General features: G+C 69.8%; 55 protein-coding genes (1 of these 55 running past the window's edge). 46 read left to right on the top strand and 9 right to left on the bottom strand.

Annotation, left to right across the window (positions count from 1 at the left end; genetic code table 11):
• Together NS331_RS07045 and NS331_RS07040 are read left to right on the top strand one after the other, a co-directional pair.
• Positions 1-804 carry the 3' portion of an NAD(P)H-dependent flavin oxidoreductase gene (locus NS331_RS07045; RefSeq protein WP_058641292.1) on the top strand. Its footprint begins 252 nt before the window's first position, so the window shows 804 of its 1056 coding nt (coding positions 253-1056); its start codon lies off the left edge, out of view; the stop codon is at positions 802-804.
• Between the two features lie 162 nt (positions 805-966).
• Positions 967-1860 (top strand): DUF3014 domain-containing protein, encoded by an 894-nt coding sequence (locus NS331_RS07040; protein WP_058641291.1) that lies wholly within the window; start codon positions 967-969, stop codon positions 1858-1860.
• A 119-nt stretch (positions 1861-1979) separates the two neighbouring features.
• On the opposite strand, the gene NS331_RS07035 is transcribed toward NS331_RS07040, so the two are convergent.
• On the bottom strand, positions 1980-2792 hold the full coding sequence (locus NS331_RS07035) for an outer membrane protein assembly factor BamD (RefSeq protein WP_058641290.1): 813 nt from the start codon (positions 2790-2792) through the stop codon (positions 1980-1982).
• A gap of 12 nt (positions 2793-2804) precedes the next feature.
• Between NS331_RS07035 and NS331_RS07030 the strand changes: the two genes are divergently transcribed.
• From NS331_RS07030 to NS331_RS06925, 22 genes are all read left to right on the top strand, one after another.
• Positions 2805-3830, top strand: coding sequence for an RluA family pseudouridine synthase (locus NS331_RS07030; RefSeq protein WP_440589368.1), 1026 nt, complete (start codon positions 2805-2807; stop codon positions 3828-3830).
• A 174-nt stretch (positions 3831-4004) separates the two neighbouring features.
• Complete coding sequence (gene scpB / locus NS331_RS07025) at positions 4005-4823, top strand: SMC-Scp complex subunit ScpB (RefSeq protein ID WP_058641289.1); 819 nt, start codon at positions 4005-4007, stop codon at positions 4821-4823.
• Positions 4816-6495: a pseudouridine synthase gene (locus NS331_RS07020; RefSeq protein WP_058641288.1), complete on the top strand. Its 1680-nt coding sequence runs from the start codon at positions 4816-4818 to the stop codon at positions 6493-6495. The genes scpB and NS331_RS07020 overlap by 8 nt, the downstream gene beginning before the upstream one ends.
• Positions 6496-6702: 207 nt before the next feature.
• Positions 6703-7128: a nucleoside-diphosphate kinase gene (gene ndk, locus NS331_RS07015; RefSeq protein ID WP_058641287.1), complete on the top strand. Its 426-nt coding sequence runs from the start codon at positions 6703-6705 to the stop codon at positions 7126-7128.
• Between the two features lie 26 nt (positions 7129-7154).
• Entirely contained in the window at positions 7155-8309 is a 1155-nt protein-coding gene (gene rlmN / locus NS331_RS07010; protein ID WP_058641286.1) for a dual-specificity RNA methyltransferase RlmN, read from the top strand.
• Entirely contained in the window at positions 8306-9163 is an 858-nt protein-coding gene (gene pilW, locus NS331_RS07005) for a type IV pilus biogenesis/stability protein PilW (RefSeq protein ID WP_058641285.1), read from the top strand. Before rlmN ends, pilW begins: the two co-directional genes overlap by 4 nt.
• Entirely contained in the window at positions 9156-10082 is a 927-nt protein-coding gene (locus NS331_RS07000) for a helix-turn-helix domain-containing protein (RefSeq protein ID WP_058641284.1), read from the top strand. The genes pilW and NS331_RS07000 overlap by 8 nt, the downstream gene beginning before the upstream one ends.
• Positions 10083-10143: 61 nt before the next feature.
• Positions 10144-11439: a flavodoxin-dependent (E)-4-hydroxy-3-methylbut-2-enyl-diphosphate synthase gene (gene ispG, locus NS331_RS06995; RefSeq protein WP_193758054.1), complete on the top strand. Its 1296-nt coding sequence runs from the start codon at positions 10144-10146 to the stop codon at positions 11437-11439.
• Between the two features lie 15 nt (positions 11440-11454).
• Positions 11455-12753, top strand: coding sequence for a histidine--tRNA ligase (hisS, locus tag NS331_RS06990; RefSeq protein WP_058641283.1), 1299 nt, complete (start codon positions 11455-11457; stop codon positions 12751-12753).
• A 14-nt stretch (positions 12754-12767) separates the two neighbouring features.
• The gene (locus NS331_RS06985) at positions 12768-13436 is read left to right on the top strand and encodes a YfgM family protein (RefSeq protein ID WP_058641282.1); all 669 of its coding nucleotides are present in this window, start codon (positions 12768-12770) and stop codon (positions 13434-13436) included.
• Positions 13437-13465: 29 nt separating this feature from the next.
• Positions 13466-14602 carry an outer membrane protein assembly factor BamB gene (gene bamB, locus NS331_RS06980; protein WP_058641281.1) on the top strand — a complete coding sequence of 379 codons (1137 nt, stop codon included), beginning with the start codon at positions 13466-13468 and terminating at the stop codon, positions 14600-14602.
• Between the two features lie 80 nt (positions 14603-14682).
• Positions 14683-16032 (top strand): ribosome biogenesis GTPase Der, encoded by a 1350-nt coding sequence (der, locus tag NS331_RS06975; protein WP_058641280.1) that lies wholly within the window; start codon positions 14683-14685, stop codon positions 16030-16032.
• Positions 16033-16167: 135 nt separating this feature from the next.
• Positions 16168-16413 carry an RNA chaperone Hfq gene (gene hfq / locus NS331_RS06970; protein WP_058641279.1) on the top strand — a complete coding sequence of 82 codons (246 nt, stop codon included), beginning with the start codon at positions 16168-16170 and terminating at the stop codon, positions 16411-16413.
• Between the two features lie 40 nt (positions 16414-16453).
• Complete coding sequence (hflX, locus tag NS331_RS06965; RefSeq protein WP_058641278.1) at positions 16454-17638, top strand: GTPase HflX; 1185 nt, start codon at positions 16454-16456, stop codon at positions 17636-17638.
• Between the two features lie 76 nt (positions 17639-17714).
• Positions 17715-19055 (top strand): FtsH protease activity modulator HflK, encoded by a 1341-nt coding sequence (hflK, locus tag NS331_RS06960; protein WP_058641277.1) that lies wholly within the window; start codon positions 17715-17717, stop codon positions 19053-19055.
• A gap of 19 nt (positions 19056-19074) precedes the next feature.
• Positions 19075-19974, top strand: coding sequence for a protease modulator HflC (gene hflC, locus NS331_RS06955; protein ID WP_058641276.1), 900 nt, complete (start codon positions 19075-19077; stop codon positions 19972-19974).
• Positions 19974-20162, top strand: coding sequence for a DUF2065 domain-containing protein (locus NS331_RS06950; RefSeq protein ID WP_058641275.1), 189 nt, complete (start codon positions 19974-19976; stop codon positions 20160-20162). Before hflC ends, NS331_RS06950 begins: the two co-directional genes overlap by 1 nt.
• A gap of 178 nt (positions 20163-20340) precedes the next feature.
• Positions 20341-21501 (top strand): ATP phosphoribosyltransferase regulatory subunit, encoded by a 1161-nt coding sequence (locus NS331_RS06945; protein WP_058641274.1) that lies wholly within the window; start codon positions 20341-20343, stop codon positions 21499-21501.
• Positions 21502-21516: 15 nt separating this feature from the next.
• Complete coding sequence (locus NS331_RS06940; RefSeq protein WP_058641273.1) at positions 21517-22848, top strand: adenylosuccinate synthase; 1332 nt, start codon at positions 21517-21519, stop codon at positions 22846-22848.
• A 22-nt stretch (positions 22849-22870) separates the two neighbouring features.
• Positions 22871-23395 carry a phosphoribosyltransferase gene (locus tag NS331_RS06935; protein ID WP_058641272.1) on the top strand — a complete coding sequence of 175 codons (525 nt, stop codon included), beginning with the start codon at positions 22871-22873 and terminating at the stop codon, positions 23393-23395.
• 128 nt (positions 23396-23523) lie between these two features.
• Positions 23524-24717, top strand: a complete 1194-nt coding sequence (locus NS331_RS06930; protein WP_058641271.1) for a PLP-dependent transferase — start codon at positions 23524-23526, stop codon at positions 24715-24717.
• Between the two features lie 125 nt (positions 24718-24842).
• Complete coding sequence (locus NS331_RS06925; protein ID WP_058641309.1) at positions 24843-25046, top strand: hypothetical protein; 204 nt, start codon at positions 24843-24845, stop codon at positions 25044-25046.
• A 52-nt stretch (positions 25047-25098) separates the two neighbouring features.
• On the opposite strand, the gene NS331_RS06920 is transcribed toward NS331_RS06925, so the two are convergent.
• Complete coding sequence (locus tag NS331_RS06920; RefSeq protein ID WP_082702312.1) at positions 25099-25770, bottom strand: arylesterase; 672 nt, start codon at positions 25768-25770, stop codon at positions 25099-25101.
• Between the two features lie 7 nt (positions 25771-25777).
• Between NS331_RS06920 and NS331_RS06915 the strand changes: the two genes are divergently transcribed.
• From NS331_RS06915 to fghA, 4 genes are all read left to right on the top strand, one after another.
• The gene (locus tag NS331_RS06915; RefSeq protein ID WP_058641270.1) at positions 25778-26488 is read left to right on the top strand and encodes an ABC transporter ATP-binding protein; all 711 of its coding nucleotides are present in this window, start codon (positions 25778-25780) and stop codon (positions 26486-26488) included.
• 89 nt (positions 26489-26577) lie between these two features.
• Positions 26578-26853 (top strand): metal/formaldehyde-sensitive transcriptional repressor, encoded by a 276-nt coding sequence (locus tag NS331_RS06910; protein WP_058641269.1) that lies wholly within the window; start codon positions 26578-26580, stop codon positions 26851-26853.
• Between the two features lie 54 nt (positions 26854-26907).
• Positions 26908-28020 carry an S-(hydroxymethyl)glutathione dehydrogenase/class III alcohol dehydrogenase gene (locus tag NS331_RS06905; protein WP_058641268.1) on the top strand — a complete coding sequence of 371 codons (1113 nt, stop codon included), beginning with the start codon at positions 26908-26910 and terminating at the stop codon, positions 28018-28020.
• Between the two features lie 13 nt (positions 28021-28033).
• Positions 28034-28870 carry an S-formylglutathione hydrolase gene (gene fghA / locus NS331_RS06900; protein ID WP_058641267.1) on the top strand — a complete coding sequence of 279 codons (837 nt, stop codon included), beginning with the start codon at positions 28034-28036 and terminating at the stop codon, positions 28868-28870.
• A 101-nt stretch (positions 28871-28971) separates the two neighbouring features.
• Here the strand turns inward: fghA and NS331_RS06895 are convergent, their stop codons facing one another.
• Both NS331_RS06895 and NS331_RS06890 read right to left on the bottom strand, forming a co-directional pair.
• Positions 28972-29937: a tripartite tricarboxylate transporter substrate binding protein gene (locus NS331_RS06895; protein WP_440589369.1), complete on the bottom strand. Its 966-nt coding sequence runs from the start codon at positions 29935-29937 to the stop codon at positions 28972-28974.
• A gap of 175 nt (positions 29938-30112) precedes the next feature.
• The gene (locus NS331_RS06890; protein ID WP_058641265.1) at positions 30113-31012 is read right to left on the bottom strand and encodes a LysR family transcriptional regulator; all 900 of its coding nucleotides are present in this window, start codon (positions 31010-31012) and stop codon (positions 30113-30115) included.
• A gap of 99 nt (positions 31013-31111) precedes the next feature.
• Here NS331_RS06890 and NS331_RS06885 point away from each other — a divergent pair, with 99 nt between their 5' ends.
• The 3 genes from NS331_RS06885 to NS331_RS06875 all read left to right on the top strand — a co-directional run bounded on the left by NS331_RS06885 (position 31112) and on the right by NS331_RS06875 (position 34061).
• Positions 31112-32758, top strand: coding sequence for an FAD-dependent monooxygenase (locus NS331_RS06885; RefSeq protein ID WP_058641264.1), 1647 nt, complete (start codon positions 31112-31114; stop codon positions 32756-32758).
• Between the two features lie 171 nt (positions 32759-32929).
• Positions 32930-33691, top strand: coding sequence for a 23S rRNA (guanosine(2251)-2'-O)-methyltransferase RlmB (gene rlmB / locus NS331_RS06880; protein WP_058641263.1), 762 nt, complete (start codon positions 32930-32932; stop codon positions 33689-33691).
• A 25-nt stretch (positions 33692-33716) separates the two neighbouring features.
• On the top strand, positions 33717-34061 hold the full coding sequence (locus NS331_RS06875; protein ID WP_058641262.1) for a hypothetical protein: 345 nt from the start codon (positions 33717-33719) through the stop codon (positions 34059-34061).
• 29 nt (positions 34062-34090) lie between these two features.
• On the opposite strand, the gene NS331_RS06870 is transcribed toward NS331_RS06875, so the two are convergent.
• From NS331_RS06870 to NS331_RS06860, 3 genes are read right to left on the bottom strand one after another with little or no spacing between them, the layout of a single operon-like run.
• Positions 34091-34978 carry an isocitrate lyase/PEP mutase family protein gene (locus NS331_RS06870; protein WP_058641307.1) on the bottom strand — a complete coding sequence of 296 codons (888 nt, stop codon included), beginning with the start codon at positions 34976-34978 and terminating at the stop codon, positions 34091-34093.
• 11 nt (positions 34979-34989) lie between these two features.
• The gene (locus NS331_RS06865; protein WP_058641261.1) at positions 34990-35946 is read right to left on the bottom strand and encodes a Bug family tripartite tricarboxylate transporter substrate binding protein; all 957 of its coding nucleotides are present in this window, start codon (positions 35944-35946) and stop codon (positions 34990-34992) included.
• A 40-nt stretch (positions 35947-35986) separates the two neighbouring features.
• Positions 35987-37105 carry a TauD/TfdA family dioxygenase gene (locus NS331_RS06860; protein WP_058641260.1) on the bottom strand — a complete coding sequence of 373 codons (1119 nt, stop codon included), beginning with the start codon at positions 37103-37105 and terminating at the stop codon, positions 35987-35989.
• A gap of 133 nt (positions 37106-37238) precedes the next feature.
• On the opposite strand from NS331_RS06860, the gene NS331_RS06855 reads away from it, so the two are divergent.
• Positions 37239-38153: a LysR family transcriptional regulator gene (locus NS331_RS06855; RefSeq protein ID WP_082702311.1), complete on the top strand. Its 915-nt coding sequence runs from the start codon at positions 37239-37241 to the stop codon at positions 38151-38153.
• Here the strand turns inward: NS331_RS06855 and NS331_RS06850 are convergent.
• Complete coding sequence (locus NS331_RS06850) at positions 38111-39013, bottom strand: LysR family transcriptional regulator (RefSeq protein WP_058641259.1); 903 nt, start codon at positions 39011-39013, stop codon at positions 38111-38113. The genes NS331_RS06855 and NS331_RS06850 overlap by 43 nt on opposite strands.
• A gap of 125 nt (positions 39014-39138) precedes the next feature.
• On the opposite strand from NS331_RS06850, the gene NS331_RS06845 reads away from it, so the two are divergent.
• The 11 genes from NS331_RS06845 (at position 39139) to NS331_RS06795 (ending at position 52785) form a co-directional block, all read left to right on the top strand.
• Complete coding sequence (locus NS331_RS06845) at positions 39139-41265, top strand: 3-hydroxyacyl-CoA dehydrogenase NAD-binding domain-containing protein (protein ID WP_058641258.1); 2127 nt, start codon at positions 39139-39141, stop codon at positions 41263-41265.
• An 82-nt stretch (positions 41266-41347) separates the two neighbouring features.
• A complete protein-coding gene (locus NS331_RS06840; protein ID WP_058641257.1) occupies positions 41348-42544 on the top strand; it encodes an acyl-CoA dehydrogenase family protein in 1197 nt (398 codons plus the stop codon).
• Positions 42541-43683 carry an acyl-CoA dehydrogenase family protein gene (locus tag NS331_RS06835; RefSeq protein WP_058641256.1) on the top strand — a complete coding sequence of 381 codons (1143 nt, stop codon included), beginning with the start codon at positions 42541-42543 and terminating at the stop codon, positions 43681-43683. The genes NS331_RS06840 and NS331_RS06835 overlap by 4 nt, the downstream gene beginning before the upstream one ends.
• Complete coding sequence (locus NS331_RS06830; RefSeq protein ID WP_058641255.1) at positions 43680-44879, top strand: CaiB/BaiF CoA transferase family protein; 1200 nt, start codon at positions 43680-43682, stop codon at positions 44877-44879. Before NS331_RS06835 ends, NS331_RS06830 begins: the two co-directional genes overlap by 4 nt.
• Before the next feature lie 92 nt (positions 44880-44971).
• Positions 44972-45964 (top strand): tripartite tricarboxylate transporter substrate binding protein, encoded by a 993-nt coding sequence (locus NS331_RS06825; protein ID WP_058641254.1) that lies wholly within the window; start codon positions 44972-44974, stop codon positions 45962-45964.
• Positions 45964-47895: an acyl-CoA synthetase gene (locus NS331_RS06820; RefSeq protein WP_058641253.1), complete on the top strand. Its 1932-nt coding sequence runs from the start codon at positions 45964-45966 to the stop codon at positions 47893-47895. Before NS331_RS06825 ends, NS331_RS06820 begins: the two co-directional genes overlap by 1 nt.
• A gap of 47 nt (positions 47896-47942) precedes the next feature.
• On the top strand, positions 47943-48956 hold the full coding sequence (locus NS331_RS06815) for a Bug family tripartite tricarboxylate transporter substrate binding protein (RefSeq protein ID WP_440589367.1): 1014 nt from the start codon (positions 47943-47945) through the stop codon (positions 48954-48956).
• A gap of 61 nt (positions 48957-49017) precedes the next feature.
• Positions 49018-50274, top strand: a complete 1257-nt coding sequence (locus NS331_RS06810; protein WP_058641305.1) for a patatin-like phospholipase family protein — start codon at positions 49018-49020, stop codon at positions 50272-50274.
• Between the two features lie 12 nt (positions 50275-50286).
• Positions 50287-50787, top strand: coding sequence for a CHRD domain-containing protein (locus tag NS331_RS06805; RefSeq protein WP_058641252.1), 501 nt, complete (start codon positions 50287-50289; stop codon positions 50785-50787).
• 4 nt (positions 50788-50791) lie between these two features.
• On the top strand, positions 50792-51451 hold the full coding sequence (locus NS331_RS06800; RefSeq protein WP_058641251.1) for a response regulator: 660 nt from the start codon (positions 50792-50794) through the stop codon (positions 51449-51451).
• A 2-nt stretch (positions 51452-51453) separates the two neighbouring features.
• Positions 51454-52785 (top strand): ATP-binding protein, encoded by a 1332-nt coding sequence (locus tag NS331_RS06795; protein ID WP_058641250.1) that lies wholly within the window; start codon positions 51454-51456, stop codon positions 52783-52785.
• An 8-nt stretch (positions 52786-52793) separates the two neighbouring features.
• Here the strand turns inward: NS331_RS06795 and NS331_RS06790 are convergent, their stop codons facing one another.
• Entirely contained in the window at positions 52794-53354 is a 561-nt protein-coding gene (locus NS331_RS06790; RefSeq protein ID WP_058641249.1) for a putative glycolipid-binding domain-containing protein, read from the bottom strand.
• A gap of 464 nt (positions 53355-53818) precedes the next feature.
• On the opposite strand from NS331_RS06790, the gene NS331_RS25420 reads away from it, so the two are divergent.
• The 3 genes from NS331_RS25420 to NS331_RS26045 all read left to right on the top strand — a co-directional run.
• Positions 53819-54643, top strand: coding sequence for a ParA family protein (locus NS331_RS25420; protein WP_082702310.1), 825 nt, complete (start codon positions 53819-53821; stop codon positions 54641-54643).
• The gene (locus NS331_RS26050) at positions 54640-55233 is read left to right on the top strand and encodes a hypothetical protein (protein WP_153012766.1); all 594 of its coding nucleotides are present in this window, start codon (positions 54640-54642) and stop codon (positions 55231-55233) included. The genes NS331_RS25420 and NS331_RS26050 overlap by 4 nt, the downstream gene beginning before the upstream one ends.
• A partial coding sequence (locus NS331_RS26045) for a hypothetical protein (RefSeq protein ID WP_153012765.1) occupies positions 55233-56012 on the top strand: 780 nt, incomplete at its 3' end. The genes NS331_RS26050 and NS331_RS26045, both read left to right, overlap by 1 nt.

The raw sequence follows: 56012 nt of genomic DNA, 5'->3' as shown, positions 1-56012 counted from the left end.
GCGCGCTGGCGCGAGCGGCTGGCGCCGTACTACGCCGAGTTCGGCATCGACCCGGCCGGCATCGCCGCCGGGCCGGGGCGCCAGCCCTTCAGCGCCGCGCTGTGCGATCTGGTCGAGCCGCTGCGCCCGCCGGTGCTGAGCTTCCACTTCGGCCTGCCGGCGCCCGAGCTGGTCGCGCGCATCAAGCGCTGGGGCGGACGCATCCTGGCCAGCGCGACGACGGTGGAAGAGGGCCGCTGGCTGCAGGCGCGCGGCGCCGACGCCGTGATCGCCCAGGGCCTGGAGGCGGGCGGCCACCGGGGGCATTTCCTGTCCGACGATCTGAGCCGCCAGAGCGGACTGTTCGCCCTGCTGCCGCAGCTGGTGGCGGCGCTGGAGGTGCCGGTCATCGCCGCTGGCGGCATCGCCGACGCAGGCGGCGTGTCGGCGGCCATGGCGCTGGGCGCGGCGGGCGTGCAGGTGGGCACCGCCTACATGCTCTGCCCCGAAGCCACCACCAGTGCGCTGCACCGCGCCGCGCTGCAGTCCGAGGCAGCGCACCACACGGCGCTCACCCGCCTTTTCACCGGCCGGCCGGCGCGCGGCATCGTCAACCGGGCGATGCGTGAGCTGGGGGCGATGAGCCCGGATGCGCCCGCCTTTCCCCTGGCGACGTCCGCCATCGCGCCGCTGCGCGCCAAGGCCGAGGCGCAGGGCAGCGGCGACTTCACGCCCCTGTGGTCGGGCCAGAACGCGGCCGGCTGCCGCCCGATGCCGGCGCGGGAACTGACGCGCGCGCTGGCGGCTGGCTTCGGCCCGCGCTGAGGAAGCACGGGAACCATCCGCCGCCGCGGCGATTCGCAGCGGCGTGCGCCCCGATCCCGTGGCCGCCGGCCGCGCTGTCACATCGGCTTACCGGGCCGCGCCGGCGCCGTCGCCGAAGCCGCCCAGAATCGGCAGGCCGCACCCCGTCCAGGAGAGCCTTGCATGTCCGAACCCGATTTCCGTCCCCGCGCCGAACGTCCCGTCGGCCTCGTCATTGCGCTGGTGATCGCGCTGGCCGCCGCCGGCTGGTTCGGCTGGCAATGGTGGCAGCAGCGCCAGGCCCCGCCGCCGGCCGCGGCACCGGTCGCCAGCACGCCGAGCCCCCCGGAGGCGCCGCCGCCACTCGCTGCCGCGCCGGCCACGCCCCCGCCGCCGCAGAACCAGGTCGACGCCATCGCGGAGCCCGACAAGAACCTGCCCGGCCTGGCCGAGTCCGACCGCGTCGTGCTGGACGCCATCACCGGCCTGATCGGCAACAAGGCGCTGAACCAGTTCCTGCAGGTGGACGACTTCGTGCGCCGCGTGGTCGCCACCGTCGACAACCTGCCGCGCGACCATGCCGCCGTGCAGCGCTGGCCGGTGCGGCCCATGCCGGGGCGCTTCCAGCTTCAGGGCGAGGGCGACGACCGCACCATCGCGCCCGACAACGCGGGCCGCTACACGGCCTTCGTGCTGCTGGTCGAACAGCTGGACGCGGCCAAGGTCGCCCATGCCTATGCGCGGCTCTACCCGCTGTTCCAGCAGGCCTATGAGGAACTGGGCTTTCCGGGACGCTACTTCAACGACCGGCTGGTGGCCGTCATCGACCACCTGCTGGCAGCGCCGGAGCCGGCCGGTGCGGTGAAGATCCGCGTCGTCGAGGTCAAGAGCGAAGTCCCTGGCGACCGGCCCTGGGTGCGCTACGAATACGCCGACGCGCGGCTGCAGTCGCTGTCGGCCGGCCAGAAGATGATGGTGCGGGTGGGCCTGGTGAACGAGCGCCGGCTGAAGGCCAAGCTGCGCGAGTTGCGCTCGCAGCTGGCGACCGCGGTAAAGCCGGGCGAAGGGAAGTCCTGAGTGCCCGGGCGGCAGGCCCCGCCTGCCAGTTTGGACGCCGCGGGCGTATCGCGGCGCCACCAGAAAGACAAAGGCCGCCCGAGGGCGGCCTTGTCATTGGCGGGTGTCGGCGGGGCCGCTCACCACATCTTCCACCACGGATCGTCCTTGGGCTTGAAGCCCTGGGCGAGGTAGCGGCTCTGGGGATAGTTGGTGGTCAGCACGCGCTTGGCGTCGTCGCGCAGGTCGTTCATGCCGAGCGCGTCGTACGACAGCACCATGATGTAGAGCGCTTCTTCCAGCGCCGGCACCTCGCGGTAGTCCGACAGGGCGATCTGCGCGCGGTTGATGGCGGCCAGGTAGGCGCCGCGCTTGTAGTAGTAGCGGGCGACGTGAACCTCGTACTGCGCGAGCGAGTTCACGATGTAGTTCATGCGCTGGCGCGCGTCGTTGGCATAGCGCGAGTCGGGGAAGCGCGTCACCAGCTCGCGGAAGGCCTCGAAGGACTCCTTGGCGGCCTTCTGGTCGCGCTCGGACAGGTCCTGGCGCGTCAGCCAGGCGAACATGCCCAGGTCGTCGTTGAAGTTGACCGTGCCCTTGAGGTAGAGCGCGTAGTCGATGGCGGGGCTGGCCGGATGCAGCTTCATGAAGCGGTCCAGCGTGGCCAGGGCCTGGGCCTTGTCGCCGGCGCGGTACTGCGCGTAGGCCTTGTCGAGCTGGGCCTGCTGCGCCAGCGGCGTGCCGGCGGCGCGGCCTTCGAGCTTCTCGAACAGCGGAATGGCCTTGTCGAAGGAGCCGCCGTCGGCCTCTTCCTTGGCCTCGGAATAGATCTTGTTGGGGCTCCAGTTGGCCGTGGGATCGGTCTTGGTCGTGGAGCAGCCCGCGAGCAGGAACCCGGCAGCGCAAAGGGCGACCAGCGAAGGGACGGCCGATAATCCGGTGCGATACGTCACAGGCAAGCTTTCGTGAGTCAAACCCCCGGGATTATATCGACCCCCCCCTCGGCGCAGCCCGGGCCCGAGACCGAGGCCGACGAGCCCTCGGAACTGCAGGAAGAGTGCGAGCAGCGCGAGTTCGCGGTCGACGCCGCGCTGCACGGCCTGCGGCTGGACAGGGCGCTGGCCCAACTGATCCCCGAGTTCTCGCGCAGCTACCTGCAGCAGCTGGTGGAGGAGGGCGCGGTCGAACTGCAGGGGCGGCCGGTGCGCAAGCCGTCCACCGCCGTGCAGGCCGGCCAGCGCGGCCGCATCGAGCTGCGGCCGACGCCGCAGAGCCAGGCCTTCCGGCCCGAGGCCATGGACCTGCGGGTGGTGCACGAGGACGAGCACCTGGCCGTCATCGACAAGCCCGCCGGCCTGGTGGTGCATCCGGCGCCCGGCCACTGGAGCGGCACGCTGCTCAACGGCCTGCTGGCGCGCGACGCCCGGGCGGCGGCGCTGCCGCGCGCCGGCATCGTCCACCGGCTGGACCGCGACACCAGCGGCCTGATGGTGGTGGCCCGCAGCCGCCAGGCCATGGACGCGCTGGTGCGCATGATCGCGGCGCGCGAGGTGTCGCGGCAGTACCTGGCCATCGGCCACCGGGCCTGGAGCGGCCCGGCCGGCCGCGTGGTGGAAGGCGCCATCGGCCGTGACCCGCGCAACCGCCTGCGCATGGCGGTGGTGGACCTGGCGCAGCATCCGGGCAAGCCGGCGCGCACCCGCTTCGACCTGCTGGACGATGCCGAGCGCGGCTGCCTCGTGCGCTGCACGCTGGACACCGGCCGCACGCACCAGATCCGGGTGCACATGGCGTCGATCGGCCATCCGCTGGTTGGGGACGAGACCTACGGCGGCGCCCCCGCCGGCGGCCTGCACCGGCAGGCGCTGCATGCCTTCCGCCTGGCCTTCGCGCATCCCATGACTGGGCAGGCGCTGGACCTGCGTTCGGCACTGCCCGAGGACATCGCCGCCGCCGCTGTCGCCTGGGGGCTGGACTACAATCGCCGCTGAGCGCCTCGCGGCGCGACCTTCGGCGGCCCTTCCATTGCATGCAGGCTGCCCGCGCCAAGCGGACGGCAACCCGTCCCGGCGCCAAGCCGCAGATGTCGGCGACCTTCTTTCTCTCTCGATCCGTCCTTCCCTGATCCGGCGCGCGCCGCGCGCCTTGCCTGGAACCTCGCCACCATGAACACGGCGGATGCCAAGCGCATTCTCGAAACCGCCCTGATGTGCTCATCGCAGCCGCTGACGCTGCGCGACATGCGCGTGCTCTTCGACGAGGAGGTGGGCGCGGACACGCTCAAGTCGCTGCTGGCGCAGATGCAGGACGAATGGGCCCAGCGCGGCCTGGAACTGGTGGGCGTGGCCAGCGGCTGGCGCTTCCAGAGCCGGCCCGAGATGCGCGACTTCCTCGACCGGCTGCATCCCGAGAAGCCGCCGCGCTACACCCGCGCCGCGCTCGAGACGCTGGCCATCATTGCCTACCGCCAGCCGGTCACCCGCGGCGACATGGAAGACATCCGCGGCGTCACCATCAATTCGCTGATCCTCAAGCAGCTGGAGGACCGCGGCTGGGTCGAGGTCATCGGCCACCGCGAAACCGTCGGCCGCCCGGCCCTCTATGCCACCACCCGGCAGTTCCTGGACGACCTGGGCCTGGCCTCGCTCGACCAGCTGCCGGTGATCGAGGCGCCGCAGCAGGCCGGCGACTTCGCCCAGGCGCTGGCGGCGCGCGGCCTGCCGCCCGAGGCCGCCCAGCCGGCACTGCCCATCGAGCCGCCGGCCGCCTCCGCGGAGGCCAGCGCTGCCGCCGAGGTGCCCGCCACCCCGCCGCCCACGCCGGACGCCGAACTGGCGGCCACGGCGGCGGCCGATCCTGCCGAGGCGGCCGACCTGGCGCCCACCGGTGCCGCCGATCCCACGCCCACCGGCGCAGACGAGCCTGTGGCGCCCGACGCGCCGCCGGCCGACCCGAACACTTCCCCGGAACCCCGCCATGACTGAACCCGATTCCGAACAGGGCCTGCCCGCGGGCACCCCCGCCGCCGCCGACGCCCAGGCTCCCGGCGCCGCGCCGGCTCCCGAGGCCGGGCAGGACGCGCCGCCCGCCGCGCGCAAGCGCCGCACGCGCGGACAGCGTGAGACCGTGGCGGAAGCGCCCGTGCCGGACGAGGCCGAAGCGTCGGCTGGCCCCGCCGAGGCGTCGGCCGTTGCGAGCGCCGATCCGGCCGACGTGGCGGCTGCACAGGATGCCCCGGCCGCGCCGGACGCGGCGCCCGCCCCCGTCGACACGGCGCCCGCCGATGCGCCGGCGGCCCCGACCCGGTCCCAGCGCCCGGCCGCCGCACGCCCCTCCGTCCAGGTGTCCGACGACGAATCCGATGCCGACGACGGCCTGGACGACGACGAATACGACGATGACGAGGACGACTCGGCCGATGCCGCCGGAGGCCGTCCGGCGCGCGGTCCGGCGCCGGAGCCGCTGCAGTTCGCCGACGTCGTTTCCGGCGACTACGACGCGCTGGAAGAAGAAGCCCCCGGCGCCGCGGCCAAGCGCGTGCTGCTGCCGCAGGCCGATGCGCCCAAGCTGCACAAGGTGCTGGCCCAGGCCGGCCTGGGCTCCCGGCTGGAGATGGAGCGGCTGATCCTGGAAGGCCGCATCTCGGTCAACAACGAGCCGGCCCACGTCGGCCAGCGCATCCAGTACGGCGACCAGGTCAAGGTCAACGGCAAGCCCATCCACTACCGCATCGCGCCGCCGCCGGCGCGGGTGATCGCCTACCACAAGCCGGTCGGCGAGGTCGTGACGCACGACGATCCGCAGAACCGCCCGACCGTGTTCCGCAAGCTGCCGCGCCTGCGCCAGGGCAAGTGGCAGTCGGTCGGCCGGCTGGACCTGAACACCGAAGGCCTGCTGCTCTTCACCAGCTCGGGCGAGCTGGCCAACAAGCTGATGCACCCGCGCTTCGGCCTGGAGCGCGAGTACGCCGTGCGCGTGCTCGGCGCCCTGTCGAACGAGGAAAAGCAGAAGCTGCTCGACGGCGTGCGCCTGGACGACGGCGTGGCCCAGTTCGGCACCATCGAGGACGGCGGCGGCGAAGGCTCCAACTGCTGGTACCGCGTCACCATCTCCGAAGGCCGCAACCGCGAGGTGCGCCGCCTGTTCGAGGCGGTGGGCCATGCGGTGAGCCGGCTGATCCGCATCCGCTACGGCGCCATGCTGCTGCCGCGCGGCCTCAAGCGCGGCGCCTGGATGGAGCTGGACGAATCCGACATCCGCGCCCTGACGCAGGCCGCGGGGGCCGAGATGCCCCGTCCGCGCCGCGAGGAGCAGGGCGGGCGCGGCAACAACCGCAACGCGGGCGGCCGGCGTGCCGGCCCGCCGCGCAGCGGCGGCCCGCGCGGCAACGGCCAGCCCTACGGCAACAAGGACGGCGGCTGGGCCGGCAAGGGCGGCGGCAAGCCCGGCGCCCAGGGCCCGGGGCCCGGCGGCCGCAAGGGCGGCGGTGGCGGCGCGGGCAAGAACGCCGGCGCCAGCCAGCCCGATCCGATGAAGACCTCTTTCGGCTACATCGGTGCCGACAGCTTCACCCGCCAGCGCAAGGATGCCAAGCGCGGCGGTCCCGGCGGCGGCGGCGGGGGTGGCGGCTTCGGCGGCCGCAAGCGCGGACGCTGAAAAATTCGCTTTCTTCACCAGCCTGTCGCGCAGGTCTGGTGAAGTAATACCTTCGAATGCTGCGGGGCGCCCATTGCCGCGCATAAAATCGAGGGCTTTGCCGACAGAGCCGATGCTGGTTGGAGGTTGTCAGCCCTCCGCAAGGCGGCGGCGCGGGAACCTGCGGCAAACGTCTTTCCTCCCATTCAACCTCAGAGAAAAAAGCCCATGGCCATCGAACGCACCCTGTCCATCGTCAAGCCCGACGCCGTTGCCAAGAACGTGATCGGCAAGATCGTCTCCCGTTTCGAGGCCGCCGGCCTGAAGATCGCCGCTGCCAAGCTGGTGCACCTGTCGCGCGCCGAAGCCGAGCAGTTCTACGGCGTCCACAAGGAGCGTCCCTTCTTCAAGGACCTGGTCGACTTCATGATCTCCGGCCCCGTGTTCGTGCAGGTCCTGGAAGGCGAAGGCGCCATCGCCAAGAACCGCGACCTGATGGGCGCCACCGACCCCAAGAAGGCTGCCCCCGGCACCATCCGCGCCGACTTCGCCGACAGCATCGACGCCAACGCCGTGCACGGCTCCGACGCGCCCGAGACGGCCGCCAACGAGATCGCCTTCTTCTTCCCCTCGATGAACGTCTACAGCCGCTGAGGCTGGACCCGTCCGCGCCCTTCGCCATGACCGTGACCAACCTGCTCGACTTCGATCTGGAAGGGCTGGCCGCGTTCTGCGAGGGCCTGGGCGAAAAGCGCTTCCGCGCCACGCAGCTGTTCCGCTGGATCCACCAGCGCGGCGCGAGCGACTTCGAGCAGATGAGCGATCTGGCGAAGTCGCTGCGCGGCAAGCTCGCGGCCTGCGCCACCGTCACGCCGCTGCCCGTGCTGACGCAGCAGGAATCGGCCGACGGCACCATCAAGTGGCTGTTCGACGTCGGCAACGGCGATGCGGTGGAAGCCGTCTTCATTCCCGAAGAGGACCGCGGCACGCTGTGCGTGTCCTCGCAGGCCGGCTGCGCCGTGGGCTGCCGCTTCTGCTCCACGGGCCACCAGGGCTTCAGCCGCAACCTGAGCACGGCCGAGATCGTCGCCCAGCTGTGGTTCGCCGAGCATTTCCTGCGCCGCCACCTGGGCCGCGACGAACGCGTCATCTCCAATGTGGTGATGATGGGCATGGGCGAGCCGCTGCAGAACTACGGCGCGCTGGTGCCGGCGCTGCGCACCATGCTGGACGACAACGCCTACGGCCTGTCGCGCCGACGCGTCACCGTCTCCACCTCCGGCGTGGTGCCCATGATGGACCGCCTGGGCGCCGACTGCCCCGTGGCCCTGGCCGTGTCGCTGCACGCACCCAACGATGCGCTGCGCGACGACCTGGTGCCGCTGAACCGCAAGTACCCGCTGGCCGAGCTCATGAGCGCCTGCAAGCGCTACCTGGAGCCCGCCCCGCGCGACTTCATCACCTTCGAATACTGCATGCTGGATGGCGTCAACGACCAGCCCGAGCATGCCCGTCAGCTGATCGAACTGGTGCGCACGAGCGGCGTGTCCTGCAAGTTCAACCTGATTCCCTTCAACCCCTTCCCGGCATCCGGGCTGGTGCGCTCGCCGACGCCGCGGGTGCAGGCCTTCGCGCGGCTGCTGGCCGATGCGGGCATCGTCACCACCGTGCGCAAGACGCGCGGCGACGACATCGACGCCGCCTGTGGCCAGCTGGCCGGCGACGTCAAGGACCGCACCCGCGCGGCCGAGCGCATGGCCCAGCGCCGCACGGTCATGATGCGCCGGGCCGAGACGCTGCCGGCGAACCAGCCGGCCGGAGAAGCCGCACGATGATCCTGGGCCGGCCGCCTTTCCTGTTCTTCCTGCCTGCCGCGCGCCTGCCGGCCGCGGCGTTGCTGCTGTGCATCGCCGGCGTGGTGGCCGGCTGCAAGAGCACCGCGCCCGCCGCCGTCACGCCGCCGCCCCCGCCCGGCGCCACGCCGCTGCCGGTGGAGGCCGTCGACCCCGCCACCCAGGCCAAGCGCCGGGGCCAGCTGCGGCTGGAACTGGCGCTGGGCTATTTCGAGCAGGGCCAGAACCAGGTCGCGCTGGAGGAAGTGCGCAACGCGCTGACGGCCGATCCGTCCCTCGGCGCCGCCTACAACCTGCGCGGCCTGATCTACATGCGGCTGGACGACCCGGCGCAGGCCGAGGACAGCTTCCGCCGCGCGGTGGCCCTCAATCCGCGCGACGCCGACACGCTGCACAACTACGGCTGGCTGCTGTGCCAGCAGAAGCGCTATGCGGACGCCACCCAGCGCTTCAATGCCGCGCTCGCAGTGCCGGGCTACCGCGATTCGGCACGCACGCTCATGACCCAGGGCCTGTGCCAGATGCAGGCCGGCGATCCGGCCGGCGCGCAGCGCTCGCTGACCCAGGCCTACGAACTGGACAGCGCCAATCCGGTGGTCGGCTACAACCTGGCGCTGCTCATGTACCAGCGGCGCGACGACACGCGGGCCCTGTTCTACATCCGGCGGGTCAACAACAGCCAGGCGGCCAATGCGGAGTCGCTGTGGCTGGGCATCCGCATCGAGCGGCGCCTGGGCAACCGGGAGGCCGTGTCGCAGCTGGCGGACCAGCTCAAGCGGCGCTTCCCCGATGCGCGCGAAACCTTGGCCTACGAGCGTGGGAATTTCAATGACTGATCAGGCGAGCGATCCGGTGCAGGGCGGCCCGGGCCAGCCGGTGGCCCGGCCGACGGCCGGCCAGATGCTGCGCGAGGCGCGGGAGGTGCACGACCTGCCGCTGGAGGTGGTGGCCGCGGCCCTCAAGGTGCCGCCGCACAAGCTGGCCGCGCTGGAGGCCGACGATCTGCAGGCACTGCCCGATCCGGTGTTCGCCCGCGCCCTGGCCGCCAGCGTGTGCCGCGCGCTGCGCGTCGATCCGGCGCCGGTGCTGGCTCGCCTGCCTGGCGCGCCGCGCACCACGCTCGCCGAAACCGACCGCGCCGTGGGCGGTGCCATCAAGTCGACCACGCACCGTGGCGGCAGCATGGGCCGCGCCGCGCCGGGACTCTCCCGTCCCCTGATTGCCATGGTGGTGGTGCTGCTGGCCGCGGCGGCGCTGCTTTTCTGGGTGCCGCAGAGCGCCATCGACAAGGTGACGGCGGCCCTCGCGCCGCAAGGCGGCCGTTCGCCGTCGGCCCAGGTCGATCAGGCCGGCGGCGTGCCGGCCGAGGCCGTGGCGCCGGTGGCGGCCGAACCGTCGGCCGCAGCGCCCCTGCCCGCCGCGACGGCGTCACAGCCCGTGGCCACGCCGGCCGAGGCCCCGGCGGCAGTGGCCGCCGCACCGGCCCCGCCGGTTGCAGCGGCGGCCGATCCCCTGCAGATCACCGCCAAGGCCGAGGCCTGGGTGTCGGTGTCCGAGGCCGGCGGCAAGGTGCTGCAGCAGCGCACCCTGGCGCCGGGCGAATCCATGTCGCTCACCGGCAAGCTGCCGCTTTCCGTGGTCATCGGCCGCGCTTCGGCGGTGGACGTGGTGGTCCACGGCAAGCCCTTCGACCTGACGCCCATCGCCCGCACCGGCGGCGTCGCCCGTTTCGAAGTCAAGGCGGAGGCGCCGTGACGCGGCCCGTCCGCGCTGTGCGCGCCGGCCTCGCGGGCCTGCGCGCGTTGGAGGTCGCACCATGAGCTTCGATCGCATCCTCGATCCGTCCGCCCGCCCCATCGCCGCGGCCAGCCCGGCGCCGCGCCGCTCGCGCCAGGCGCGCGTGGTCTGGGGTCCGCGCGTGGTCACCGTCGGCGGCGATGCCCCGGTGCGCGTGCAGTCCATGACCAACACCGACACGGTGGACGCCATCGGCACCGCCATCCAGGTCAAGGAACTGGCGCAGGCCGGCTCCGAGATGGTCCGCATCACCGTCAACACGCCCGAGGCGGCGGCCCAGGTGCCCTACATCCGCGAGCAGCTCGACCGCATGGGCGTGGACGTGCCGCTGGTGGGCGACTTCCACTACAACGGCCACCGGCTGCTGACCGAGTTCCCGGCCTGCGCCGAGGCGCTGTCCAAGTACCGCATCAACCCCGGCAACGTGGGCAAGGGCGACAAGAAGGACCGCCAGTTCGGCCAGATGATCGAAGCCGCCATGCGCTGGAACAAGGTGGTGCGCATCGGCGTCAACTGGGGCAGCCTGGACCAGGAGCTGCTGGCCGGCCTGATGGACGCCAACAGCCGCCGCGCCGAGCCCTGGGATGCCAAGGCCGTGATGTACGAGGCGCTGGTCAGCTCGGCCATCGATTCCGCGCGCCTGGCCGAGTCGATGGGCATGGACGGCGACCAGATCATCCTGAGCTGCAAGGTGAGCGGCGTGCAGGACCTGATTTCCGTCTACCGCGAACTGGGCCACCGCTGCGACTACGCGCTGCATCTGGGCCTCACCGAAGCCGGCATGGGCACCAAGGGCACCGTGGCCTCGGCCACGGCGCTGTCGATCCTGCTGCAGGAAGGCATCGGCGACACCATCCGCGTGAGCCTGACGCCCCAGCCGGGCGAGGCCCGCACGCAGGAGGTGGTGATTGCCACCGAGATCCTGCAGGCGCTCGGCCTGCGCGTGTTCGTGCCCAGCGTCACCGCCTGCCCCGGCTGTGGCCGCACCACCAGCACCACCTTCCAGGAACTGGCCAAACAGATCGACGACTACCTGCGCATGCAGATGCCCGTCTGGCGCAACCGGTACCCGGGCGTCGAGGCGCTGAAGGTGGCCGTCATGGGCTGCATCGTCAACGGCCCGGGCGAGAGCAAGCATGCCGACATCGGCATCAGCCTGCCCGGCACCGGGGAGGCGCCGGCCGCGCCCGTCTTCATCGACGGCGAGAAGGCGCTGACCCTGCGCGGCGAGAACATCGCCGCCGAATTCCACCAGATCGTCGAAAACTACATCGAGAAGCGCTTCGGCCAGGCCACCGCCGCCGCTGGCGCCTGATCGAATCCCTGACCCATGGCTGAAAAGATCAGTGCCGTCAAAGGCATGAACGACATCCTGCCGCCGGAATCGGCGCGCTGGGAATGGCTCGAAGGCATCGTGCGCGAACAGATGGCGCGCCACGCCTACCGCAACATCCGCACCCCCATCCTGGAGCACACGGCCCTGTTCGTGCGCGGCATCGGCGAGGTGACCGACATCGTCGAGAAGGAGATGTACTCCTTCGAGGACCGGCTCAACGGCGAGCAGCTGACGCTGCGCCCCGAGAACACGGCCAGCGTGGTGCGGGCGGTGACGGAGCATTCCTTCCTGTATGACGGCCCCAAGCGGCTCTGGTACACGGGTCCCATGTTCCGCCACGAGCGGCCGCAGCGTGGGCGCTACCGCCAGTTCCACCAGATCGGCGCCGAGGCACTGGGCTTTGCCGGTCCCGACGTCGATGCCGAGCTCATCCTCCTGGCCGCTTCGTTGTGGAAGGCGCTGGGCCTGGCCGACGTGCGCCTGGAGATCAACAGCCTGGGCCAGCCTGCCGAGCGCGCCGCGCACCGTGCCCAGCTGATCGCCCACTTCGAGCAGCATGCCGACAAGCTGGACGAGGACGGCAAGCGCCGCCTGCACAGCAACCCGCTGCGCATCCTGGACACCAAGAACCCGGCGATGAAGGACGTGGTCGAGGCGGCGCCCAAGCTGCTCGACTTCCTGGGCGAAGCCTCGCTCGCGCACTTCGACGGCCTGCGCGCCATCCTGGACGCCAACGGCGTCGCCTACACCATCAACCCGCGCCTGGTGCGCGGTCTGGACTACTACAACCTGTCGGTGTTCGAGTTCGTGACCGACCGCCTGGGTGCCCAGGGCACCGTGTGCGCCGGCGGCCGCTACGACGACCTGATCGCGCAGATCGGCGGCAAGCCCGCGCCGGCCGTGGGTTGGGCGATGGGCGTGGAACGCGTGCTGGCGCTGCTGGAAGAGCAGGGCGCCGACTTCCCCGCCGCCGCGCCCGACGTCTTCGCCGTCGTGCCCGATGCCTCCGCCATGCCCGTCGTGCTGCGCACGCTGACGCAGCTGCGCGAGATGGGCCTGCAGGTGCAGATGCACGCCGCCGGCCCCGACGGGCAGGGCAGCTTCAAGTCGCAGTTCAAGCGGGCAGACGCCAGCGGCGCGCGCCATGCGCTGGTCTTCGGCGCCGACGAGCTGGCCCGGGGCGAGGTGACGATCAAGTCCCTGCGCGACGGCAGCGGTGCCCAGGCCACCCGGGTGCTCGCCGACGTGTCCGCCTGGGGCCCGACCCTACAATCCGCCGCTTCCCAAGACTGACCTCCACCTTCCGCATGGCGACCCATCTCGATCTCGAAGAGCAGGAACAGCTCGACCGCCTCAAGCACTTCTGGAACGTGTACGGCACCCTGATCACCGGCCTGGTGATCGTGGTGGCCGTGGCCGTGCTGGGATGGAATGGCTGGCAATACTGGCAGGCCCGTCAGTCGGCCCAGGCCGCCGCGCTCTACGACGAGCTGGACCGTGCCGTGCAGGCCGGCGATCCGGCCAAGGTCGAACGTGCCTTCGACGACATGAAGGCCCGCTTCGCCGGCACCGTCTATGCCCAGCAGGCCGGCCTGCTGGCCAGCAAGACTCTGGCCGACAAGGACAAGGCCGATGCCAGCCGCGCCGCGCTGGCGTGGGTGGCCGAGAAGGGCAGCGATCCGGGCTACCGCGCCGTGGCCCGCCTGCGCCTGGCGGCCATGCTGATGGCCACCAAGTCCTACGACGAGGCGCTCAAGCAGCTCGACGGCAGCTTCCCCGACGAATTCAAGGGCCTCGCCTTCGATCGCCGGGGCGATGTGCTGCTGGCCCAGGGCAAGCGCAACGAGGCGCGGGAGGACTACAAGAAGGCCTGGGCCGCGCTCGCCGACGACGCCGCCTACCGCCGCCTGGTCGAGATCAAGCTCAATGCCGTGGGCGTGGACCCGCGCACGCTGACCGCCAAGGCCACTTCCTGAAACGCTTTCCCCAGTTCATGAACCCGTCGATGCTGTCCAAGACTCTCGCTTCCGTCCTGCGCGCCACCTGCGCCGGCGTCGTCGTCGCCGCCCTGGCGGCCTGTTCCAGCACGCCCAAGCCCAAGCCGGCCGAGCTGCCCGCCAACCCGGCCACGCTGGGCGTGAGCCAGGCCTGGAGCCTCAAGCTGCCGGCCGTGACCTTCCCGCTGCACACCGCCGTCACCGGCGACACGGTGACGGTCGCGGGCACCGACGGCACCGTGGTCGCCATCGACGCCCGGCAGGGCCGCGAACTCTGGCGCGTCCAGGTCGGTGCGCCGCTGAGCGCGGGCGTCGGCAGCGACGGCCAGATGGCTGCCGTGGTCACGCGCGACAACGAGCTGGTGGCCATCACCGGCGGCAAGGTGCTCTGGAAGGAGCGGCTCGCCGCCGAGACCTTCACGCCGCCCCTGGTGGCCGGCCGCCGCGTGTTCGTCCAGACGGCCGACCGCACGACCGCCGCCTTCGACGGCCAGACCGGCCGCCGCCTGTGGCAGCAGAGCCGCGCCGGCGCCGACGCGCTGGTGCTGCGCCGCCCCGGCGTGCTGCTGCCCTTCGGCGACACCCTGGTCACCGGCATCGGCGCGCGCCTGGTGGGCATGAACCCGGCCAACGGCATCTCCCGCTGGGAAGTGCCCGTGGCCTCGCCGCGTGGCACCAACGACGTCGAGCGCCTGGTGGACCTCACCGGCACGGTCAGCCGGGTCGGCGACAGCATCTGCGCACGTGCCTACTACGCGGCCGTCGGCTGCGTCGATGCGCAGCGCGGCGTGCTGATGTGGACGCAGGCCTCGGTGGGCTCGGTCGGCGTGTCCGGCGACGACACCATGGTCTATGGCGTGGACAACAGCGGCACCGTGGTCGCCTGGCGCCGCGCCGACGGCCAGCGTGCGTGGTCCATGGACCGCCTGCGCCTGCGCAACCTGACGGCCCCGCTGGCCGTCGGCAGCACCCTGGTGGTGGGCGAGGACACCGGCACGGTGCACTTCCTGTCGCGCCAGGACGGCGCGGTGCTCAACCGCCTGGTGCCGGACGGCTCGGCCGTGGAGACGGCGCCGGTGGTGGCGGCCGACACGGTGGTGGTCGTCACCCGCAACGGCGGCGTGTTCGGCTACCGCCCGAACTGAATCGCAAGCAAGAAGAAGAGGAGGGCGGCCGGCTTGCCTGCCGCCCCATGGTCGATGAATCGTCAAGAACAAAGGTCTGCATGAAGCCGGTCCTCGCGCTCGTCGGGCGCCCCAACGTCGGCAAGTCGACCCTGTTCAACCGGTTGACGGGCACGCGCGACGCCATCGTGGCCGACTTCGCCGGCCTCACCCGCGACCGCCACTACGGCAGCGGCCGTGCGGGCCCGCGCGAATTCATCGTCATCGACACCGGCGGCTTCGAGCCCGATGCCGGCAGCGGCATCTACCAGGAGATGGCCAAGCAGACGCGCCAGGCGGTGGCCGAGGCGGATGTGGTGGTCTTCGTGGTCGATGCGCGCGAGGGCCTCTCCGCGCAGGACCACGACATCGCCAACGAGTTGCGCCGCCTGGGCAAGCCCTGCGTGCTGGCGGCCAACAAGGCCGAAGGCATGAAGGACGCGGCCCGCCTGGGCGAGTTCTACGAGCTGGGTCTGGGCGAAGTGCATCCGGTGTCGTCCGCCCACGGCCAGGGCGTGCGGGCGCTGGTCGATCTGGCGCTGGACGCGCTGCCGCCGGTCGACGAGGACGATGCCGACGCCGAGGACGACGGCGCCCAGCGCCCGATCCGCCTGGCGGTGGCGGGCCGGCCCAACGTCGGCAAGTCCACGCTCATCAACACCTGGCTGGGCGAGGAGCGCCTGGTGGCCTTCGACATGCCGGGCACCACGCGCGACGCCATCACCGTGCCGCTGGAGCGCAACGGTCAGCGCTTCGAGTTGATCGACACCGCTGGCCTGCGCCGCAAGGGCAGGGTGTTCGAGGCCATCGAGAAGTTCTCGGTGGTCAAGACGCTGCAGGCCATCGAGTCCGCCAACGTGGCGCTGCTGCTGATCGATGCCACCCAGGGCGTGACCGACCAGGATGCGCACATCGCGGGCTTCATTCTCGAAGCCGGCCGGGCCGTGGTGATCGCCATCAACAAGTGGGATGCCGTGGACAGCTACCAGCGCGAGCAGCTGCAGCGGCAACTGGAGAACCGGCTGCCCTTCCTGAAGTTCGCGCCGGTGCATTTCATCTCGGCGCGCAAGCGGCTGGGGCTGGGGCCGGTGTGGCAGTCCATCGGGCAGGCGCACAAGTCGGCCACGCGCAAGATGTCCACCCCGGTGCTCACGCGGGTGCTGCTGGAGTCGGTGCAGTTCCAGGCGCCCAAGAAGAGCGGCATGTACCGCCCCAAGCTGCGCTATGCGCACCAAGGCGGCATGAATCCGCCGGTTATCGTGATCCACGGCAATTCGCTGGAGCACGTGAGCGACAGCTACCGGCGCTTTCTCGAGACGCGCTTCCGCAAGGAGTTCGACCTGATCGGCACGCCGCTGCGCGTCGAATTCAAGACGTCGCATAACCCCTATGCGGACAAGGATGGTGGCTGAGAAGCCATCATGGCGTTCCCACCCGGGCAGTAGCCGTTCTTTTTTCAGCGGCTTTGGTGCGGCACCGTCGCACCGCGTAAACCCTGTGTTAAGGTGCCCGGTCCAACAACTCTTCTTCTGAACACGGAGAATATCGTGAGCAACAAAGGGCAACTTCTACAAGACCCGTTCCTGAACACGCTGCGCCGCGAGCATGTTCCTGTTTCGATCTACCTGGTCAACGGCATCAAGCTGCAGGGCCAGATCGAATCCTTCGACCAGTACGTCGTGCTGCTTCGCAACACGGTGACCCAAATGGTCTACAAGCACGCCATCTCGACCATCGTGCCGGGCCGCGCCGTCAACTTCTCGGTGACCGAGACCGACGCCGGCAGCGCCTGAGCCTCCCCTGGACGGATCGGCGAGCGTCGATCCGTCCATCATGAATCAGGCTCCCCCTCATTTGTCTGAAGCCATTCCCCGCCAGGAAGGCGCCGTCGTTCTGATTGGCGTCGATTTCGGCCTCCCCCATTTCGATGCCGAGCTCGAAGAGCTCGGCCTTCTCGCCCAAACCGCCGGCCTCGAGCCCGTCGCCCGCCTCGTCTGCAAGCGCAAGGCGCCCGACGCGGCGCTCTTCGTCGGCAGCGGCAAAGCCCAGGAAATCCGCGAACTCGCCGAGCTGTACCGCGCGAGCGAGGTGATCTTCGACCAGGCCCTGTCGCCCGCCCAGCAGCGCAACCTGGAGCGCGAACTCGGCGTCGCCGTCTACGACCGCACCTTCCTCATCCTCGAGATCTTCGCGCAGCGCGCGCGCAGCCACGAGGGCAAGCTGCAGGTCGAACTGGCGCGCCTGCAGTACCTCAGCACCCGTCTCGTGCGCCGCTGGTCCCACCTGGAGCGGCAGACCGGCGGTGCCGGCGTGCGCGGCGGCCCGGGCGAAAAGCAGATCGAGCTCGACCGCCGGATGATCGATTCGTCGATCAAGCGCACCCGGGAGCGGCTCGCGCGTGTGCAGAAGCAGCGCGGCACGCAGCGCCGCCAGCGCGAGCGCCGCGATACCTTCAACATCTCGCTGGTGGGCTACACCAACGCGGGCAAGTCCTCGCTGTTCAATGCGCTGGTCAAGGCCCGCGCCTATGCGGCCGACCAGCTGTTCGCGACGCTGGACACCACCACGCGCCACCTCTACCTGGGCGACGTGGGCCGGCGCGTGTCGATCTCCGACACCGTCGGCTTCATCCGCGAACTGCCGCACGGCCTGGTCGATGCCTTCCGCGCGACGCTGCAGGAGGCGGTGGACGCCGACCTGCTGCTGCACGTCGTCGATGCCGCCAATCCGCACCACCCGGAGCAGATCGCCGAGGTGCAGCAGGTGCTGGCCGACATCGGCGCCGACGACGTGCCGCAGCTCATGGTGTTCAACAAGCTCGATGCGCTGCCCGAGGAGCGCCGGCCGCTCAAGCTGGCCGACGCGATGGAGATCGACGGCCTGGCGGTGCCCCGCCTGTTCCTGAGCGCACGCGGCGGCGAAGGGCTGCCCGCGCTGCGTGAAGAACTGGCGCGGCGCGCGGCCGAAGCCGCGATCACCCCATGGCCGCAGTCCGAATTGCAAAGTGCCGACCACTGATTGGGCACAATAGCCCGCGCCAATCAAACCTAATCACCGAATGAAGTCAATGCCTGTGTGGAGACGGGTTCAGGGTATGTTCAACCTGAACGATGGCCGTTGGGGTCGGGGCGACGATGCGTCGTCTTCCTCCGAGGGCGACCGCCCGTCCACGAGCCGGCCTGAGGGCGAGCCGCCCGCGCCGCCCTCCAACCCGCGTCCGCGCCAGCAGGGCCCCAACCAGGGCCCGCCGGATCTCGACGAGCTGTGGCGGGACTTCAACCGCAAGCTCGGCGGGCTCTTCGGCGGCCGCGGCGGCAATGGCAACGGCAATGGCCCGCGTCCGCCGAACTTCGGTGGGGGCGGCGGCGGCAAGCCCGACATGCGCAATGCGGGCTTCGGCCTGGGTGCCGTCGTCGGCGTGGCCCTGCTGATCTGGCTGGGCACCGGCTTCTTCATCGTCAACGAAGGCCAGCAGGCGGTGATCACGCAGTTCGGCCGTTACAAGGAAACCGTGGGCGCCGGCTTCAACTGGCGGCTGCCGTATCCGATCCAGCGGCATGAGATCGTGGTCGTGACGCAGATCCGCTCCACGGACGTGGGGCGCGATGCCATCGTGCGTTCCACCGGCCTGCGCGAATCGGCCATGCTGACCGAGGACGAGAACATCGTCGAGATCAAGTTCGCGGTGCAGTACCGGCTGAGCAATGCGCGCGCCTGGCTGTTCGAGAGCAAGAACCCTTCCGAGACCGTGGTGCAGGTGGCCGAGACCGCCGTGCGCGAGGTCGTCGGCAAGATGAAGATGGACGCCGCCCTCGCCGAGGAGCGCGACCAGATCGCGCCGCGCGTGCGCCAGCTGATGCAGAACATCCTGGACCGCTACAAGGTGGGCGTCGAGGTGGTGGGCATCAACCTGCAGCAGGGCGGCGTGCGCCCGCCCGAGCAGGTGCAGGCCGCCTTCGACGACGTGCTCAAGGCCGGGCAGGAGCGCGAGCGCGCCAAGAACGAGGCCCAGGCCTATGCCAACGACGTGATCCCGCGCGCCGTGGGCACGGCCTCGCGCCTGAAGGAAGAGGCCGAGGCGTACAAGGCACGCGTGGCCGCCCAGGCACAGGGCGATGCGCAGCGCTTCAGCCAGGTGCTGACGGAATACCAGAAGGCGCCGCAGGTCACGCGCGACCGCATGTACACCGACACCATGCAGCAGATCTACGCCAACACCAGCAAAGTGCTGGTCGAAAGCCGGCAGGGCTCCAACCTGCTGTATCTGCCGCTGGACAAGCTGATGCAGCAGTCCGGCCAGAACGCCCCGGCCGCGGCCGATGCCGCGCCGCCCGCGGTGGCCGGCACCGCCCCGTCGCAGTCCTCCGCCATCCCGGTCGCGCCGGCCGAATCCCGGGCCCGCGACGCCCGCTCGCGCGAGCGCGACGTCCGCTGAGCCGGGGGAGAACAAGAACATGAACAGAATCGGTTTCATCGGCGCATCGCTGCTTATCCTGGTCGTGCTGGCCAGCTCCATGCTCTTCGTGGTGGACCAGCGCCAGTTCGGCGTGGTCTACCAGCTGGGCCAGATCAAGGAAGTCATCACCGAGCCCGGCCTCAAGTTCAAGCTGCCGCCGCCGGTGCAGAACGTGTCGTACATCGACAAGCGGCTGCTGACGCTGTCCAGCATGGACACCGAGCCCATGCTCACCGCCGAGAAGCAGCGCGTGGTGATCGACTGGTACGTGCGCTGGCGCATCGTCGACCCGTCGGCGTACATCCGCAACGTGGGCCTGGACGAGGGCGCCGGTGCGGTGCAACTCAACCGCGTGGTGCGCAACGCCTTCCAGGAGAACATCAACAAGCGCACCGTGCGCGACCTGATCTCCGCCCGCCGCGAGGACGTCATGAACGACGTCAAGCGCGAGGTGATGAACGTGGTGCAGGGCGGCAACCCCTGGGGCATCGAGATCGTCGACGTGCGGGTGACGCGCATCGACTATGTCGAGGCGATCACCGAGTCGGTGTATCGCCGCATGGAGGCCGAGCGCAAGCGCGTGGCCAACGAACTGCGTTCCACCGGCCAGGCCGAAGGCGAGAAGATCCGCGCCGACGCCGACCGCCAGCGCGAGGTCACGGTGGCCAACGCCTACCGCGACGCCCAGAAGATCAAGGGTGAGGGCGATGCCCAGGCCGCGTCTGCCTATGCCGATGCCTTCGGCCGCGATCCGCAGTTCGCGCAGTTCTACCGCAGCCTCGAGGCCTACAAGCAGAGCTTCAACAAGAAGAGCGACGTGCTCGTGGTGGACCCGGCCGCCACCGACTTCTTCCGCGCCATGCGCAGCAGCGGCAGCACCACCTCGAACCAGCGCTGATGAGCGGCGACAGCCTCTGGCAGGCGCTCGCGCTGGTGCTGGTGATCGAGGGGCTGTTCCCGCTCCTGTCGCCTGGCGGCTGGCGCCGGGCCTTCGGCCAGCTGCTGCAGCTGCGCGACGGCCAGCTGCGCTTCTTCGCGCTGTGCAGCGTGGCCGTGGGCCTGGCCTTGCTCTGGCTGGCCAGCTGACCGGCCAGGAGCCGCTTCCCGATCCTGTGCCTTGCCCGCGCGGGGACGTGGCGATGCCGCCCCGTCGCCCGCCGAGGGGCTCCCACGTTGGGCATTCGGGTGCCTGATCGGCCGCCCGCCTTCTCCGGCCCGTCGCCGAGGGCCGTTAGAATCCCGTTTTAACCACGGCCTATACGCCATGTCCGCCTGGGTCCTCCCGGATCACATTGCCGATGTGCTGCCCTCCGAGGCGCGCCACATCGAAGAACTCCGACGCCAACTCCTCGACACCGCCCGTGGCTATGGCTACGAGCTGGTGATGCCACCGCTCATCGAGCACCTGGAATCGCTCCTCTCGGGCACCGGCGAGGCGCTGGACCTGCAGACCTTCAAGCTCGTCGACCAGTTGTCGGGCCGCAGCATGGGCCTGCGCGCCGACACCACGCCGCAGGTCGCCCGCATCGACGCCCACCTGCTCAACCGCCAGGGCGTGGCGCGCCTGTGCTACTGCGGCCCCGTGCTGCATGCGCGGCCCGACGGTCCCAATGCCACGCGCGAGCCGCTGCAGTTCGGCGCCGAACTCTACGGCCATGCCGGCCGCGAGGCCGACCTCGAAGCGCTCGAGCTCGCCCTGGCCGCGCTGCGCGCCGCCGGCGTGCGCGATGCCCTGGTCGACCTGGGCGACGTGCGCATCGTGCATGCGCTGCTGGCCGGCGTGGCCGCGCCGCGTGACACGCTGGAGCGCGTGCATGCGGCCCTGGCCGCCAAGGACGCCAGCACGCTGGCGGTGCTCACGCGCGATTTCCCGCCTGCGTCCCGCGACGCGCTGCATGCGCTGCTTGCCCTCTACGGCGACGTGCGGGTGCTGGACGAGGCCGAAGAAGCGTTCGCCGCCTTCCCCGAGGCCCTGTCGGCCCTGGCCGGCCTGCGCTGGCTGGCCGGCCAGCTCGCGGAACTGGGTGGCGTGCGCGTGAGCTTCGACCTGGCCGACCTCCAGGGCTATGCCTACTACAGCGGTGCGCGCTTCGCCATCTATGCCGATGGCGCCAACGACTCGCTGGCCCGCGGCGGACGCTATGACGAGGTCGGCGCCGTGTTCGGCCGCAACCGGCCGGCCGTGGGCTTCAGCCTGGACGTGCGCAGCCTGGTCGCGGTGGTGCCGCGCCCGCCGCTGCGCGCCGCCATCCGCGCGCCCTGGAGCGACAGCGACGCGGGCCTGCGTGGCGCCATCGCCGCCCTGCGCGCCGCGGGCGAGACCGTGGTCTGCGCCCTGCCGGGCCACGAGAGCGAAATCGACGAGTTCCACTGCGACCGTGCGCTGCTGTGCACCGGCGGCCGGTGGGAAGTGAAAGCCATCTGATCAACGAGAACATTCATGAGCGTGACAACCGGACGTAACGTGGTCGTCGTCGGCACCCAGTGGGGCGACGAGGGCAAAGGCAAGCTGGTCGACTGGCTGACCGAAAGCGCGCAGGGTGTGGTGCGCTTCCAGGGCGGCCACAACGCGGGCCACACGCTGGTCATCAACGGCGTCAAGACGGCGCTGCACCTCATTCCCAGCGGCATCATGCGCCCGGGCGTGACCTGCTACATTGGCAACGGCGTGGTGCTGTCCTGCGCCAAGCTGTTCGAGGAGATCGAAGGGCTGGAAAAGGCGGGCGTGGAAGTGCGTTCGCGCCTGCGCGTATCCGAGGCCTGCCCGCTGATCCTGCCCTTCCACGCCGCGCTCGACGTGGCGCGCGAGGCATACCGCGAGAAGGGCGGCATCGAGAAGATCGGCACCACGGGCCGCGGCATCGGCCCGGCCTACGAGGACAAGATCGCCCGCCGCGCCCTGCGCGTGCAGGACCTGAAGCACCCGGAGCGCTTCGCGCAGAAGCTGCGCGTGCTGCTCGACCTGCACAACCATGTGCTGACGCAGGTGCTGGGTGCGCCGGCGATCGACTACGACACGGTGTATGCCGAGTCGATGAAGCATGCCGAGATCCTCAAGCCCATGATCGCCGACGTGTCGCGCGAACTCAACGAGGCCCACCGCAACGGCGCCAACCTGCTGTTCGAAGGCGCGCAGGGCACGCTGCTGGACGTGGACCACGGCACCTACCCCTACGTCACCTCCAGCAACTGCGTGGCCGGCAATGCCGCCGCCGGCTCGGGCGTGGGCCCGGGCATGCTGCACTACGTGCTGGGCATCACCAAGGCCTACTGCACCCGCGTGGGCGGTGGTCCGTTCCCCACCGAGCTGGACTGGGAGAAGCCCGGCACCGTGGGCTACCACCTTTCGACCGTGGGCGCCGAGAAGGGCGTGACCACCGGCCGCTCGCGCCGCTGCGGCTGGTTCGATGCCGCGCTGCTCAAGCGCTCGGCCCAGGTCAACGGCCTGTCGGGCCTGTGCATCACCAAGCTGGACGTGCTGGACGGCATCGACGAGCTCAAGCTGTGCACCGGCTACGAACTGGATGGCGAGCACATCGACATCCTGCCGATGGGCGCCGACGAGATCGAGCGCTGCGTGCCGGTGTACGAAACGCTGGAAGGCTGGAGCGACAGCACCGTGGGCGTCACCCAGTACGACAAGCTGCCGGTCAACGCCCGGCTGTACCTGCAGCGCATCGAGCAGGTGACGGGTGTGCCGATCGCCATGATCTCGACCAGCCCCGATCGCGACCACACGATCATGATGCGCCATCCCTACCTCGCCGATTGAACCCGCCAGGAGCCCACGACCCATGTTGACCGAAGACGGCAAGCACCTGTACGTCAGCTACGACGAGTACCACAACCTCATCGAGAAGCTCGCGCTCAAGATCCACCAGTCCGGCTGGGAGTTCGACAACATCCTGTGCCTGGCCCGTGGCGGCATGCGGCCCGGCGATGTGCTGTCGCGCATCTTCGACAAGCCGCTGGCCATCATGTCCACCAGCTCGTACCGGGCTGACGGCGGCACCGTCCAGGGCCACCTGGACATCGCCCACTACATCACCACGCCCAAGGGCGAGATCGCCGGCCGCGTGCTGCTGGTCGACGACCTGGCCGACTCCGGCCACACCCTGCAGGCCGTGGTGGAACTGCTGCGCACCAAGTACTCGCCCATCACCGAGCTGCGCAGCGCCGTGCTCTGGACCAAGCAGCTGTCGGTGTTCACGCCCGACTATTCGGTGGAGTATCTGGAAACCAATCCGTGGATCCACCAGCCCTTCGAGGGCTACGACACGATGCGGCCCGAGAAGCTGCTGAAGAAGTGGTCGGTCTGACGGACCTCTCACACTGAGTGCATCGGCCGGCCCCTCGTGGGCCGGTTCGTCGTTGTGGCCGGCCCTTTCCGGCGCCTGCGGCATCGTCGGACGCGAGGCGCCTGCCACGACGGGCTAGCATCGGCGGCATGAGCGCATCCGCCACCGATCTCATTCATCACTCTTACGTCCCGCCGTCGAGCTTCGAGGCCCCGCAGCCGGGCGTCTTCAAGGCCTCGACCGTGTTCTTCCCCAATGTCGCCGCCATGCGCGCGCGCGACTGGAAGGGCAAGGGCGGCTACACCTACGGCCTGCACGGCACGCCCACCACCTTCCTGCTCGAGGAGCGGCTCGCCGCGCTGGAGGGTGGGCGCCAGTGCCTGCTGGCGCCCAGCGGCCTGGCCGCCATCGCGGTGGTGGCGCTGTCGCTGCTCAGCCGCGGCGACGAGGTGCTGATTCCCGACAACGCCTACGGCCCCAACAAGGCCCTGGCCGCGGGCGAACTGGCCAACTACGGCATCACCCACCGGTTCTACGACGCGATGGACCCGGCCGACCTGGCCGCGCGCATTTCCGAACGCACGCGGCTGGTGTGGATCGAGGCACCCGGCTCGGTCACGATGGAATTCCCCGATCTGCCAGCCCTGGTCGCCGCCTGCCGCGCACGCGGCGTAGCCTGCGCCCTGGACAACACCTGGGGCGCTGGCCTGGCTTTCAACCCGTTCGACCTCGTCGGCGACGGGCAGGGCGTGGACATCTCGGTGCATGCCCTGACCAAGTACCCCAGCGGCGGCGGCGACGTGCTGATGGGCAGCGTGGTCACACGCGACGAGGCGCTGCACCTCAAGCTCAAGCTGACGCACATGCGGCTGGGTCTGGGCGTGGGGGCCAACGACGCCGAGGCGCTGCTGCGCTCCCTGCCCAGCGTGCATCTGCGCTACGCGGCGCACGACCGCGCGGCGCGCACGCTCGCCACCTGGCTGGGCGAGCGCGAGGAGATCGCGCAGGTGCTGCATCCGGCGCTGCCCGGCTCGCCCGGCCATGCGCACTGGCAGACGCTGTGCGGTGCCAGCGACCTGGCCGCGGGCCTGTTCTCGGTGGTGTTCGACGGCCGCTACACGGTCGAGGCCGTAGACCGCTTCTGCGACAGCCTGCGGCTGTTCAAGCTGGGCTACTCCTGGGGCGGGCCGGTGAGCCTGGTCGTGCCCTACGACATCGGCCTGATGCGCGACCCCGGCATCACCCGGTGGCCGCATAAGGGCACCCTGGTGCGCTTCTCCGTGGGGCTGGAGTGTGTCGAGGACTTGCAGGCCGACCTGGCGCAGGCGCTGGCGAAGCTGTGAAAGCCGGCCTCGGCAGCCGCCGTGGTCTCGCCCGGCGCGCCGTAGGCACGTCCGGCGATATCGCTTACATTGGTACGGAGGTTGCCCCGATCCTGGGGCGGCGGCATTGAAAAGGAGGCGTGCGCGTGGCCACACCCAATTACGGTTACGAGAAGCGACAGCGGGAGCTGGCCAAGAAGAAGAAGAAAGAGGAGAAGCTGCGTGCCAAGGCCGACCGCAAGCTGGAGCCCGAGAGCCCGGGCCTGATGCCCGGCGATCCGGAAACCGACGTCGCCTCGCTCGAGCGCGATCCGCCCACCGTGCCGGAACTGCCCACCAAGAACGGGTGAGCCCTCCGCCAGGTCCGGCCATGCCCGACCTGGCTTTCGTTTCTGGCGCCGCTCAACGCAGCATCTTGCGCACGGCGGGCCAGACGTTTTCGAGAATGCGCGGATGCGCGATGGCCAGCGGATGGATGCGGTCCGCCTGGAACATCGACGCGGCATCCGGCCCGTCCGCCACGTTCCTGAGCAGGAAGGGCACCACGTCCGCCTTGTTGGCGCGGGCGACGCGCTCGAAGATCTCGCCGAAGCGGCGCGTGTAGTCGGTGCCGTAGTTCGGCGGCACCTGGATCCCCACCACCAGCACCTTCGCGCCGGCCGCCTGGCTGGCCTTGACCATCTGGTTCAGGTTGTCCTCGGTCGATGCCAGCGGCAGGCCGCGGAGGGCATCGTTGGCGCCCAGTTCCAGGATGACGTGCGTGGGCCTGTGCTGCGCCAGCAGCGCCGGCAGCCGCGCCCGGCCGCCCGAGGTGGTGTCGCCGCTGATGCTGGCATTGACCACGCGAGCGGGGATCTTCTGTTCGGCCAGGCGCTTCTCCATCAGCGCAACCCAGCCCTCGCCGCGCTTGAGGCCGTACTCGGCCGAGAGCGAATCGCCCACCACCAGGATGACCGGGCTGCGGGCGCCCGCCGGCTGGGCATGGGCCCAAAGACCCCACGGGCCCGCCGCCGACAGGGCCAGCGCACCGCGCAAGATAAAGTGACGTCGAATCAGCACGCGAGTCCTTTCCATCCAATCCATGTCCAACACCGCGGAAGCCATCGTCGCCGTCGAACACGTCTACAAGTCCGTCGCCGATTCCACCGGCACGCTGGACATTCTGCAAGACATCCATTTCACCCTGGGCGCGCGGGAGACCGCCGCGATCGTCGGTGCGTCGGGCTCGGGCAAGAGCACGCTGCTGTCGATCATCGCGGGTCTGGACGTGCCGACCAAAGGCACCGTCCGCCTCGCCGGCGAGGACCTGTTCGCGGTGGAGGAGGACGACCGCGCCGCACTGCGCGCGCGGCAGGTGGGCTTCGTGTTCCAGAGCTTCCAGCTGCTGGGCAACCTGACGGCGCTGGAGAACGTGATGCTGCCGCTGGAGCTGGCCGGCCGCCGCGATGCCCGCCGTGACGCGGCCGAGATGCTGGAGCGCGTCGGCCTCGCGCAGCGCCTGGGCCACTATCCCAAGCTGCTGTCCGGCGGCGAGCAGCAGCGCGTGGCCCTGGCGCGCGCCTTCGTCGTGCAGCCGCGCCTGCTGCTGGCGGACGAGCCCACGGGCAGCCTGGACTTCGCCACCGGCGAGCAGGTGATGCAGCTCATGTTCGACCTCAACCGCGAGCTGGGCACCACGCTGCTGCTGGTGACGCACGACCGGGGCATCGCGCAGCGCTGCGAGCGGCGCATCACCATCGCCGCGGGCCGGGTGGCGCAGGACGAAGCGACGGCCGCGCCACTGGCCGCCTGAACAGGCCCTGCACAAGGGGCCGGGCGAGATCGCGCTCGACGCTCGGGCCCCTCGACCCTATACTCCCCCGGAGTATCGAAGGAGCGACCTTGCCGCATTCCGCCGAAGAGAAAAAGCGCGTCATCACCCGGCTGCGCCGCATTCGCGGCCAGACCGAGGCGCTGGAGCGCGCGGTGGAGGCCGGCACCGATTGCGGCGCATTGCTGCAGCAGCTGTCGGCGCTGCGTGGCGCTGCCACCGGCCTGATGGCCGAGGTGCTCGACAGCCACCTTCGCGAAACCTTCGGCACGGCCGGCGAACGGCCGGCCGACGCCCAGGCCGAGATCGAGCAGGTGATGCGCATCGTGCGCAGCTACCTGCGCTGAGACGGCCGTCATCCCGCGCACCGATCCATCCCCATCTCATCCGGAGAACCGACCATGAAATCCCGCGCTGCCGTTGCCTTCAAGGCCGGAGAACCCCTGCAGATCGTCGAACTCGACGTGGCGCCGCCGAAGAAGGGCGAAGTGCTGGTCAAGATCACCCACACCGGCGTGTGCCACACCGACGCCTTCACGCTGAGCGGCGACGACCCGGAAGGGCTGTTCCCCGCCGTGCTGGGCCATGAGGGCGCCGGCATCGTGGTGGAGGTGGGCGAGGGCGTCACCAGCGTCAAGCCGGGCGACCACGTCATTCCCCTCTACACCGCCGAATGCGGCGAATGCCTGTTCTGCAAGAGCGGCAAGACCAACCTTTGCGTGGCCGTGCGCGCCACGCAGGGCAAGGGCGTGATGCCCGACGGCACCACCCGCTTCAGCTACAACGGCCAGCCGGTCTACCACTACATGGGCTGCTCGACCTTCAGCGAGTACACCGTGGTGGCCGAGGTGTCGCTGGCCAAGATCAGCCCCGACGCCAACCCCGAGCAGGTCTGCCTGCTGGGCTGCGGCGTGACCACGGGCCTGGGCGCCGTCAAGAACACGGCCAAGGTGCAGGAAGGTGATTCGGTCGCCGTCTTCGGCCTGGGCGGCATCGGCCTGGCGGTGATCCAGGGCGCCAAGCTGGCCAAGGCCGGCCGCATCATCGCCATCGACACCAACCCGTCCAAGTTCGACCTGGCGCGCACCTTCGGCGCCACCGACTGCGTCAACCCCAAGGACTTCGACAAGCCGATCCAGCAGGTGATCGTCGAGATGACGACCTGGGGCGTGGATCACAGCTTCGAATGCATCGGCAACGTCAACGTCATGCGCGCCGCCCTGGAATGCGCGCACCGCGGCTGGGGCCAGTCCGTGATCATCGGCGTGGCGGGCGCGGGCCAGGAGATCTCGACGCGGCCCTTCCAGCTGGTCACCGGCCGCCGCTGGCTGGGCACGGCCTTCGGCGGCGTCAAGGGCCGCTCGCAGCTGCCCGGCATGGTGGAGGACGCGATGGCCGGCCGCATCCAGCTGGAGCCCTTCGTCACCCACACCATGCCGCTCACCGGCATCAACGAGGCCTTCGACCTGATGCACGAGGGCAAGTCGATCCGCTCCGTCGTGCACTACGCCTGAGCGCGCGACCACGATGGAACGCGTCGAACAACATGCCAGCTTCGGCGGCCGCCAGGAGGTGTGGAAGCACGCCTCCGCGGTGCTGGGCTGCGAGATGAAGCTGGGCGTCTACCTGCCGCCGGCCGCGCTGGCGGGTGAGGCCTGCCCGGTGCTGTACTGGCTGTCGGGCCTGACCTGCAGTGAACAGAACTTCATCACCAAGGCCGGCGCGCAGCAGCATGCGGCGCAGCACGGGCTGATCCTGGTGGCGCCCGACACCAGCCCGCGCGGCGATGCCATCGCCAACGACCCGGCCTACGACCTGGGGCAGGGCGCCGGCTTTTACCTCAATGCCACGCAGGCGCCCTGGGCGCCGCACTTCCGCATGGAGGACTATGTGGTGCAGGAACTGCCGGCGCTGGTGGAGCAGCATTTCGCCACCACCGCGCGGCGCGGCATCTCCGGCCATTCGATGGGCGGGCATGGCGCGCTGACGCTGGCGCTGCGTCATCCGGGCCGCTACGCGAGCGTGTCGGCGTTCTCGCCCATCGTGGCGCCGACCCAGGTGCCGTGGGGCCAGAAGGCTTTCGCGGCCTACCTGGGCGAGGACCGTGGCGAATGGGCGGCCCATGACGCGGTCGAACTGATCGGCACCGCCACCGAGCGCCTGCCGCTGCTGGTGGACCAGGGCGAGGGCGATGAATTCCTGGCCGGACAGCTCAAGCCGCAGCTGCTGCAGAAGGCCTGCCAGGCTGCAGGCCATCCGCTCACGCTGCGCATGCAGCCGGGCTACGACCACAGCTACTACTTCGTCGCCAGCTTCATCGGCGACCACGTGGCGCACCACGCCGCGGCGCTCAAAGGGGCCTGATCCGCGTACCCGCCGGCAGATGGCGCCTGCCATCCGCCGGCGCCTGGCCGAAGCTGATCGAGGCGGGCCGTGCGTTCAGGCGCGCAATGCGCTCGCGCCGCTCATTCGGCCGTGATGTTGCCGGTGCGCACCACGTCCGCCCAGCGCGCGGCGTCCTTGGCGATCAGCTTGCCGAACTCTGCCGGCGTGGCCTGCGCGGGCACCATGCCCTGCGCCTCGAAGATGGTCGCCACCTCGGGCTGCCGGAGCACGTCGGCGATCTCGCGGTTGAGGCGCTCGATGACCGGCTGCGGCGTGCCCTTGGGCGCCAGCACGCCGTACCACATGTCCACGTTGCCCATCCTGATGCCGGCCTCGGCCAGCGTGGGCGTCTGCGGCAGTTGCGGCATGCGCTTGTCGCTGCCCGCGGCCAGGGCCTGCAGCTTGCCGGCCTTGATGTGCGGCAGGGCGACGTGCACCGGCAGGAACATGGCGTCGAGCCGGCCGCCGAGCAGGTCGGTCACGGCACCGGCCGTGCCCTTGTAGGGCACGTGCAGCAGATCGATGCCCGAAGTCTGCGTGAGCAGCGCCATCGACAGGTGGTGCGGCGTGCCGACGCCGGGCGTGCCGTAGGTGAGCTGGCCGGGCCGCGCCTTGGCCTGCGCCACGAACTCGGCGACGGTGTGCGCCTTCTGCACCTGCGGATTGGTCACCAGCAGCAGCGTGCCCCAGGAGGTCAGCGCCACCGGCGCGAAGTCGTTGACCGGGTCGTAGGGCAGCGACTTGTAGAGGCTCTTGTTCATCACCAGCGTGTTGACCTGCACCAGCAGCGTGTAGCCGTCGGGCGCGGCGCGGGCCACGCGCTCGCTGCCGATGTTGCCGCTGGCGCCGGCCACGTTGTCCACCACCACCGGTTGGCCCAGGGTCTTGGGCAGGCGGGCCGAGAGCTGGCGCGCCACGATGTCGATGCCCGTGCCGGGCGTGTAGGGCACCACCAGCGTGATGGGCCGGTCGGGCCAGGCCCAGGCGGGGGCGGCGGCCGTCATCGCGGCGGCCACCACGGGCAGCCAGCGCATCCATTTCTTCATCATGTCTGTCTCCACTCCTGCCGCGTGGGCGGCGTTCGATCGCAAATCTGCGCCGGCGCAAGGCGACGCATCGGTATGCGTGCTATTGGGCCAGCCGCCGGCCATGAAGTGAAATTCAGGAATCACATGCATTGATTAGCCGCCGCAATGAATGCGGCGGCACGCGCGGGCGCCTTCAGCGCGACATCGTGGGCAGCAGCTCGACCAGCACCTCGTCGAAGGCCTGCATCGCCGCCGTCTGCGCTGCGCCGCGGCGGGACACGCGGTAGAAGCCCAGCTTGAGCTGCGGGCTGCCCAGCACCTCCATGGCCACGCGGTGGTGCCGGCAGGCGGCCACGGCGAAGGTGGGAATGACGGCATGGCCGAAGCCGGCTTCCACCATCGAGATCATGGTGGCGATGAAGCTCACCGGCTGCGTGTCGCCGGGGGCCACGCCCAGGCGGTGCAGGTGGGTGTCGATGCTGCGCTGGATCGGGTTTTCGGCCGGCAGGGTGATCAGCCGCGTGCCGCGCAGCGAGGTCCAGGTGCCGCGGCCCAGCGCGGCGGGTGACGCGCTCGCGGGCGAGACCTTCATCAGCGCGAACTCGGCGATCTGCCGCCGCACCAGGCCCGCGCTCACCTTGAAGAAGAAGCCCAGCCCGATGTCGGCCGCGCCCGATTCCACCAGCGCCTGCACGCCCTGCAGGTCGCTGTCCATGAGCTGGATGCGCACCTCGGGCTGCGCCTGGCTGAAGCGCGCCAGCATCTGCGGCAGCAGGTGCGAGGACACCAGCGGCGTCGCCGCGATGCGCAGTTGCTGCCGGGTGCGCTGGCCCAGCGCGCCGACCTCGGTGCCGGCGTCGTCCAGCTGCTGCAGCACGTTCTCGGCCACCGCAGCGAAGCGCCGGCCCGCCTCGGTCAGCTGCACGGCGCGCGTCGTGCGGTCGAACAGGCGCGCACCCAGCTGCTTCTCGACCTCGCGCACCAGGATGCTGAGGCCGGCCTGGGTCATGTGCACCCGCTCGGCGGCGCGGGTGAAGCTGCCGGCCTGGGCGACGCTCAGGAAGGCGCGGATCTGCCGCATGGTCAGGTTCATATGCTGATTTTATGAGTGCATGTCATACCTAAACTTGTCTGATGCCTGGGGCTGCGGCCCAATACGGCCATCGCTTCCACGACATCGAGACCGCACACCATGACCGCAGACAACGCAAGCGCCGGCCTTCCCCACGACAAGACGCAGGTCGTCATCGTCGGCGGCGGGCCGGTGGGCATCGGCCTGGCCATCGAGCTGGGCCAGCGGGGCATCCATTGCACGCTGGTGGAGCGCCACCGCGAGCCGCAGCCCATTCCCAAGGGCCAGAACCTGACGCAGCGCACGATGGAGCATTTCCATTTCTGGGGTGCCGAGGCGGCCCTGCGCGCGGCCCGCACCATTCCGCCCGAATACGGCATCGGCGGCCTGACGGCGCATGGCACCCTGCTCGGCCCCTACCACTACGACTGGCTGCAGCGCGAGCTGGTGCGGCCCTACTACTTCACCGCCAACGAGCGCCTGCCGCAGTACGCCACCGAGGCCGTGCTGCGCGCCCGGGCGGCGCAGCTGCCCACGGTGCGCGTGCTCTACGGCTGGACGGCCGAGGACGTCCGGGTGGACGGCGACACCGTCTTCGCCGAGGTGGCCGAGACGGGCGGCGAGGGCCGCCGCGTCATCGAAGGCCGCTACCTGGTCGGCTGCGACGGCAGCCGCTCCAGGGTGCGCGCCCAGGCCGGCATCACGCAGACGCTGTCGGACCACGACCGCATGATGGTGCTGCTGGTGTTCCGCTCCGAGGGCCTGCACCAGCTGCTGTCGCGCTACCCCGGCAAGTCCTACTACAACGTGCTGCAGCCCGAGCTGGACGGCTACTGGAAGTTCTTCGGCCGGGTGGACCTGGGCAGCACCTGGTTCTTTCATGCGCCGGTGCCGCCGGGCACCACGCGCGACAACTTCGACTTCACGCGCTACCTGCAGGAGGCCGTCGGCGCCGAGTTCGACGTGGACTTCCAGCACATCGGCTTCTGGGACCTGCGCTTCGCCATCGCCGACACCTACCGCGCCGGCCCGGTGTTCATCGCCGGCGACGCGGCCCACAGCCATCCGCCCTATGGCGGCTACGGCGTCAACACCGGCTTCGAGGATGCCCGCAACCTGGGCTGGAAGCTCGCCGCCACGCTGCAGGGCTGGGGCGGCGAGGCACTGCTCGATTCCTACGACGCGGAGCGCCGGCCGGTGTTCGCCTCCACGGCGCGGGACTTCATCGCCCGCGCCATCGACATCGACCGCGACTTTCTGCGCGCCCACGATCCGGACCGCGACCGCCCGGCCTTCGAGCAGGCCTGGAATGCACGCAGCAGTGGCGCCGTGGGCGAGGTGCAGTCCTTCGAGCCGCACTACGAAGGCTCGCCGGTGGTGCAGCCCGCGCCCGATGCGAAGGCCGGCGCGTGCAGCGCCGTGGGCAGCCACAGCTTCCAGGCGCGGGCCGGCCACCATCTGGCGCCGGCGGCGCTGACGGACGGTCGCAACGTGTTCGAGGCGCTGGGCACCGGCTTCACGCTGCTGGCGTTCGGCGCGCGGGACGAGGACGTCGATGCGCTGGCCGATGCGGCCAAGGCCGCCGGGCTGCCGCTGACCGTGCTGCGCGACAGCGCCGAGGGCGAACGCCAGCGCTACGGCGCCGCCCTGGTGCTGGTGCGGCCGGACCAGTTCGTCGCCTGGGCCGGCGACGGCTTGGTGGGTGCCGACCAGGCGCGGCAACTGGTCGCCACGGTGCAGGGCGCCGAGGCGCTGGTCGCCGCCTAGAACACACGTTGGCGACGGCCGCGGCGGCGACGCCGCGACCTGTCTGAACCGGGCCCGTCGGCGCGGCACGGCCCGCGCCTGCAACCTGCACGCCCATGCGGCGCCCGCCGACACGTTGGGCATGGGTCGCCGCCGGATGTGCGATGAGGGGCGCGGATAATCGCCCGCGTTATGTCTTCCTCTCCCAAAGTGATCTTCGGCTTCCACGCCGTGGGCGTTCGGCTGAAGACCTCGCCGGGTTCCGTCCTCGAGGTGCTGTTCGATCCCACGCGGCGCGATGCCCGCATGAAGCAGTTCATCGCCCGCGCCCAGGAAAGCGGCGTGCGCCTCATCGAAGCCGACGGCGTGCGCCTGGCGCGCCTGACCGGCGGCCATGGCCACCAGGGCGTCGCCGCGCGCGTGGAGCCTGTCGCCCAGACCCATTCCCTCGACGAGCTGCTCGACCAGCTCGACGCCGCCGGCACCGTGCCGCTGCTGCTGGTGCTCGACGGCGTGACCGATCCGCACAACCTCGGCGCCTGCCTGCGCGTGGCCGACGGCGCCGGCGCCCAGGCCGTGATCGCGCCCAAGGACCATGCCGCCGGCATCAACGCCACCGTGGCCAAGGTGGCCAGCGGCGCCGCCGAGACGGTGCCGTACTTCATGGTGACCAACCTGGCGCGCACGCTCAACGAGCTCAAGGAGCGCGACATCTGGGTCGTCGGCACCAGCGACGACGCACCCGGCACCCTCTACCAGTGCGACATGCGCCGGCCCACGGCCCTGGTGCTCGGCGCCGAGGGCGCCGGCATGCGCCAGCTCACCCGCAAGACCTGCGACGAGCTGGTGAGCATTCCCATGGCCGGCGCCGTCGAGAGCCTGAACGTGTCGGTCGCCAGCGGCGTGTGCCTGTACGAGGCCATGCGCCAGCGCCAGGCGCCTGCCGCCTCCTGATCATCCAAGAGCAAGACGAGAAGCCATGAACGACAACAACGACGACAACGCACTTCCGGGCCAGGGCGCCGCCTTCGAGCCCTCGGGCAAGCTGGCCTTCGACATGACGCTGGCGCTGTACCTGGACCTGGTCGCGCTGCTGGAGCGCAACGGCGTGGTCAGCTACCGCCAGATGGCGGCGCGCGTGCTCAACATCAGCATGAACGCCCGCGAGGACGGCAACCAGCCCTTGGCCTCGGCGCTCGAGGGCATCGCCCAGGGCCTCGCCGGCCGGGGCGACGGGCTGTCGATCAACACGCTCAAGGTCGCCGGCGACCTGCGCAACGACGAAGCCATGGGCGACATTCCCATGCGGCCCGACGGACTCTGACGGGTTGCGCGGACCGCGCCGCGCCCGTCTCAGCGCGGCACGGTCGCCGGATCGGCGTAGCGCCGGCCGTGCGCCAGCAGCTCCGGCGTGCCGATGACCGCGTTGAGCTGGTCGAAGTCGAGCATCAGCGGACGCATCGACGCCGTGCTGCCCTCCAGGGCCAAGGACTGGAAGTAGCGCTGCAATCCGGCCGCCACCCAGCGGGCGGTGCCGCCGGGAAAGATGACGATGCGAAAGCCCAGTTCGCCGAGGTCGGACGCTCGGCTCACGGGCGTCAACCCACCCTCGATCATGTTGGCCAGCAGCGGCAGGCGCGGCGCGAAGCGCCGGCAGGCGGCCACCATGTCCTCGCGCGTGCGCAGCGCCTCGATGAACAGCCCGTCCACGCCACAGGCGGCGTAGGCCTCGGCGCGCGCGAAGGCGGCCTCCAGCCCCTCGACCGCCACCGCATCGGTGCGGGCCAGGATGAGCGTGTCCGCATCGCGCCGCGCATCCAGGGCGGCCTTGAGCTTGCCGCACATCTCGGCCTGCGACACCAGGGCCTTGCCGGCCAGGTGGCCGCAGCGCTTGGGAAAGTCCTGGTCCTCCAGCTGGATCATGGCGGCGCCGGCGCGCTCCAGGTCGCGCACCGTGCGCTGCACGTTCAGCGCGTTGCCGTAGCCCGTGTCGGCATCGACGATCACAGGCAGGTCCACCCGGTCGGTGATGCGGGCGAGCACCTCCGCCGTCTCGGTCGCGGTGGTCAGCCCCACGTCGGAGCGGCCGAGCTGGGTATACGCCACCGCGCCGCCCGACAGGTACAGCGCCTCGAAGCCCGCCTGCTGCGCGAGCAGGGCGGTGAGGGCGTCGTATACGCCGGGCACCAGCAGCGGGCGTGCTTCCGCCAGGCGTCGACGCAGCCGGGCGCCGGGGGACATGGTCTGCCCGCTCATTCCGGCCGCGCTCCGGTGGCCGTGACGATCCGGCCCCAGCGCTGGATCTCGCTCTTCACGAAGCGGCCGAATTCCTCGCGGCCCGTGCCCATGGCGATCAGTCCCTCGGTCTTGAAGCGCTCCTTCATGGCGGGCGTGTTGAGCGATTCGCGTGCGGCACGCGAGAACTGCTCGGCCAGCTCCGGGTTCATGCCGGCCGGCCCGAAGAGGCCGTACCAGGCGCTGAAGTCGAATCCCGGGATGGCCTCGGCGATGGCGGGAACGTCCGGAAACTCTGGCAGCCGCTGCGCGCTGGTGACGCCCAGGGCCTTCACCTTGCCCGCGCGGATCTGCGGCTGCACGCTGGCCACGCCGGCGATGGCCAGCTCGATCTGGCCGGCAATCACGTCCTGCAGCGCCGGGCCGGTGCCCTTGTACGGCACGCTCGTGATCTTCAGGCCGGCATCGAGCTTGAGCACCTCGCCGGCCAGATGGTTGGCGCTGCCCAGGCCGGCGATGGCGATGTTGAGCTTGCCGGGCCGGGCCTTGGCGAGGGCGATCAGTTCGCGGATGTTGTTGGCCGGCACCGAAGGATGGGCCACCAGGATGCCGGGCAGCGAGGCGATGCCCGCCAACGGCGTGAAGTCGGCGACGGGATCGAAGGGCAGCTTGTCGTAGAGCGTCGGATTGATGGCATGGCTGGTGTAGCTCAGCAGCAGCGTGCTGCCGTCCGGCGCGGCCTTGGCCACGGCCGCCGCAGCGATGTTGCCGGCGGCACCGGGCCGGTTGTCGATCACGAACTGCCGGTTCATGCGCGGGCCCATCTCGTGGCCCAGCGAGCGGGCCACGATGTCGGTGCCGCCGCCGGGCGTGGCGCCGACCAGCAGCCGGCTGACGGTCTGGGCACGCAGCGGCCCGAAGGCCAGTCCCAGCGGAGCGGCGCCCAGGGCGCGGATCAGGTGGCGTCGTTGCATGGTGTTTGTCTCCTCGTGGGCTCTGTCGGCTTTCCGGGACTCAGGCCGCAGCCGGCTCGCGGGTGACCAGCGGCCGCCAGGGCCGCCAGGCCATGCCCAGGGTGCGGGCCTGCCGTTCCTCGTAGTCGAGGAACTCGCGGGTGATGGCGCTGCCGCGCACGCCGCCGCGCACTGCGCCGGCACGCACGTCGCCGTAGTATTCCTCCCACTGCGGCGGCAGCGGCTGAGAGGTGGGCACGGCCAGCCACAGGCGCAGCAGGTGGCGCTTCTGGTCGGGCTCGTCGAAGTCCTCGAAGTTCGTGCGCGAATGCAGCGTCACGTAGTTGTTGAGCAGCTGCATGTCGCCGCGCTCCAGTTCCATCGAATAGCAGAGCTTGTCGCTGGGCATCAGCGCATCGAGCAGGTCCAGCGCCTCGACCTGCGCGGGCGTCAGCCGGGGCACGTCGTCGAAGTCGCGCTGGGCGGCGTCGGTGTTCTTGCGGTTGGTGCGGGCGCAGAAATGCACCGGGTCGTCACCGAAGATCGGGCAGCCGTAGTAGGGCGGCTGCACCGGGTCCTGCGTGCCCTGGTAGCTGTGGAACCAGCGCTGCTGCAGCACCGGGATCAGGTCGGGCCGCAGCCGTTGCACCTCGTCGCGCAGTGCGATGGAACTGATCACCTTGCTGGTGCCGCCGCTGCGCGCCGTGCGCCGGCACAGCAGGGCGACCACGTCGCAGGAGTCCTGGTGGAAGTCCAGGCCGGCGTTGGTGTTGTAGCCGCGTCCGCCCTTGACCTTGTAGCTGGCGCCGACGTCGCGCACGTCGTTGATGATCTCGCTGGCGCGGTTCTGCGTGCGGCCCACGCCCATGTACAGGCTCATGCCCCAGTAGGCCAGCCGCGTGTCGGCCTCGGTCCAGCGCTCGACGGGAAAGCCCTTGAGCAGGCACATGCCCCAGCGGCCCTGGGTGGCATCGATGGCCCGCCGCAGCACGTCCTGCGACTCGGTGGGCAGCGGGAAGTCGGCCTGCGTCATGGCCAGCAACGGCTTGTCCAGCCGCCGCGCATGGGCGAGTGCCGCGTCGAAGCCGGCCACCTCGGCGGGGCTCATCCGCAGGATCCAGCTGTGGTCCTGGGCCACGTCCTGGGCCAGCCAGGCCCGGGGTTCGAAAGGGGAATGCATGGTGCGTGTCTCCTGGCCCACCGGGGGATGCCACGCATCGCGCTGGCCGGCATGGGCTGATGGAGAAGCAGTCTAGGTTTGCGCAGGATCAAGAAAAAGCGATGATTCTTGACTCTGAACATCAAGGACGTTGATGAAGGTCGAAGCCTTTGCCACCCTGCATGCCGTGATCCGCACCGGCAGCTTTGCGGGCGCCGCTGCCCAGATGAACCTCACGCCGAGTGCCGTGAGCATGCAGATGAAGCAGCTGGAGCAGTACCTGGGCCTGCCGCTGTTCGACCGCTCGGGGCCGCAGGTGCGCCCGCGGGTGGCGGCCTTCGATGTGGCCGCGGCCATGCGCGACGGCCTGCAGCGCATCGACGAGCTGCGCCGGCGGCCGACCATGGCCATCGAGGGCACCGTCCGGCTGGGCATCATCGAATCGCTGCTGCCCTCGCTGCTGCCGGGCACGCTGTCGGCGCTGCGGGCCGCGCATGGCCGGCTGGCCGTGCGGCCGGTCCGGGGCCGCAGCGCATCGCTGATCGCGGACGTGAAAGCCGGCCAGATCGACGCGGCGGTGGTTGCAATGCCGGCCAAGGGCGGCAGCGACCGGCTGCGCTGGTGGCCGCTGGCCCGGCGCGAGCTGGTGATGATCGCGCCGCCCGAGGCGCCGGAGGCCAGCCCCACGGCACTGCTGCGCCGCCACGACTGGATCCGCTACGACCGCTCGACCGTCACCGGCGCGATGGCGGCGCGGCATGTGCTGTCGCTGGTGCCGGACAAGCGCGGCAGCCTGGAGCTGGATTCGGCACCGGCCATCATCGCCATGGTCAGTGGCGGCCTGGGCGTGTCGATCATCCATCTGCTCGATGCGGCGCTGTGCCAGGCCTATCCGGTGCGCGAGCTGCGCCTGGGCCGCAATGCCCCGACCCTGGAGCTGACGCTCGTCACCCGCAAGGGCGCCGACGACGACCGGGCACTGGCCGTGGTGCGCGAGGCGCTGGCCGACCAGCTGCGCGACGCGCCTCAGCCGTCGCGGTCGGCCTCGCGCACCCGTGCGAGCAGGTAGTCGATGAACACCGTCGTCGCCCGCGTGTGGTGGCGGTTGGGCATGTACAGCATGTACATGTGGTTGCCGAAGATGGACAGCCGCCATTCGTCCAGCGTGGTCAGCACCTCGCCGCTCTCGACGGCGTTGCGCACCACGTAGTCGGGCACGATGCCCACGCCCAGGCCGGCCTCGATGGCCTGGCGCAGGAATTCGAAGTTCTCCGAGATCAGCGTCGGCTCCAGCAGCACCTCGTGGCGTTCCGCGCCCAGATAGGCGGCCACGCGAAGCTGGCGGCCGATCACCATGGCCGTGATCAGCGGCGACTGGCGCAGCGCTTCCAGCGACTGCGGCAGGCCGTGCGCCCGCGCATAGGCGGGCGAGGCGCAGGCCACGTAGCGCACGCGGCCCAGGTCGCGCGCCACCAGGTTCTGCGGCGGCTCGGACATCACGCGCACGGCGATGTCCACCTCGCCCTGGAGCAGGTCTTCCACCCGGTTCTCGAACACCACGTCCAGCACGATGCCGGGGTACTGCCGCTTGAAGTCGATCAGCCAGGCCGCCATCACCTGCTGGCCGTAACCGCTGGGCACCGACAGCCGGATGCGGCCCTGCAGGCTCTGGCCGAGCATCTGCACCGATTCGCGGGCGGCCAGCAGCTCATCCCGGATGGCGCGGCCGTGCTCATAGAGCCGCTGCCCGATCTCGGTGGGCTCGATGCGGCGGGTGGTGCGGCGCAGCAGTTGCTGGCCCAGCGTGCGTTCGAACTGGGCCAGGCGGTAGCTCACGTTGGCGCGGCTCATGCGCAGGCGGCGGGCGGCCTCGCTCAGGTTGCCGGCCTCGATGATCTCCACCAGCAGGGAGAGCATGTTCAGGTCCATCGTCAAATCCCATTTGACAGTCTGTCAAGCAAGCGGCGGATTGTCATCCAGGGCGAGCGGGACAAGAATGGGGCGTTGCCGGCGCCTGCGTGCCGGCCCCCGCATTTCCCGGAGACAGCCGCTTCATGACCACGACCCCCGCCACGCCTGCCGAGGCCGTCCGCCACCAGATCCAGGGCGAGATCCTGCAGATCACGGTGGACAACCCGCCCGTCAATGCCCTGTCCACCGCCGTGCGCCGCGGGCTGATGGCCGCCATCGAGGCCGCCGATGCCGAGCCGCGGGTGAAGGCGGTGCTGATCGTGGGCCAGGGCGCCAACTTCATCGCGGGTGCCGACATCCGCGAGTTCGGCCAGACGCCGCAGCCGCCCTCGCTGCCCGAGGTGTGCAACCGCATCGAGGCCTGCGGCAAGCCGGTGGTGGCCGCGCTGCGCGGGGCGGCGCTGGGCGGTGGGCTGGAGATCGCCATGGCCGCGCACTACCGCGTCGCGCTGGCCGATGCCAAGCTGGGCCTGCCCGAGGTGCAGCTGGGCCTGATGCCGGGCGCCGGCGGCACGGTGCGCGCGCCGCGCCTGATCGGTGCCGCAGCGGCGCTGGAGCTGATGCTCAGCGGCCGCCATGTCAAGGCCCAGGAAGCCCTGTCGCTGGGCCTGGTGGATCGGCTGGCCGAGGGCGACGATGCCGTGGCCGCCGGCCTGGCCTATGCCCACGAACTGCTGGCCTCGAACGCGCCGGTGCGCCGTACCCGCGATGCGCAGGGCTTGGCCGACCGCGCGGCGGCGCAGGCGGCCATCGACGCCGCCCGCGCCGACACGGCCAAGAAGTCGAAGAACCTGTTTTCGCCCCACAGGATCGTCGAGGCCGTGCAGACCGCGCTCGACAAGCCCTTTGACGAGGCCATGACGCTGGAGCGCCAGGCCTTCATGGCCTGCATCGACAGCCCGCAGCGCGCGGGGCTGATCCATGCCTTCTTCGCCGAGCGCGAAGTGGTGAAGGTGCCCGAGGCGAAGGCCGCGCAGCCGCGCAAGCTGGACACCGTGGGCATCGTCGGTGGCGGCACCATGGGCGCGGGCATCGCCGTGTCGGCGCTGGACGCCGGCCTGCCGGTGGTGATGGTGGAGCGCGACGACGCCTCCATCGCCCGCGGCCGGGCCAATGTGGAGAAGGTCTACGACGGCCTGATCAAGAAGGGCCGCATGACGCCCGAGGCCAAGACGGCGGTCATGGCCCGCTTCAGCGGCAGCACCGACTACGCCGCCTTCGCCGACGTGGACCTGGTGATCGAGGCCGTGTTCGAGGACATCGAGGTCAAGAAGGCGGTCTTCAAGGAGCTGGACCGCGTCTGCAAGCCCGGCGCCGTGCTGGCCACCAACACCTCCTACCTGGACATTGACGCCATCGCGGCCAGCACCTCGCGGCCGCAAGACGTGATCGGGCTGCATTTCTTCAGTCCGGCCAACATCATGAAGCTGCTGGAGATCGTGGTGCCGGCCAAGGTGAGCGCCGACGTGGTCTCCACCGCCTTCGCGCTGGCGAAGAAGATGAAGAAGGTGCCGGTGCGCGCCGGCGTGTGTGACGGCTTCATCGGCAACCGCATCCTGGCCGTCTACAAGCAGGCTGCCGACTACATCATGGAAGACGGCGCCAGCCCCTACGAGATCGACGAGGCCGTGCGCGGCTTCGGCTATCCGATGGGCCCCTTCCAGGTGACCGACTTGGCCGGCGGCGACATCGGCTGGGCCACGCGCAAGCGCCGCGCCGCCACGCGCGATCCGAAGGCCCGCTATGTGGAAGTGGCCGACCGCGTGTGCGAGCGCGGCTGGTTCGGCCAGAAGACCGGCCGCGGCTTCTACCTGTACCCCGAAGGCGCGCGCACTGGCCAGCCCGATCCGGAGGTGCTGGCCATCGTCGACGCCGAGCGCCAGAAGAAGGGCATCGTGCCGCGCCAGTTCACGCCCGAGGAAATCATGCGCCGCTACATGGCCGCCATGGTCAACGAGGGCGCGAAGGTGGTCGAGGAAGGCATCGCCCTGCGGCCGCTGGACGTGGACGTGACCTTCCTCTATGGCTACGGCTTTCCGCGCTTTCGCGGCGGTCCGATGAAATACGCCGACATGGTCGGCCTGCCGAAGGTGCTCGACGACATCCGCACCTTCGCCAAGGAAGACCCGCTGTTCTGGAAACCCGCGCCGCTGCTCGAGAAGCTGGTGGCCGAGGGCCGCGACTTTTCGAGCCTGAACCAGGCGCGCTGAGCCGCCTCTCTCCCTTCATCGATCCCCGACACCGCGGATGCGCCGGCAGGCGCAGGGCGGTGCTCACCCCAAAGGACCACCCATGGACCTGAATTTCACGGCCGAGGAAGAGGCCTTCCGCAGCGAGGTGCAGCAGTTCCTGCACGACAGGCTGCCCCCACGCATCGCGGACAAGGTCAAGCGCGGCCTGCGCCTGACGCGCGAGGACATGGCCGAGTGGCACGCCATCCTCAACGAACGCGGCTGGCTGGCCAACCACTGGCCCGAGCAGTACGGCGGCCCGGGCTGGGGCGCGGTGCAGAAGTTCATCTTCGAGAACGAATGCGCGCTGGCCGGTGCGCCGCGCATCGTGCCCTTCGGCGTCAACATGCTGGGGCCGGTGCTCATCAAGTACGGCAGCGAGGCGCAGAAGCGGTACTGGCTGCCGCGAATCCTGAGCGGCGAGGACTGGTGGTGCCAGGGCTATTCCGAACCCGGCTCCGGCTCGGACCTGGCCTCGGTCAAGACCACGGCCGTGCTGGACGGCGACCATTACGTGGTCAACGGCCAGAAGACCTGGACCACGCTCGGCCACTACGCCAACATGATCTTCTGCCTGGTGCGCACCAACCGCGAGGCCAAGGCCCAGTCGGGCATCAGCTTCCTGCTGGTGGACATGGATGCGCCGGGCGTGGAGCTGCGGCCCATCATCACACTGGACGGCGAGCACGAAGTCAACGAAGTCTTCTTCACCGACGTGCGGGTGCCGGCCGCCAACCTCGTCGGCGAGCAGGACAAGGGCTGGACCTATGCCAAGTACCTGCTGACCTACGAGCGCACCAACATCGCGGGCGTGGGCTTCTCGGTGGCCGCGCTGGAGAAGCTCAAGCGCATCGCCGCGAAGGTGCAGCGCCACGGCCGGCCGCTGGCGCAGGACCCGCTCTTCGCCGCACGGCTCGCCAAGGTGGAGATCGACCTGGAGAACATGAAGACCACCAACCTGCGCGTGATCGCCGCCGTGGCCGGCGGCGGCGTGCCGGGCGCGGAAAGCTCCATGCTCAAGATCCGCGGCACCGAGATCCGGCAGGAGATTTCGTCGCTGGCCCGCCGCGCCATGGGCCCCTATGCGCAGCCCTTCATCGAGGCCGCGCTGCACGAGGGCTGGGACGAGCCCGCCGTCGGCCCCGAGGAGGCCGCGCCGCTGGCCGCCCAGTACTTCAACAACCGCAAGCTGTCGATCTTCGGCGGCTCCAACGAGATCCAGAAGAACATCATCTCCAAGATGATCCTCGGCCTATGAACTTCGAGCACACCGAAGACCGCCGCATGCTGGCGGATTCCCTGGACCGCTTCATCGCCGATCAGTACGGCTTCGAGGCCCGCGACCGCATCGCCAAGAGCGACGAGGGCTTCAGCCGCGCGCACTGGGCGCAGATGGCCGAGATCGGCGCCATCGGCGCGTTGCTGCCCGAGGCCGTGGGTGGCTTCGGCGGCACCGGCTTCGACGTGGCCGTGGTGTTCGAGAGCCTGGGCAAGGGCCTGGTGGTCGAGCCTTTCCTCGGCGCACTGGTGGTGGGGCAGGCGCTGGCCGCCGCGGGCAGCGAGGCGCAGCAGGCCCGCGTCGCCGGGCTGGTCGATGGCAGCACCCTCGCCGCGCTGGCGCATGACGAACCCGGCTCGCATTACGAAGCCCACCGTGTGGCGACGCGCGCCGTCCGGCAGGGCGAGGGCTGGCGCCTCGACGGCGCCAAGGCCGTGGTGGCGCTCGGCGCGCAGGCCGACCTGCTGCTGGTCTCGGCCCGCACCGGCGGCGGCATCGACGATGTGCCGGGTATTTCGCTCTTCCTGGTACCGGGCGATGCGCCCGGTCTGGTGCGCCGCGACTGCCCGCGCATCGACGGTGGCCGCGTGGCCGAGCTGATGCTCGACGGCCTGCAATTGCCCGCCGATGCACTGCTGGGTGCGGAAGGCGAGGGCGCGGCCATTCTGGAGCGCGCCACCGGCTGGGGCGTGCTGGCCCTGTGCGCCGAGGCCCTGGGCGCCATGGAAGTCGCCAAGCGCGACACGCTCGAATACCTGCGCACCCGCAGGCAGTTCGGCGTGCCCATCGGCAGCTTCCAGGCCCTGCAGCACCGCATGGCCGACCTGCTGCTGGAGGTGGAGCAGGCCCGCTCCGCCGTCATCAACGCGGCAGCCGCCATCGACGGTGCCGACCGCCTGGCGCGCGAGAAGGCGCTGTCGGCTGCCAAGTACAGCATCGGCCGCATCGGCACCCTGGTGGCCGAGGAGAGCATCCAGCTGCACGGCGGCATCGGCATGACCTGGGAGCTGCCGCTGTCGCACTACGCCAAGCGGCTGGTGATGATCGACCACCAGTTCGGCGACGAGGACCACCACCTGGCGCGCTACATGGCGCTGAACGCGGAGGTGGCGGCATGACGATGCGCCTGCCGCTGGAAGGCGTGCGCGTGCTGGACCTGTCACGCGTGCTGGCCGGCCCCATGTGCGCCCAGGCCCTCGGCGACCTGGGGGCCGAGGTCATCAAGGTCGAGCATCCCGGCCGTGGCGACGACACGCGCGACTGGGGCTTGCGCGTGGGCGCGCGCAACACCAGCTACTTCAACAGCGCCAACCGCAACAAGCGCTCCATCGGCATCGACCTGGGCACGGCCGAGGGCCAGCAACTGGCGCGCGAACTGGCCGCGAAGTGCGACGTGCTGATCCAGAACTTCAAGTTCGGCGGCATCGAGAAGATGGGCCTGGGCTACGACGACCTGCGGGTGCTGAACCCGGGCCTGGTGTACTGCTCGATCACCGGCTACGAGCGTGGCGGCGCCGAGAAGGCCCGTCCCGGCTACGACCTGGTGGTGCAGGGCGAGGCCGGCCTGATGGCACTCAACGGCGAGGAAGGGCAGGGCCCGCTCAAGTTCGGCGTGGCGGCGGTGGACATGTTCACCGGCATGTACTCGGCGCAGGCCATTCTGGCGGCGCTGTTCGACCGCCAGCGCACCGGCCAGGGCCGGCATGTGGAGATGGCGCTGTACGACTGCGGCCTGATGATCACCGCCTATTACGGCATGGAGGCGCTGCTGCAGGGCGGTGACCCGCCCAAGTACGGCAATGGCCATCCGTCCATCGTGCCGTACGGCGTGTTCGACGCGGCCGACGGGCCGGTGGTGATCACCGTGGGCAACAACACGCAGTTCCAGCGCTTCTGCAGCGACGTGATCGAGCGGCCCGAGATGGCGACCGACGAGCGCTATGCCACCAACCTCGCGCGCTCGCGCAACCGCCACACGCTGCTGCCCGAGCTGCGCGCCGAACTCGCCAGGCGGCCGCGCGCGCTGCTGCTGGACCGCATGCGCGTCGCCGGCATTCCCTGCGGCGAGGTGCTGGGCCTGCTGGAGGCACTGCAGTCCAGGCGCACCGCCGATGCGGGACTGCTCACCCGCTATTCCGAGGACGGTGCGCAGGACGTGCCCGTGCTCTCACCGCCCTACCGCCTCGACGGCGCACGCGTGCCGGTGCGCCGTGTGCCGCCGGGCCTGGCCCAGCACACCGACGACGTGCTGGGCGAGCTGCTCGGCCTGGACGCGGACCGCATCGGCGCGCTGCGGCAGTCCGGCGCGCTCTGATTGCTTTTCTTCTCGCGGCGGCATCCCACCCGGATGGTCGCCGGCCTTTCCTGCCTTGACGACACGGTCTCACGAGGACCCGGAGACATCCCATGACCCACCACGCTCCCATCGCCCGCCGCCTTCTTCTCGCCGCCGCGGCCGGCGCCCTCGGCCTGGCCGCACTGCCGGCCGCTGCCCAGGCCTGGCCCGAGAAGCCCATCAAGCTGATCGTGCCCTTCCCGCCGGGCGGCCCCACCGACACCGCTTCGCGCCTCGTAGGCCAGAAGCTGGCCGAGCGCCTGAAGCAGCCGGTGGTGGTGGAGAACCGAGCCGGCGCCTCCGGCACCATCGCCGCGCAGTTCGTCGCCAAGAGCGCGCCGGACGGCTACACGCTCATGATGCTGGCCACGCCCACGCTGCTGGCGCCGCACCTGTACAAGAGCGCCGGCTACGACACGGCCAAGGACTTCTCGCCCGTCGCCACGGTGTACGACCTGCCCATCGTGATGGTGGTCAATCCGACAGTGCTGCCCGACGTGAAGACGCTGCCCGACCTCATCGCCAAGGCCAAGGCCGAGGGCGGCAAGCTCAACTACACCAGCTCGGGCCCCGGCAGCTTCGGCCACCTGACCACCGAGATGCTCAAGGACCTGGGCGGCTTCGACATGCAGCACATCGCCTACAAGGGCGGCACGCCGGCCGTGACCGACCTGCTGGGCGGCCAGGTGCCGGTGATGTATGCGGACCTGGTCGCGGCGCTGCCGCACATCCAGGCGGGCAAGCTGCGCGCCATCGCCGTCGGCTCGCCGCAGCGCATCGCGCAGCTGCCCGAGGTGAAGACGGTGGCCGAGCAGGGCTTCAAGGGCTTCGACGCCGTGTCCTGGGGCGGGCTGCTGGCGCCGGCCGGCACGCCGCAGCCGGTCATCGACCGCGTCAGCCGCGAGGTGAAGGCGATCCTGGCGGAGCCCGACATCCAGAAGCGTCTGATCCAGGCCGGCGCCATCGCCGAGTACCAGGCGCCTGCGCAGATGGCCAACCGCATGCGCACCGACTTCGACAAGTGGGGCAAGGTGATCCGCGACAAGCAGGTGGCGGTGAACTGATGGCTGCCGCCGCCGCGCCTTCCGCCCAGGCCTGGCCGCCACGGCATCCGCCGCTGGCCGCGCCTTTCCCGGTGCGCAGCCGGGCCGACATCGAGCGCCTGGCGGCCACGCCGCTGGCCGAGTCGCTGCCCGCGCGCAGCACCTACGAGCTGATCCGCAACGCGGCGCTGGCCTTCGGCGACAAGACGGCACTGACCTTCCTGCGCGACGGCAACCCCGACACGCCGCCGCTGCGCTGGACCTACGCCGAGCTGCTGGCGCGGATGCACCAGACCGCCAACGCGCTGCATGCGCTGGGCCTGGGACCCACGGACACCGTCGCCGCGCTGCTGCCCGGATGCCTGGACTACCACCTGGCCCACTGGGGCGGCCAGGCGGCCTGCATCGTGCAGCCGCTCAATCCGCTGCTGACCGAGGACAAGCTGGTGGCGCTGCTGCAGGCCACCGGCGCGAAGGCGCTGATCGCCTATGGCGCGCCCGAGGATGCGGACTACTGGGCCAAGGCGCTGCGCCTGCAGGCGCGCCTGCCTGGATTGCGGCACGTGCTGCGGGTGGCGCCACACGACGAGGCGCCAGCAGACGCGCCCGCGCTGCCGCCCGGCGCGCTGCACTTCCACGAAGCGCTGGCGGCCCAGCCCGGCGACCGCCTGCTGAGCGGCCGCGCGATCGCCGCCGGGGACGTGGCGGCCTGCTTCCACACCGGCGGCACCACCGGCGCGCCCAAGCTCGCGCTGCACACGCACGGCAACCAGGTCTTCACTGCCTGGGCGAGCGTCGTCACGCAGGGCACGAACAGTGCCGACGTCGGCATCGCCGGCTTTCCGCTGTTCCATGTGGCGGGCGTGCTGCCGGGTGCGCTGGCCTCGCTTTCGGCCGGTGCCGAGATCGTGATCCCGACCACGCTGCTGATGCGCAATCGCGAGGTGGTGCGCAACTACTGGAAGCTCGTCGAGCGCTACCGGCCCACCGTGCTCGCCGCCGTGCCCACCATGCTGGCGGCGCTGGCCAACGTGCCGCTGAACGGCGCCGACATCTCCTCCATCACCTACTGCCGCACGGGCGCGGCGCCGCTGCCGGCGGAACTGGGCGCGCGCTTCGAGCGGCTGTTCGGCCTGCATGTGCACGAGAGCTTCGGCATGACCGAGATGGCCGGGATCAGCAGCGTGACGCCGCGTGGCGTGCATGCGCCGGCCGGCTGCGTGGGCTTCGTGCCGCCGCATGCCCAGGTGCGCATCGTGGCCCTCGATGCGCAAGGCGGTGCCAGCGCGCGCGAGGTGGCACCGGGCGAGACCGGCATGGTGCTGTTCAAGTCGCCCAACGTCTTTCCGGGCTACCTGGACCCGCGGGACACGGCCAAGGCCTTCACGCCCGATGGCTGGCTGGCCACGGGCGATCTCGGCCGCCTGGACGAGCAGGGCCTGCTGCACCTGGCCGGCCGCGCCAAGGACCTGATCATCCGCGGCGGCCACAACATCGACCCCGGCATGCTGGAAGACGCCCTGGGCGCGCATCCCGCCGTGCAGACCTGCGCCGCCGTGGGCGCGCCCGATGCCTATGCGGGCGAGCTGCCGGTGCTCTTTGCCACGCTGCGGCCGGGCGCCGAGGCCACGGAGGCCGAGCTGCTGGCCTTCGCCAGTGCCCGCGTGGACGAGCCGCCAGCGCGGCCCAAGTGGGTGGCGGTGCTGCCGGCCCTGCCCACCACCAACGTGGGCAAGATCTACAAGCCCGAACTGCGGCAGATGGCCGCGGTGGCGGTGGTGCGGCAGACTGTGGCGGGGCAGGGCGCAGACGTGGGCAGCGTACGCATCGAGCCCGAGGGCGCGACCGACGTGGCCGTGCACCTGGGCGCCGGCTGGACCGACGCTGCGCGCGAAGCGCTGCGGGCCGCGCTGGCGCCCCTGCCCGTGAAGGTGCACCTGCGCGACGGCTGACCGCCGCCCGACGATTTCAAGTGGAAGCAAGAAAAGGAGACAAGACCATGACCATGACCTCGATCCGATCCTTCGGCCTGAGCCGCCGCCACCTGCTGCGCGCCACCGCCGCGGCGGGCGCGGCCGGCCTGCTGCCTCTGGCGCAGGCCCAGTCCAGTTGGCCCGACAAGCCGATCCGCTTCGTCGTGCCCTTCAACGCGGGCGGCGCCACCGACATCGTGGCGCGCCTGCTGTCGGAAAAGCTCGCGCCGAAGCTGGGCCAGCCCATCGTGGTCGACAACCGTGGCGGCGCCGGCGGCATCCTGGGCACCGACATGGTCGCCAAGGCCGCGCCGGACGGCAGCACCTTCACGGTGGCGCTGAGCACCTCGCTGCTGATCAACCAGTTCCTCTACAGCAAGCTGCCCTACAGCCCGCAGAAGGACCTGGCCCTGGTCTCGCAGGTGGCCGTGGCGCCGGTGGTGCTGGCCGTGCACCCCAGCGTGCCCGCGAAGAATGCCCAGGAGCTGCTGACCTACGTGCGCGCCAATCGCGGCAAGGTGGCGTACGGTTCCTGGGGCATCGGCTCCTATGCGCACCTGGGCGGCGCCTTCATGAGCCGCAGCCAGAACGCCGACATGGCGCACGTGGCCTACAAGGGCGAGGCCCTGATGCTGCAGGACCTGATCGGCGGCCAGATCCAGATGGCCTTCGCCAGCGCCCTGGGCGCCAAGCCGCATGCCGACACCGGCCGCCTGCGGCTGATCGGCGTGACGGGCGAGCAGCGCATGGAGATCCTGCCGCAGCTGCCCACGCTGGCCGAGCAGGGCATGCGCGAGGACGCCTACCGCATCGTCGGCTTCGTCGGCATGGCGGCCCCGGCGCGCACGCCGCCGGAGATCGTGCAGCGCATGTCGCGCGAGGTGCAGCAGCTCTGCGAGCAGCCGGAGATCCGCGCGCGGATCGTGGCCATGGGCTTCTCGGTGGCGGCCTCCACGCCGGAGGCCTTCGCGGCCGCCTACCGGCGCGACGCGCCGGCCTGGGAAGCGCTGGTGAAGGAGTCGGGCGCGAGCCTGGACTGAGGCCTTGACGTCCTAAGCGCCGGCTAAGCCAGCGCTGGCGGCGATCGTGTCCAATCCGGCCATGGCTGCACGACGCGACTCCTCCGCCCCCGAACGCCCGACGTCCTCCCCGGCCGCCCTCGCCGCCGATGCCGGCACCGTCCGTGCCCTGGTGCTGCAGGGCGGCGGCGCCCTCGGCGCCTACCAGGCCGGCGTGTACGAGGCCCTGGCCCATGAGCACCACGACGTCGACTGGGTGGCCGGCGTCTCCATCGGCGCCATCAACGCCGCGCTGATCGCCGGCAATCCGCCCGAGCGCCGGGTGGCGCAGCTGCAGGCCTTCTGGCAGCTGGTCTCTTCCGCGCCCGGCCAGCGGCTGCCGGCCTGGGCGGGCGAGCGGCGGCTGCTGGGCGAATGGAGCGCCAATGCGGCCATCGTGGCCGGCATTCCCGGCTTCTTCACGCCGCGCATGGATCCGTCGCTGCTGCTCGGGTCCGCGGCGCCGGTGCTGAGCTACTACGACACCACGCCGCTCAAGGCCACGCTGGAGCGCCTGGTGGACTTCGACCGGCTCAACGACAGCGGCATGCGCTTCTCGGTGGGCGCGGTGAACGTGCGCACCGGCAACTCGGTCTACTTCGACAACCGGCGGGTGCGCATCGGCCCCGAGCACATCATGGCCAGCGGCGCGCTGCCGCCGGGCTTTGCGCCGGTGCACATCGACGGTGAGGACTACTGGGACGGTGGCGTCGTCTCCAACACGCCGCTGCAGTACGTGCTGGACGAGCACCTGCGCAGCCGCCGGCTGCTGGTGCTGCAGGTGGACCTGTTCAGCGCCCGAGGCGCCATGCCCACCACGCTCGGCGAGGTCATGGCGCGGCAGAAGGACATCCAGTACTCCAGCCGCACGCGGCTCAACACCGACGTGCTGAGCGCCAACGTCAACCTGCAGCAGGCCCTGGCCGGGCTGCTCGACCAGCTGCCGCCGGAGCGGCTGCAGGAGCCCGGCATGCGGGCGCTGTGCGAGCAACTGCGCAGCGCACCCATCGACATCGTCCACCTCATCCACCGCGCCGAGAACTGGGAGCACGAGGCCAAGGACTACGAGTTCTCGCGCACCAGCGTGCAGGCGCACTGGGCCGCCGGCCTGCGCGACATGCAGCGCACGCTCGGCCATCCCGGCTGGCTGCAGCGGCAGACGCAGGGCGGCGGCGTGACCACCTACGACCTGGCCGGCCCCCACGACGGCCGCGTCCGGCGGCCCGGCACGGCCGTGGGGCAGGGCGCGGTCGCCGCAGCGCCGGCACCGGCCGCGGTTGGCCCGGCCACGCAGCGGTGATAAGGTCGCCGCATGGCTGTCACCCTGTTCCAACCCTCCCGTCGCTTCCTGGGCCTGGCCCTGGCCTCGGCCGTGCTGGCCGGCTGCACCTCGGTCCCGCTCGATACGCCCTGGCCGGCGCCCCAACCGCAGCAGCCGCCGCGCCAGCCCCAGCTGTCCGCCTTCAGCACACGCCTGGACGGCCGCAACCAGGTGCCGCCGGTCGCCAGCATGGGCACCGGCACGCTCGACGCCGTGCTGGACAAGAGCACCGGCCTGCTGCGCTGGCGCCTGGCCTACAGCAACCTCAGCGGCCCGGTCACCGCCGCGCATTTCCACGGCCCGGCGCTGATCGGCATGAATGCGCCGCCGGTCATCACCATAGACGCCTCGCCCAACCGCGCGCCCGAAGGCCGGGCCAACCTCACGCCTTCGCAGCAGGCCGAACTGCTGGCCGGGCGCTGGTACGTCAACCTGCACACCGCGCGCTATCCCGACGGCGAACTGCGCGGCCAGCTGATCGAACGCCGCTGACGCCATGCGCCTGCTGCTGCTGGAAGACGACGTCATGATCGGCGAGGCCGTGCTCGACCTGCTGCGCGCCGAGCACTACGCCGTCGATTGGGTCAAGGACGGCGAGGCCGCCGAATCGGCGCTGCGCACGCAGGACTACGACCTGGTGCTGCTCGACCTGGGCGTGCCGCGCCGCGACGGGCTGGAGGTGCTGCGCAACCTGCGGGGCCGCAAGCAGCGCATGCCGGTGCTCATCACCACCGCGCGCGATGCCATTCAGCAGCGCGTGGAGGGCCTGGACGCCGGCGCCGACGACTACGTGCTCAAGCCCTACGACCTGGACGAGCTGCTGGCCCGCATCCGCGCGCTGCTGCGCCGTGCCGCGGGCCGGGCCGAGCCGGTCTACGAGCACAAGGGCGTGAGCCTGAACCCGGCCACGCACGAGGCCACCGTGGAAGGCAAGCCCATCGTGCTGTCGGCGCGCGAATGGGCCGTGCTCGAGGCGCTGATCGCGCGGCCGGGGCTGATCCTGTCGCGCCCGCAGCTGGAAGAAAAGCTCTACAGCTGGAAGGACGAGATCAGCAGCAATGCCGTCGAGGTCTACATCCACGGCCTGCGCAAGAAGCTGGGCGCGGACCTGATCCGCAACGTGCGGGGCGTGGGCTACATGGTGCCCAAGGAGTGAGGATGCGCTGGCCGGGCGTCATGCATTCGCTGCGCGCGCGCCTGCTCGTCTTCCTGCTGGCGGCCATCGTGCTGGCCGGCGGCATCCAGGCGCTGGTCACCTACCGCACCGTCCTGCGCGAGGCCGACGCCATCTTCGACTACCACATGCAGCAGATGGCCCTGTCGCTGCGCGCCGGCCTGCCGCCCAGCGCCGCCGTCAGCGGCCTGGGGCCCTCGGACCAGAACTTCGAGTTCGTGGTGCAGGTGTGGACGCAGGACGGCCAGCGCATCTTCGAATCCGCCGACGAGGCGCTGCTGCCCCAGCTGGCCGTGCTGGGTTTCGCCGAGGTCAATGCGCGCGGCACCACCTACCGCGTGCTGTCCATGCAGGCGCGCGGCCTGGTCATCCAGGTGGCGCAGGACATGGCGGCGCGCCGCCAGATGGCCGGCGGCCTGGCGCTGCGCACCGTGGCGCCCATCGCGCTGATGGCGCCGCTGCTCATGCTGGTGGTGTGGTGGGTGGTCAGCGGCTCGCTGGCGCCGGTGGCGCGCGTGCGCAGCCAGGTGGCATCGCGCCAGCCGGACGACCTGTCGCCCGTGGGCGAGGAGGGCCTGCCCGAGGAGGTGCGGCCCCTGGTCGCCGAACTCAACCTGCTGTTCGACCGCGTGCGCCGCGCCTTCGATGCGCAGAAGCATTTCGTGGCCGATGCGGCGCACGAGCTGCGCTCCCCGCTCGCGGCCCTCAAGCTGCAGGTGCAACTGCTGCGGCGCGCCGGCGACCCGGCCGCCCACGAGCAGGCCGTGCAGCGGCTGGCCGCCGGCATCGACCGCGCCACGCGGCTGGTGGAGCAACTGCTGACGCTGGCCCGCAACGAGGCCCATGCCGCGGCGGGCGGCACCGCGGCGCCGGTCGATCTGGCGATGCTGGCCCGCGAGGCGGTGGCCGACGCCGTCGCCGCGGCCGAAACCAAGCACATCGACCTGGGGCTCGCGCGCGCCGACGCCGTGAGCGTCGAGGGCCACATCGACGCACTGCGCATCCTGCTGCGCAATTTGGTCGACAACGCCGTCAAGTACACGCCCCAGAACGGCCGCGTGGACGTCACCGTGCAGCAGGCGCAGGAGGGCGGCGGCGTGCTGCTGGTGGTGGAGGATTCCGGCCCTGGGCTGGAAGAGGCCGACCGCCTGCGCGTGTGGGACCGCTTCTTCCGCGCCGCGGACGCCAGTGCGCCCGGCAGCGGCCTGGGCCTGGCGATCGTTCGCTCGGTGGCCGAACTGCATGGCGCCGAACTGCAGCTCGACCGCTCGGCCACGCTGGGCGGGTTGCGGGTGCGGGTGCGCTTTCCGGGCTGAGGGTGGCCTCAGGCTTCGGCGCGCCAGAGACCCGGGTAGTCGTGCACAAGGCCTTCGGCGCCGACCCGCAGCTCGGCCTCGAAACCCAGCGTGGGCGCCTCGTAGTGGTAGCGCGAGCCATCCAGCCGGCAGTAGGTCTGCGGCAGCGGCTGCAGGATGCCCGTGGACGGGTCGAACCAGGCCGCGGGCACCTTGGCCTCCTGCCCGGGCGCCAGGTTCAACCGCCGCAGCGGCAGCAGGTTCGTCGCCGGGGTGAAGCCCAGGTCCACGTCGAGGCAATGGGCCACCGACGGCACGGGCACGTCGTCGAACAGCCAGCCCTGCCGGGCATCGTGGAGGATCGAGAGGTGGACGGACGCGTCGCCCAGCCAGCCCCGGACGGTGGCGGCCCGGGTCTGCCAGCGCGTGTCGCACAGGACCCGGTACGACAGCTGCGCCGCCCGGCCGTCGGTGTGGCGGAACACGGCGCATCCCTCGATCCGATATTCCGCATCGTGCAGGGACACGCGGCAGGCGTCATGGCCAGGCTGGTCGAGCCGGCGCCAGAGGAGGGTGGCGAGCGTCCGCATGGCGGTGGATGATGCGGCGCCACCTCGTGGCGCGCAACCGCGCACGGCCGGGGCACAAAGCCGGAGGACGGCGCCGAACCGGGGCGGCCATTACAATCCGCGCCCATTTGCCGGCCCCGCCGTCGGCCCTTTGTCGCAGTCCGGGCATTGCCACCGACCGGGCCCCGACTGCTCAGCCCTTTCATGGCTCAAGGCGCGATGCGCTTGCGCCAGCGCAACCGACGCACCCACGACGACCCCACCATGACGAACCCCCTCAGCACGACCGACGACCGCGTCCGCGCACCGAGCATCGGGATGGTCTCCCTCGGCTGCACGGGCGAGGCTGAATATAAACCGCTCTGAGCGCCCTAGTGCCTCAAGGTTGCCAAGGCGGGCAGTTGGCGGCATGCCTTCTCAACTGAAAGAAGGGCGCATGCCTCGGCAGGTGAGTATGTGCGCTACCATCTGCAAAAGGAGTCAGAATGCCCAATGCAATCGTCGTCTCGCTTATCAACATGAAGGGCGGGGTCGGGAAAACAACTCTTGCAGTGGGTTTGGCCTGGGAACTTGCCATGAAGGGGAGAAGAGTTCTCTTGGTCGACATAGATCCGCAATTCAACGCAACTCAGTGGATTGTTGATACGGCAACATATTTGGGCTGGCTGAAAAATCGTCACACAGTTCTAAATATATTTATGCCAAACGGGATAGAGGACATTGCTCCCGCCAAACCAACTCCGGCCAGTGCCATCATTCCCGTAATACGGGGTGGACACAGACTTGATGTTCTCCCGTCTACGCTCGACTTGATGAAACTTGATGCCGCACCTCGCGGCACGGAGAATCGCCTACGGGTGTTTTTAGACAAAGTACGGAGCAGCTACGAATATATTTTGATCGACTGCCCCCCTACGGCATCACTATTTAGCTACAGTGCATTCCTATCCTCTGATGCTTACCTTGTTCCAATAAAGCCAGACCCTCTCTCAGTTCTAGGGCTGCCTCTTCTGGAGCGCGCAATGCAGGATTACGAAGATCGAGCGGGTCAGGCGCTTTACCTGCTAGGCTTGGTGTTTTGTCAGGTTCGACAGACCGAGGCGATGACCGATACGATGAAGTTAGTGCGCCGACAGTATGCAGGTCAAGTCTTTGAAGATACGATTGGTCAGACCACAGGCGTTGCGGAGGCCGCGGACAAGAATTTGCCGCTTCAGCTGTCTACCAAGGGCGGTAAGTTCAACGAAGTAAAGACCGCTTTAAATGGTATTTGTCGAGAATTTGAAAATAGAGTTGCCGCTTTGCTATGAGTAAACTATTGACCCGCCGCGCAGGGCTTGCACTAACAGCAAAAATTTACGAGCTTGCTGCCCAATACTCCCATGAAGAGCTAATGTCGTTTTTGAATGACAAGAGCCTGACAAATAGCTTAACAGTTAAATCGGTCGTTAAAAATCTTGCCGCGCTTCACGATGAGGTAGAGCAGAGTGAACTAGGCACTCATCAAACCAACCTCATGGACGTCGGTTCTGATGAGCAAGCTAGAAAGCGGTCTGCTGTCTATCGTGATGACGATGGCTGGAAAGTAGTTCGGCATTCTGATAAAGGTTCATATACAAAAAAGAACTCGTTCTATATGGATGAGTCTAGTCTGAAGACGTTGCTAGCCGACGAAAAAGTATTTCCGTCATTATCAGACGCTATAGCTGCTACAGGAATCCCAGGACGTCCAAAGGAAGCTCGAAGCCGGTACGTTTCAAGGGTTCATAAAGAATTCGAAGATATGAATTATGAGCAAAAGAAAGCTTTCATTCAACGACTGAGCAAAGTTGTCAGGGACTCTTCAAAAGATAGTGAGAGCTTCATCTATCGTTGGTCCGAGCTCATAAAAGGCATGTGATGATTCCCGACGCTGTGTCTACCGTGCGCCCTGTGGTCGCCAATCCGTCGAAGACGGTTAAGGACGACTTTAAGAAGTATTGGAATGGCGCAGAGAAGTCTAGGCTGGAGGATGAGGGCAAGCAAAAATCAACCATCGCCACAGCGCACAGGTTTTCAGTGGCATTTTCCTTTCTTGCTCGGGCCATGGCAGTTGATCGTGCCTTGGCTCCTCATCAGAGTGTTTTTTTTCAAGAACTTGCGTCGGACGCCGTACATCTTGTTCATGTCTTGCTCAACGGAGACGCTCGGGCGGGAAGGTTTTACCTTCGAAGCATAATTGAGAATTTTTGGCGACATCATTATTTCCGCGACCATGTTATTGAGTATGGATGGTTGCATTCGAGAAATAAATACTATCTGGAAATGAGGGAGTTGCGTGAGCACTGTGGATTTCTACCGTGCTTTGCCTCCCCGCTTGACGTGGAGTTTAAGGAGCTACCCCGGCTGTACGCGCTGCTTTCGACATCGGTGCATAGTACAGATTCTCGCAGCCTAGTTTTAAGAAAATCTCTTGAAGAAATCAAGCTGCTCCGACTTCAGAGCGAATCGCTAGTTCGCGACATGCGGCAAGTAATGCAGAATTGCCTGCTGCTTTGTATATATTCGGAACGCAATACATTTTCAGCGCTGCACAAACAAACGCAGGATTTTATATTTGAGCTACTCCCAAAGGCGAAACGAGAAAAAATTAAAGCGCTAGTTACTGAGATCGATCCGGCCGAGCCACCCGAGCCACCC

Origin of the sequence: Pseudacidovorax intermedius, assembly GCF_001476815.1 — a bacterium.
Taxonomy (GTDB): Bacteria; Pseudomonadota; Gammaproteobacteria; order Burkholderiales; family Burkholderiaceae_C; genus Xenophilus; species Xenophilus intermedius_A.
Note: the sequence above shows the minus strand (reverse complement) of the source record. Positions and strands in the feature narration are given on the sequence as shown.

What these genes read in the sequence shown, in the direction of transcription:
- NS331_RS06835 (WP_058641256.1), top strand. Translation starts at nt 42,541, where the DNA reads ATGAACTTCGAGCACACCGAAGACCGCCGCATGCTGGCGGATTCCCTG.
- rlmB (WP_058641263.1), top strand. Translation starts at nt 32,930, where the DNA reads ATGTCTTCCTCTCCCAAAGTGATCTTCGGCTTCCACGCCGTGGGCGTT.
- NS331_RS06985 (WP_058641282.1), top strand. Translation starts at nt 12,768, where the DNA reads ATGGCGACCCATCTCGATCTCGAAGAGCAGGAACAGCTCGACCGCCTC.
- NS331_RS07000 (WP_058641284.1), top strand. Translation starts at nt 9,156, where the DNA reads ATGACTGATCAGGCGAGCGATCCGGTGCAGGGCGGCCCGGGCCAGCCG.
- hflK (WP_058641277.1), top strand. Translation starts at nt 17,715, where the DNA reads ATGTTCAACCTGAACGATGGCCGTTGGGGTCGGGGCGACGATGCGTCG.
- NS331_RS07020 (WP_058641288.1), top strand. Translation starts at nt 4,816, where the DNA reads ATGACTGAACCCGATTCCGAACAGGGCCTGCCCGCGGGCACCCCCGCC.
- hflC (WP_058641276.1), top strand. Translation starts at nt 19,075, where the DNA reads ATGAACAGAATCGGTTTCATCGGCGCATCGCTGCTTATCCTGGTCGTG.
- NS331_RS06845 (WP_058641258.1), top strand. Translation starts at nt 39,139, where the DNA reads ATGACCACGACCCCCGCCACGCCTGCCGAGGCCGTCCGCCACCAGATC.
- NS331_RS06870 (WP_058641307.1), bottom strand. Translation starts at nt 34,978, where the DNA reads ATGTCCCCCGGCGCCCGGCTGCGTCGACGCCTGGCGGAAGCACGCCCG.
- NS331_RS06920 (WP_082702312.1), bottom strand. Translation starts at nt 25,770, where the DNA reads ATGGAAAGGACTCGCGTGCTGATTCGACGTCACTTTATCTTGCGCGGT.
- NS331_RS06915 (WP_058641270.1), top strand. Translation starts at nt 25,778, where the DNA reads ATGTCCAACACCGCGGAAGCCATCGTCGCCGTCGAACACGTCTACAAG.
- fghA (WP_058641267.1), top strand. Translation starts at nt 28,034, where the DNA reads ATGGAACGCGTCGAACAACATGCCAGCTTCGGCGGCCGCCAGGAGGTG.
- NS331_RS06820 (WP_058641253.1), top strand. Translation starts at nt 45,964, where the DNA reads ATGGCTGCCGCCGCCGCGCCTTCCGCCCAGGCCTGGCCGCCACGGCAT.
- NS331_RS06890 (WP_058641265.1), bottom strand. Translation starts at nt 31,012, where the DNA reads ATGAACCTGACCATGCGGCAGATCCGCGCCTTCCTGAGCGTCGCCCAG.
- ndk (WP_058641287.1), top strand. Translation starts at nt 6,703, where the DNA reads ATGGCCATCGAACGCACCCTGTCCATCGTCAAGCCCGACGCCGTTGCC.
- der (WP_058641280.1), top strand. Translation starts at nt 14,683, where the DNA reads ATGAAGCCGGTCCTCGCGCTCGTCGGGCGCCCCAACGTCGGCAAGTCG.
- NS331_RS06905 (WP_058641268.1), top strand. Translation starts at nt 26,908, where the DNA reads ATGAAATCCCGCGCTGCCGTTGCCTTCAAGGCCGGAGAACCCCTGCAG.
- NS331_RS06800 (WP_058641251.1), top strand. Translation starts at nt 50,792, where the DNA reads ATGCGCCTGCTGCTGCTGGAAGACGACGTCATGATCGGCGAGGCCGTG.
- NS331_RS26050 (WP_153012766.1), top strand. Translation starts at nt 54,640, where the DNA reads ATGAGTAAACTATTGACCCGCCGCGCAGGGCTTGCACTAACAGCAAAA.
- bamB (WP_058641281.1), top strand. Translation starts at nt 13,466, where the DNA reads ATGCTGTCCAAGACTCTCGCTTCCGTCCTGCGCGCCACCTGCGCCGGC.
- NS331_RS06885 (WP_058641264.1), top strand. Translation starts at nt 31,112, where the DNA reads ATGACCGCAGACAACGCAAGCGCCGGCCTTCCCCACGACAAGACGCAG.
- NS331_RS06825 (WP_058641254.1), top strand. Translation starts at nt 44,972, where the DNA reads ATGACCCACCACGCTCCCATCGCCCGCCGCCTTCTTCTCGCCGCCGCG.
- NS331_RS06795 (WP_058641250.1), top strand. Translation starts at nt 51,454, where the DNA reads ATGCGCTGGCCGGGCGTCATGCATTCGCTGCGCGCGCGCCTGCTCGTC.
- NS331_RS06940 (WP_058641273.1), top strand. Translation starts at nt 21,517, where the DNA reads ATGAGCGTGACAACCGGACGTAACGTGGTCGTCGTCGGCACCCAGTGG.
- NS331_RS06855 (WP_082702311.1), top strand. Translation starts at nt 37,239, where the DNA reads ATGAAGGTCGAAGCCTTTGCCACCCTGCATGCCGTGATCCGCACCGGC.
- NS331_RS25420 (WP_082702310.1), top strand. Translation starts at nt 53,819, where the DNA reads ATGCCCAATGCAATCGTCGTCTCGCTTATCAACATGAAGGGCGGGGTC.
- NS331_RS06930 (WP_058641271.1), top strand. Translation starts at nt 23,524, where the DNA reads ATGAGCGCATCCGCCACCGATCTCATTCATCACTCTTACGTCCCGCCG.
- NS331_RS06790 (WP_058641249.1), bottom strand. Translation starts at nt 53,354, where the DNA reads ATGCGGACGCTCGCCACCCTCCTCTGGCGCCGGCTCGACCAGCCTGGC.
- NS331_RS06895 (WP_440589369.1), bottom strand. Translation starts at nt 29,937, where the DNA reads ATGAAGAAATGGATGCGCTGGCTGCCCGTGGTGGCCGCCGCGATGACG.
- hisS (WP_058641283.1), top strand. Translation starts at nt 11,455, where the DNA reads ATGGCTGAAAAGATCAGTGCCGTCAAAGGCATGAACGACATCCTGCCG.
- NS331_RS06875 (WP_058641262.1), top strand. Translation starts at nt 33,717, where the DNA reads ATGAACGACAACAACGACGACAACGCACTTCCGGGCCAGGGCGCCGCC.
- hflX (WP_058641278.1), top strand. Translation starts at nt 16,454, where the DNA reads ATGAATCAGGCTCCCCCTCATTTGTCTGAAGCCATTCCCCGCCAGGAA.
- ispG (WP_193758054.1), top strand. Translation starts at nt 10,144, where the DNA reads ATGAGCTTCGATCGCATCCTCGATCCGTCCGCCCGCCCCATCGCCGCG.
- pilW (WP_058641285.1), top strand. Translation starts at nt 8,306, where the DNA reads ATGATCCTGGGCCGGCCGCCTTTCCTGTTCTTCCTGCCTGCCGCGCGC.
- NS331_RS06860 (WP_058641260.1), bottom strand. Translation starts at nt 37,105, where the DNA reads ATGCATTCCCCTTTCGAACCCCGGGCCTGGCTGGCCCAGGACGTGGCC.
- NS331_RS06945 (WP_058641274.1), top strand. Translation starts at nt 20,341, where the DNA reads ATGTCCGCCTGGGTCCTCCCGGATCACATTGCCGATGTGCTGCCCTCC.
- NS331_RS06865 (WP_058641261.1), bottom strand. Translation starts at nt 35,946, where the DNA reads ATGCAACGACGCCACCTGATCCGCGCCCTGGGCGCCGCTCCGCTGGGA.
- NS331_RS06935 (WP_058641272.1), top strand. Translation starts at nt 22,871, where the DNA reads ATGTTGACCGAAGACGGCAAGCACCTGTACGTCAGCTACGACGAGTAC.
- NS331_RS07040 (WP_058641291.1), top strand. Translation starts at nt 967, where the DNA reads ATGTCCGAACCCGATTTCCGTCCCCGCGCCGAACGTCCCGTCGGCCTC.
- rlmN (WP_058641286.1), top strand. Translation starts at nt 7,155, where the DNA reads ATGACCGTGACCAACCTGCTCGACTTCGATCTGGAAGGGCTGGCCGCG.
- NS331_RS06805 (WP_058641252.1), top strand. Translation starts at nt 50,287, where the DNA reads ATGGCTGTCACCCTGTTCCAACCCTCCCGTCGCTTCCTGGGCCTGGCC.
- NS331_RS06815 (WP_440589367.1), top strand. Translation starts at nt 47,943, where the DNA reads ATGACCATGACCTCGATCCGATCCTTCGGCCTGAGCCGCCGCCACCTG.
- NS331_RS06830 (WP_058641255.1), top strand. Translation starts at nt 43,680, where the DNA reads ATGACGATGCGCCTGCCGCTGGAAGGCGTGCGCGTGCTGGACCTGTCA.
- NS331_RS06840 (WP_058641257.1), top strand. Translation starts at nt 41,348, where the DNA reads ATGGACCTGAATTTCACGGCCGAGGAAGAGGCCTTCCGCAGCGAGGTG.
- NS331_RS06850 (WP_058641259.1), bottom strand. Translation starts at nt 39,013, where the DNA reads ATGGACCTGAACATGCTCTCCCTGCTGGTGGAGATCATCGAGGCCGGC.
- NS331_RS06810 (WP_058641305.1), top strand. Translation starts at nt 49,018, where the DNA reads ATGGCTGCACGACGCGACTCCTCCGCCCCCGAACGCCCGACGTCCTCC.
- NS331_RS06950 (WP_058641275.1), top strand. Translation starts at nt 19,974, where the DNA reads ATGAGCGGCGACAGCCTCTGGCAGGCGCTCGCGCTGGTGCTGGTGATC.
- scpB (WP_058641289.1), top strand. Translation starts at nt 4,005, where the DNA reads ATGAACACGGCGGATGCCAAGCGCATTCTCGAAACCGCCCTGATGTGC.